The 57671-nt window shown below is 60.5% G+C and carries 51 protein-coding genes (1 of these 51 running past the window's edge); 23 read left to right on the top strand and 28 right to left on the bottom strand.

Annotated elements, in window-relative coordinates; translation table 11 throughout:
* Window positions 1-1559, top strand: partial view of a glutamine--fructose-6-phosphate transaminase (isomerizing) gene (gene glmS, locus AC1DYF_RS11960; RefSeq protein ID WP_477876952.1) — the 3' portion only. 268 nt of this gene lie to the left of the window's left edge; 1559 of the gene's 1827 nt are visible here — the last part of the coding sequence; the start codon falls outside the window, past its left edge; it ends in the stop codon at window positions 1557-1559.
* 76 nt (window positions 1560-1635) lie between these two features.
* On the top strand, window positions 1636-2376 hold the full coding sequence (locus AC1DYF_RS11955) for a DUF502 domain-containing protein (protein ID WP_477876951.1): 741 nt from the start codon (window positions 1636-1638) through the stop codon (window positions 2374-2376).
* Here AC1DYF_RS11955 and recG read toward each other — a convergent pair.
* On the bottom strand, window positions 2315-4420 hold the full coding sequence (recG, locus tag AC1DYF_RS11950; protein WP_477877052.1) for an ATP-dependent DNA helicase RecG: 2106 nt from the start codon (window positions 4418-4420) through the stop codon (window positions 2315-2317). The genes AC1DYF_RS11955 and recG overlap by 62 nt on opposite strands.
* A 99-nt stretch (window positions 4421-4519) precedes the next feature.
* On the opposite strand from recG, the gene AC1DYF_RS11945 reads away from it, so the two are divergent.
* Genes AC1DYF_RS11945 through AC1DYF_RS11935 form a run of 3 tightly spaced genes read left to right on the top strand, consistent with a single transcriptional unit; the run spans window position 4520 to window position 8938 of the window.
* Entirely contained in the window at window positions 4520-4834 is a 315-nt protein-coding gene (locus tag AC1DYF_RS11945; protein ID WP_477876950.1) for an FAD assembly factor SdhE, read from the top strand.
* A gap of 26 nt (window positions 4835-4860) precedes the next feature.
* A complete protein-coding gene (gene mfd / locus AC1DYF_RS11940) occupies window positions 4861-8361 on the top strand; it encodes a transcription-repair coupling factor (RefSeq protein ID WP_477877051.1) in 3501 nt (1166 codons plus the stop codon).
* 1 nt (window position 8362) lies between these two features.
* On the top strand, window positions 8363-8938 hold the full coding sequence (locus AC1DYF_RS11935; protein WP_477876949.1) for a hypothetical protein: 576 nt from the start codon (window positions 8363-8365) through the stop codon (window positions 8936-8938).
* Between the two features lie 24 nt (window positions 8939-8962).
* Here the strand turns inward: AC1DYF_RS11935 and AC1DYF_RS11930 are convergent, their stop codons facing one another.
* Window positions 8963-9631 carry a DsbA family oxidoreductase gene (locus tag AC1DYF_RS11930; RefSeq protein WP_477876948.1) on the bottom strand — a complete coding sequence of 223 codons (669 nt, stop codon included), beginning with the start codon at window positions 9629-9631 and terminating at the stop codon, window positions 8963-8965.
* Between the two features lie 5 nt (window positions 9632-9636).
* Window positions 9637-11454 carry an extracellular solute-binding protein gene (locus AC1DYF_RS11925; protein ID WP_477877050.1) on the bottom strand — a complete coding sequence of 606 codons (1818 nt, stop codon included), beginning with the start codon at window positions 11452-11454 and terminating at the stop codon, window positions 9637-9639.
* Window positions 11455-11707: 253 nt separating this feature from the next.
* On the opposite strand from AC1DYF_RS11925, the gene AC1DYF_RS11920 reads away from it, so the two are divergent.
* Complete coding sequence (locus AC1DYF_RS11920; RefSeq protein WP_477876947.1) at window positions 11708-12325, top strand: invasion associated locus B family protein; 618 nt, start codon at window positions 11708-11710, stop codon at window positions 12323-12325.
* 182 nt (window positions 12326-12507) lie between these two features.
* On the opposite strand, the gene gltA is transcribed toward AC1DYF_RS11920, so the two are convergent.
* Complete coding sequence (gene gltA, locus AC1DYF_RS11915) at window positions 12508-13797, bottom strand: citrate synthase (protein WP_477876946.1); 1290 nt, start codon at window positions 13795-13797, stop codon at window positions 12508-12510.
* A 297-nt stretch (window positions 13798-14094) separates the two neighbouring features.
* Between gltA and AC1DYF_RS11910 the strand changes: the two genes are divergently transcribed.
* The gene (locus AC1DYF_RS11910) at window positions 14095-16521 is read left to right on the top strand and encodes a ComEC/Rec2 family competence protein (RefSeq protein WP_477876945.1); all 2427 of its coding nucleotides are present in this window, start codon (window positions 14095-14097) and stop codon (window positions 16519-16521) included.
* A 21-nt stretch (window positions 16522-16542) separates the two neighbouring features.
* On the opposite strand, the gene AC1DYF_RS11905 is transcribed toward AC1DYF_RS11910, so the two are convergent.
* Genes AC1DYF_RS11905 through AC1DYF_RS11885 form a run of 5 tightly spaced genes read right to left on the bottom strand, consistent with a single transcriptional unit; the run spans window position 16543 to window position 21975 of the window.
* Complete coding sequence (locus tag AC1DYF_RS11905; protein WP_477876944.1) at window positions 16543-17760, bottom strand: molybdopterin molybdotransferase MoeA; 1218 nt, start codon at window positions 17758-17760, stop codon at window positions 16543-16545.
* The gene (moaC, locus tag AC1DYF_RS11900) at window positions 17760-18257 is read right to left on the bottom strand and encodes a cyclic pyranopterin monophosphate synthase MoaC (RefSeq protein WP_477876943.1); all 498 of its coding nucleotides are present in this window, start codon (window positions 18255-18257) and stop codon (window positions 17760-17762) included. Before moaC ends, AC1DYF_RS11905 begins: the two co-directional genes overlap by 1 nt.
* Window positions 18254-19066 carry an indole-3-glycerol phosphate synthase TrpC gene (gene trpC / locus AC1DYF_RS11895; RefSeq protein ID WP_477876942.1) on the bottom strand — a complete coding sequence of 271 codons (813 nt, stop codon included), beginning with the start codon at window positions 19064-19066 and terminating at the stop codon, window positions 18254-18256. The genes moaC and trpC overlap by 4 nt, the downstream gene beginning before the upstream one ends.
* A 9-nt stretch (window positions 19067-19075) precedes the next feature.
* The gene (gene trpD, locus AC1DYF_RS11890; protein ID WP_477876941.1) at window positions 19076-20086 is read right to left on the bottom strand and encodes an anthranilate phosphoribosyltransferase; all 1011 of its coding nucleotides are present in this window, start codon (window positions 20084-20086) and stop codon (window positions 19076-19078) included.
* 8 nt (window positions 20087-20094) lie between these two features.
* Window positions 20095-21975 (bottom strand): peptidylprolyl isomerase, encoded by a 1881-nt coding sequence (locus tag AC1DYF_RS11885; RefSeq protein WP_477876940.1) that lies wholly within the window; start codon window positions 21973-21975, stop codon window positions 20095-20097.
* A gap of 252 nt (window positions 21976-22227) precedes the next feature.
* On the opposite strand from AC1DYF_RS11885, the gene ytfQ reads away from it, so the two are divergent.
* The 7 genes from ytfQ to glmU all read left to right on the top strand — a co-directional run bounded on the left by ytfQ (window position 22228) and on the right by glmU (window position 30395).
* Window positions 22228-23190, top strand: a complete 963-nt coding sequence (gene ytfQ / locus AC1DYF_RS11880; protein WP_477876939.1) for a galactofuranose ABC transporter, galactofuranose-binding protein YtfQ — start codon at window positions 22228-22230, stop codon at window positions 23188-23190.
* A 126-nt stretch (window positions 23191-23316) separates the two neighbouring features.
* The gene (ytfR, locus tag AC1DYF_RS11875) at window positions 23317-24852 is read left to right on the top strand and encodes a galactofuranose ABC transporter, ATP-binding protein YtfR (protein ID WP_477876938.1); all 1536 of its coding nucleotides are present in this window, start codon (window positions 23317-23319) and stop codon (window positions 24850-24852) included.
* Window positions 24849-25853, top strand: a complete 1005-nt coding sequence (locus tag AC1DYF_RS11870; protein WP_477876937.1) for an ABC transporter permease — start codon at window positions 24849-24851, stop codon at window positions 25851-25853. The genes ytfR and AC1DYF_RS11870 overlap by 4 nt, the downstream gene beginning before the upstream one ends.
* The gene (yjfF, locus tag AC1DYF_RS11865; RefSeq protein ID WP_477876936.1) at window positions 25850-26815 is read left to right on the top strand and encodes a galactofuranose ABC transporter, permease protein YjfF; all 966 of its coding nucleotides are present in this window, start codon (window positions 25850-25852) and stop codon (window positions 26813-26815) included. The genes AC1DYF_RS11870 and yjfF overlap by 4 nt, the downstream gene beginning before the upstream one ends.
* A gap of 12 nt (window positions 26816-26827) precedes the next feature.
* Window positions 26828-27601 (top strand): FadR/GntR family transcriptional regulator, encoded by a 774-nt coding sequence (locus tag AC1DYF_RS11860; protein ID WP_477876935.1) that lies wholly within the window; start codon window positions 26828-26830, stop codon window positions 27599-27601.
* Between the two features lie 72 nt (window positions 27602-27673).
* On the top strand, window positions 27674-28984 hold the full coding sequence (locus AC1DYF_RS11855; protein WP_477876934.1) for a hemolysin family protein: 1311 nt from the start codon (window positions 27674-27676) through the stop codon (window positions 28982-28984).
* A gap of 52 nt (window positions 28985-29036) precedes the next feature.
* Entirely contained in the window at window positions 29037-30395 is a 1359-nt protein-coding gene (glmU, locus tag AC1DYF_RS11850) for a bifunctional UDP-N-acetylglucosamine diphosphorylase/glucosamine-1-phosphate N-acetyltransferase GlmU (protein ID WP_477876933.1), read from the top strand.
* 51 nt (window positions 30396-30446) lie between these two features.
* Here the strand turns inward: glmU and lexA are convergent, their stop codons facing one another.
* Window positions 30447-31166 carry a transcriptional repressor LexA gene (gene lexA / locus AC1DYF_RS11845; RefSeq protein ID WP_477876932.1) on the bottom strand — a complete coding sequence of 240 codons (720 nt, stop codon included), beginning with the start codon at window positions 31164-31166 and terminating at the stop codon, window positions 30447-30449.
* Window positions 31167-31476: 310 nt separating this feature from the next.
* Window positions 31477-31620: a hypothetical protein gene (locus tag AC1DYF_RS11840; protein ID WP_477876931.1), complete on the bottom strand. Its 144-nt coding sequence runs from the start codon at window positions 31618-31620 to the stop codon at window positions 31477-31479.
* 280 nt (window positions 31621-31900) lie between these two features.
* On the opposite strand from AC1DYF_RS11840, the gene coaD reads away from it, so the two are divergent.
* From coaD to tgt, 5 genes are all read left to right on the top strand, one after another.
* Window positions 31901-32395, top strand: a complete 495-nt coding sequence (gene coaD, locus AC1DYF_RS11835; RefSeq protein WP_477876930.1) for a pantetheine-phosphate adenylyltransferase — start codon at window positions 31901-31903, stop codon at window positions 32393-32395.
* A gap of 22 nt (window positions 32396-32417) precedes the next feature.
* Window positions 32418-32987 (top strand): peptidylprolyl isomerase, encoded by a 570-nt coding sequence (locus AC1DYF_RS11830; protein ID WP_477876929.1) that lies wholly within the window; start codon window positions 32418-32420, stop codon window positions 32985-32987.
* Window positions 32988-33062: 75 nt separating this feature from the next.
* Window positions 33063-33575, top strand: a complete 513-nt coding sequence (locus tag AC1DYF_RS11825) for a peptidylprolyl isomerase (protein WP_477876928.1) — start codon at window positions 33063-33065, stop codon at window positions 33573-33575.
* Between the two features lie 100 nt (window positions 33576-33675).
* Window positions 33676-34755 carry a tRNA preQ1(34) S-adenosylmethionine ribosyltransferase-isomerase QueA gene (gene queA, locus AC1DYF_RS11820; protein WP_477876927.1) on the top strand — a complete coding sequence of 360 codons (1080 nt, stop codon included), beginning with the start codon at window positions 33676-33678 and terminating at the stop codon, window positions 34753-34755.
* Complete coding sequence (tgt, locus tag AC1DYF_RS11815) at window positions 34755-35885, top strand: tRNA guanosine(34) transglycosylase Tgt (RefSeq protein WP_477876926.1); 1131 nt, start codon at window positions 34755-34757, stop codon at window positions 35883-35885. Before queA ends, tgt begins: the two co-directional genes overlap by 1 nt.
* Before the next feature lie 100 nt (window positions 35886-35985).
* Here tgt and gfa read toward each other — a convergent pair whose 3' ends face one another.
* Window positions 35986-36558 (bottom strand): S-(hydroxymethyl)glutathione synthase, encoded by a 573-nt coding sequence (gene gfa / locus AC1DYF_RS11810; protein ID WP_477876925.1) that lies wholly within the window; start codon window positions 36556-36558, stop codon window positions 35986-35988.
* 211 nt (window positions 36559-36769) lie between these two features.
* On the opposite strand from gfa, the gene AC1DYF_RS11805 reads away from it, so the two are divergent.
* Window positions 36770-37423 carry a dihydrofolate reductase family protein gene (locus AC1DYF_RS11805; RefSeq protein WP_477876924.1) on the top strand — a complete coding sequence of 218 codons (654 nt, stop codon included), beginning with the start codon at window positions 36770-36772 and terminating at the stop codon, window positions 37421-37423.
* Between the two features lie 25 nt (window positions 37424-37448).
* Here the strand turns inward: AC1DYF_RS11805 and AC1DYF_RS11800 are convergent, their stop codons facing one another.
* Window positions 37449-37877, bottom strand: coding sequence for a DUF4864 domain-containing protein (locus AC1DYF_RS11800; protein ID WP_477876923.1), 429 nt, complete (start codon window positions 37875-37877; stop codon window positions 37449-37451).
* Window positions 37878-38444: 567 nt separating this feature from the next.
* On the opposite strand from AC1DYF_RS11800, the gene AC1DYF_RS11795 reads away from it, so the two are divergent.
* Window positions 38445-40079, top strand: coding sequence for a nidogen-like domain-containing protein (locus AC1DYF_RS11795; RefSeq protein WP_477876922.1), 1635 nt, complete (start codon window positions 38445-38447; stop codon window positions 40077-40079).
* A 276-nt stretch (window positions 40080-40355) separates the two neighbouring features.
* On the opposite strand, the gene AC1DYF_RS11790 is transcribed toward AC1DYF_RS11795, so the two are convergent.
* Both AC1DYF_RS11790 and AC1DYF_RS11785 read right to left on the bottom strand, forming a co-directional pair.
* Window positions 40356-40616: a hypothetical protein gene (locus AC1DYF_RS11790; RefSeq protein WP_440478565.1), complete on the bottom strand. Its 261-nt coding sequence runs from the start codon at window positions 40614-40616 to the stop codon at window positions 40356-40358.
* Between the two features lie 36 nt (window positions 40617-40652).
* On the bottom strand, window positions 40653-42182 hold the full coding sequence (locus AC1DYF_RS11785; RefSeq protein ID WP_477876921.1) for an ISNCY family transposase: 1530 nt from the start codon (window positions 42180-42182) through the stop codon (window positions 40653-40655).
* A 417-nt stretch (window positions 42183-42599) separates the two neighbouring features.
* Between AC1DYF_RS11785 and AC1DYF_RS11780 the strand changes: the two genes are divergently transcribed.
* Window positions 42600-43181: a DUF805 domain-containing protein gene (locus AC1DYF_RS11780; RefSeq protein WP_477876920.1), complete on the top strand. Its 582-nt coding sequence runs from the start codon at window positions 42600-42602 to the stop codon at window positions 43179-43181.
* A gap of 7 nt (window positions 43182-43188) precedes the next feature.
* On the opposite strand, the gene AC1DYF_RS11775 is transcribed toward AC1DYF_RS11780, so the two are convergent.
* Window positions 43189-44181: an AraC family transcriptional regulator gene (locus AC1DYF_RS11775; RefSeq protein WP_477876919.1), complete on the bottom strand. Its 993-nt coding sequence runs from the start codon at window positions 44179-44181 to the stop codon at window positions 43189-43191.
* A gap of 99 nt (window positions 44182-44280) precedes the next feature.
* Here AC1DYF_RS11775 and AC1DYF_RS11770 point away from each other — a divergent pair, with 99 nt between their 5' ends.
* The gene (locus AC1DYF_RS11770; RefSeq protein ID WP_477876918.1) at window positions 44281-45255 is read left to right on the top strand and encodes an SDR family NAD(P)-dependent oxidoreductase; all 975 of its coding nucleotides are present in this window, start codon (window positions 44281-44283) and stop codon (window positions 45253-45255) included.
* A gap of 19 nt (window positions 45256-45274) precedes the next feature.
* Here the strand turns inward: AC1DYF_RS11770 and AC1DYF_RS11765 are convergent, their stop codons facing one another.
* The 12 genes from AC1DYF_RS11765 to tsf form a co-directional block, all read right to left on the bottom strand.
* Window positions 45275-46456: a lipid-A-disaccharide synthase gene (locus tag AC1DYF_RS11765; RefSeq protein ID WP_477876917.1), complete on the bottom strand. Its 1182-nt coding sequence runs from the start codon at window positions 46454-46456 to the stop codon at window positions 45275-45277.
* Window positions 46453-47325, bottom strand: coding sequence for an LpxI family protein (locus AC1DYF_RS11760; protein ID WP_477876916.1), 873 nt, complete (start codon window positions 47323-47325; stop codon window positions 46453-46455). The genes AC1DYF_RS11765 and AC1DYF_RS11760 overlap by 4 nt, the downstream gene beginning before the upstream one ends.
* A 12-nt stretch (window positions 47326-47337) precedes the next feature.
* Window positions 47338-48153, bottom strand: a complete 816-nt coding sequence (gene lpxA / locus AC1DYF_RS11755; protein ID WP_477876915.1) for an acyl-ACP--UDP-N-acetylglucosamine O-acyltransferase — start codon at window positions 48151-48153, stop codon at window positions 47338-47340.
* The gene (fabZ, locus tag AC1DYF_RS11750; RefSeq protein WP_477876914.1) at window positions 48150-48617 is read right to left on the bottom strand and encodes a 3-hydroxyacyl-ACP dehydratase FabZ; all 468 of its coding nucleotides are present in this window, start codon (window positions 48615-48617) and stop codon (window positions 48150-48152) included. The genes lpxA and fabZ overlap by 4 nt, the downstream gene beginning before the upstream one ends.
* Window positions 48614-49669 carry a UDP-3-O-(3-hydroxymyristoyl)glucosamine N-acyltransferase gene (gene lpxD, locus AC1DYF_RS11745; protein ID WP_477876913.1) on the bottom strand — a complete coding sequence of 352 codons (1056 nt, stop codon included), beginning with the start codon at window positions 49667-49669 and terminating at the stop codon, window positions 48614-48616. The genes fabZ and lpxD overlap by 4 nt, the downstream gene beginning before the upstream one ends.
* 48 nt (window positions 49670-49717) lie before the next feature.
* Window positions 49718-52045 carry an outer membrane protein assembly factor BamA gene (gene bamA, locus AC1DYF_RS11740; protein ID WP_477876912.1) on the bottom strand — a complete coding sequence of 776 codons (2328 nt, stop codon included), beginning with the start codon at window positions 52043-52045 and terminating at the stop codon, window positions 49718-49720.
* Between the two features lie 195 nt (window positions 52046-52240).
* Window positions 52241-53368 carry an RIP metalloprotease RseP gene (gene rseP / locus AC1DYF_RS11735; protein ID WP_477876911.1) on the bottom strand — a complete coding sequence of 376 codons (1128 nt, stop codon included), beginning with the start codon at window positions 53366-53368 and terminating at the stop codon, window positions 52241-52243.
* Between the two features lie 38 nt (window positions 53369-53406).
* Window positions 53407-54249 carry a phosphatidate cytidylyltransferase gene (locus tag AC1DYF_RS11730; RefSeq protein WP_477876910.1) on the bottom strand — a complete coding sequence of 281 codons (843 nt, stop codon included), beginning with the start codon at window positions 54247-54249 and terminating at the stop codon, window positions 53407-53409.
* On the bottom strand, window positions 54249-54980 hold the full coding sequence (locus tag AC1DYF_RS11725) for an isoprenyl transferase (RefSeq protein ID WP_477876909.1): 732 nt from the start codon (window positions 54978-54980) through the stop codon (window positions 54249-54251). The genes AC1DYF_RS11730 and AC1DYF_RS11725 overlap by 1 nt, the downstream gene beginning before the upstream one ends.
* A gap of 40 nt (window positions 54981-55020) precedes the next feature.
* Window positions 55021-55587 (bottom strand): ribosome recycling factor, encoded by a 567-nt coding sequence (gene frr, locus AC1DYF_RS11720; protein ID WP_477876908.1) that lies wholly within the window; start codon window positions 55585-55587, stop codon window positions 55021-55023.
* Between the two features lie 42 nt (window positions 55588-55629).
* Window positions 55630-56352 carry a UMP kinase gene (gene pyrH, locus AC1DYF_RS11715; RefSeq protein ID WP_477876907.1) on the bottom strand — a complete coding sequence of 241 codons (723 nt, stop codon included), beginning with the start codon at window positions 56350-56352 and terminating at the stop codon, window positions 55630-55632.
* A 197-nt stretch (window positions 56353-56549) separates the two neighbouring features.
* Complete coding sequence (gene tsf, locus AC1DYF_RS11710; protein ID WP_477876906.1) at window positions 56550-57476, bottom strand: translation elongation factor Ts; 927 nt, start codon at window positions 57474-57476, stop codon at window positions 56550-56552.
* Window positions 57477-57671 lie beyond the last annotated feature (195 nt).

Genomic DNA, 57671 nt, shown 5'->3' with positions numbered 1-57671 from the left:
CCGGCGGCGTTGCCGTCGTCCACAACGGCATCATCGAGAATTTCGCCGAGATCAAGCAGGAGCTGACTGCCAAAGGCGTCAGCTTTGCCAGCCAGACCGATACCGAAGTGGTGGCGCAGATGCTCGCGGATCAGGTCGGGGCAGGGGTCTCGCCGCGGCAGGCCGTGCAGGCGATGCTGAAGCGCGTCACCGGCGCCTATGCGCTGGCGATCATGTTCGAAAGCGAGCCTGAAACGATCTACGCGGCCCGCTCCGGCCCGCCGCTCGCCATCGGCTATGGCAAAGGCGAGATGTATCTTGGCTCCGACGCTATCGCGCTGGCGCCCTTTACCAATCAGGTCTCTTATCTCGTCGATGGCGACTGGGCGGTGATTTCACAGACTGGCGCGGAGATCATGGATATGGAAGGCCGGCCGGTGAGCCGGCCGCGCCAGCAGTCGACGGCGTCGGCCTATGTCATCATCGACAAGGGCAACCATCGGCATTTCATGGAGAAGGAGATCTATGAGCAGCCGGAGGCGATTTCGCATACGCTTGGCCACTATATCGACTTCGCCGAAAAACGCGTCCGTGCTGTGCCCGAGATCGACTTTTCCAAGCTGCAGAGCCTGGCGATTTCCGCCTGCGGCACAGCTTATCTGGCGGGACTGACATCGAAATACTGGTTCGAACGCTATGCGCGCCTGCCGGTCGAAATCGACGTCGCCTCGGAATTCCGCTATCGCGAAGTGCCGCTGGCGCCATCATCCGCCGCCCTGTTCATCTCGCAGTCGGGCGAGACCGCCGATACGCTCGCCTCATTGCGCTATTGCCGGGAGGCGGGGCTGAGAATCGGCGCTGTCGTCAATGTCCGGGAATCGACGATTGCACGGGAATCGGACGCAGTCTTCCCGATCCTTGCCGGGCCGGAAATCGGCGTCGCCTCGACCAAAGCCTTCACCAGTCAGTTGGCTGTACTTGCAGCCCTGGCGATCGCAGCCGGCCGGCAGCGCGGCACACTGTCCGAGGAGCAGGAGCGGACGCTCGTCGGTCATCTCGCCGAGATGCCGCGCGTGATGAGCGCGGTGCTCAACCGCATCCAGCCGATGATGGAGACGTTGTCGCGCGAGCTGTCGCGCTGCAAGGACGTGCTCTATCTCGGCCGCGGCACGAGTTTTCCGCTCGCCATGGAAGGCGCGCTGAAGCTCAAGGAGATTTCCTATATCCACGCGGAAGGCTATGCCGCCGGCGAGCTCAAGCACGGCCCGATCGCGCTGATCGACGAGAACATGCCGGTGATCGTCATCGCCCCGCATGACCGCTTTTTCGAGAAGACGGTGTCGAACATGCAGGAGGTGGCCGCCCGCGGCGGCCGCATCATCCTCGTCACCGATGCACGGGGCGCAGCGGCGACGACGCTGCCGACCATGGCGACGATCACATTGCCGGATGCCGACGAATCGATCCAGCCGATGATCTTTTCACTGCCGATTCAGCTGATTGCCTATCACACGGCCGTATTCATGGGCACCGATGTCGACCAGCCGAGAAACCTGGCGAAATCGGTCACGGTGGAGTGAATGCGACGAAAATGCGCTTGTGCAGCGCAGGAATGCCGCGCTAAGATTCGGGGGTGTTGTAGGACTGGATTGCGCAATGGATGAATTGCCGCTTAAACCCCCGAAGACGCCGCTGGGCGTGCGCTTGCGCAACAATTTTCTCACCGGGCTGATCATCTGTGCCCCGATCGCCATTACCATCTGGCTGACCTGGACCTTCATTCATTGGGCAGACAGCTGGGTCGAGCCCTATATTCCGTCGCCCTTTTCGCCGGAGCATTATACGAAATTCGCCGTGCCCGGTTTTGGCCTGTTGATTGCGGTGATCCTGATCACCCTGATCGGCGTCTTCGCCAAGAACCTGATTGGTCAATCGATCGTCCAGTTTGGCGAATCGATCCTGGCGCGCATGCCGCTGGTGCGATCGCTATACAAGGGCCTGAAGCAGATCTTCGAGACGGTGCTGCGTGAGCGGACGAATTCGTTCAAGAAAGTCGGCATGATCGAATACCCCTCGCCAGGCCTCTGGTCGATGGTGTTCATCGCCACGGACGCGGCGGGCGAAATCGCCTCGCGCTTCAATGACAAGGGCATGGACATGGTGGCGGTGTTCCTGCCGCCGACACCGGTTCCGACCGCGGGCTTCCTGGTTTTCGTCGAGCGCTCCAAGATCATGGAACTCGACATGACGCCGGAAGATGCCGCCAAGCTTTTGATCTCCGGCGGCCTCGTGGCGCCGGAATGGTCGCCAAAAGAAATCGACGTCGAGCCGCCCGTCAGCCCGCGTTCAGAAACCGGATCGCTTCGTCGCGCCGGAACAGATAAAGTAGCGTCCTGACCGCCGCGCCGCGTTCGCTGGTCAATTCGGGATCACGATCGAGCAGATAATGTGCGTCTTTGCGGGCGATCTCCAGGAGGTCGCCATGGGCTTCGAGGCTGGCAATCGCAAAGCCTGGTGTGCCGGACTGACGCGTGCCGAGCAGTTCGCCCTCGCCACGCAGCTTGAGATCCTCCTCGGCGATCAGGAAGCCATCCTCCGTCTCGCGCATGATCTTCAGCCGCGACTGCGCGTTTTCGCTGAGCGGTCCTTTGTAGAGCAGGATACAGCTTGACGCCTCGCTGCCGCGTCCGACGCGGCCGCGCAACTGGTGCAGCTGCGCCAGGCCGAAACGTTCGGCATGTTCGATCACCATGACCGACGCGTCGGGCACGTCGACGCCGACCTCAATCACCGTCGTGGCAACCAGGAGCCGCGTCTCGCTGTTCTTGAAGGCGGACATGATGGCGTCTTTTTCCGGTCCGCTCATGCGTCCATGAATGAGGGTGGCCTGGTCGCCAAAGGTTTGAGCCAGCACGGCATGCCGTTCCTCGACCGAGATCAGGTCCGATTCTTCGGATTCTTCCACCAATGGACAAATCCAGTAGACCTTGCGGCCCTCGGCCACGGCGGCCCGGAGGCGATCGATGATCTCGCCGATCCGTTCGGCGGGCATGATCACTGTCTGGATCGGCTTGCGGCCGGCCGGTTTTTCGGTGAGTTTCGAAACATCCATATCACCGAAGGCAGCGAGGACCAGGGTGCGCGGGATCGGCGTCGCCGTCATCACCAGCATATGCGGCGAGATGCCCTTGGCCGTCAGCCTGAGCCGCTGATGAACGCCGAAACGATGCTGTTCGTCGACGACGGCGAGAAGCAGGTTGCTGTAGCTGACATTGTCCTGGAACAGCGCATGCGTGCCGATGACGATCTGTGCTTCGCCGGATGCGATGCGCTCGATGATATCGTCGCGCTCGCGGCCCTTGGTGCGGCCTGTCAGGATTTCGATACGGATATCGGCCTTGCGGGCCATCTGGCTGATCGTGGCAAAATGCTGCCGGGCGAGGATTTCCGTCGGCGCCATCAGCACGGCCTGGCCGCCGCTCTCGACTGCCGCCAGCATCGAGAGAAGCGCCACCACGGTTTTGCCCGAGCCGACATCGCCCTGCAGCAGCCTGAGCATGCGGTCCTTGCCGGCCATGTCGTGCAGGATATCGTCGATCGCCGCCTGCTGGCTGTTGGTCAACGAGAAGGGCAGGGCATCGACGACTTTCCCGGACAGTTCCCCCGTGGGCGACACGGGCGTGCCGGGCGTCTTGCGCAGCCGCGACCGCACGAGCGCCAGCGACAATTGACCAGCCAGGAATTCGTCATAGGCAAGCCGGCGCCGGGCGGGCGCCTGCGGATCGATGTCATGGGCATCATGTGGATCGTGAACCATCCGAAATGCCGTGGCGACGGGCATGAAGCCCTGCTGCTGGACGAGTGCGACGTCTGCCCATTCCGGCATGTCCGGCACCTTGGCGACGGCCGCCTCGATCGTCTTGCGCAGGATTTTCGGCGAGAGCCCGGCCGTCAGGCCATAGATCGGTTCGATCATCGGCAGCGTCTCGCCTTCGGAGAGGCGCGCGACATGATCGGGATGCACCATCGAGGCGCGGCCGTTGAACCAGTCGATCTTGCCGCTGACCATCACCGTCTCGTCGACGGGAAACTGCTTCTGCAGCCAGTCGCCATAGGAACGGAAATAGGTCAGCGCCAGTTCGCCGGTGTCGTCGTGCAGGAAGATGCGGTAGGGCACATTGCGATTGCCGCGCGGCGGCGGCTGGTGACGGTCGACGCGGGCGGTGACGGTGACGATCGCGCCTGGCGCCGCCAGCGCGATGCCCGGCTGGTTGCGGCGGTCGATCAGGCTGGCGGGCACATGGAAAAGCAGGTCGATGATCCGGCAATCCTCAATCGCTTCGCGGCCGAGCAGCCGCGCATAGAGTTCGCCGGTCTTGGCGCCGATTCCGGGCAGCGACGAGAGCGAAGCGAACAGTGGATCGAGGATGAATGGACGCATGAGCGCAATAGATGCCGTGTCCCGGATGATTTGCAAGGCTGACAAGCCGATTTTCAGGGGATATAGAGTGCCTCTTTCATAGAGGAATCCGCGAACCCCATGACCGGCACGAACCGCACCAGCGCTGAGCTTGATCCCCGTCGCAGGCGCCTGTTGTTTCGCGCCTGGCATCGTGGCATCCGCGAGATGGACCTCATCTTCGGCCAGTTCGCCGATACCGAGCTGCCGCATCTGGCGGACACGGAACTGGATGAATTCGAGCGCATTCTGACCGAAGACGACAATGATCTGTTCAAGTGGATCTGCGGCGGAGAGACCTTGCCGGATCGGCTGACCACGCCGCTCTTTGCGCGAGTCATGGCTTTCCGGCCGGAAGAGGCATTCGCATCTGCGATCGATACAGGCAAGGTTTGATGCTGACAGAAAACAAGACGGGGCAGGTGATCCCCGGTTTCGATCCTCMAAAAGTGCTTGCGGATGCGAAAAGCTTCACGATCGGAAATGTCCCTGCCGGCGTCGACGCGCTGCTGCTTGCCGAACTGGCGCAATCCGGGGCGCCGATCGCCTATGTTCTCTCCGACGGCCAGCATATTTCCGATCTTGAGCAGATGCTCGCCTTCCACGCGCCGGAAATTCCGGTGCTGAGCCTGCCGGGCTGGGACTGCCTGCCCTATGACCGCGTCTCGCCCGGCACCGATGTCTCCGCCCGGAGACTTTCGGCGCTGTCCGGCCTGATCAGCCACGCCAGGAATCCGCATCCGGCGATCCTGCTGACAACGGCCAATGCGCTGCTGCAGAAGCTGCCGCCGCGCGAGGCGATTGCCGCCATGGGCTTTTCGGCCAAGCCCGGCCAGACGATGCGGATGGATGACATTGCCTCGCGGCTGGAACGCAACGGCTTCGACCGTACCGATACCGTGCGCGAAGTCGGCGAATTTGCGGTGCGCGGCGGCATTCTCGACGTGTTCATGCCTGGTGAGGAACAGCCGTTCCGGCTGGATTTCTTCGGCGACACGCTGGAGACGATCCGTTCCTTCGATCCCTTGACGCAGCGCACGACGGGAAAGGTGCGTTCGCTGGAGCTCAATCCAATGAGCGAAGTGTCGCTCAATCCGGACATGATCAGCCGTTTCCGGCGGAACTACCTGACCATGTTCGGCGCGGCGACGCGCGACGATGCGCTCTATCACGCCATTTCCGAAAGCCGCCGCTTTGCTGGCATGGAACATTGGCTGCCGCTCTATTACGAGACGCTCGAAACCCTGTTCGACTATCTCGGCGCCTTCCGTATCCTGACCGACCATACGCTGCAGGAAGCGGCGGTCGAGCGCTTCAAGCTGATCACCGATTATTATGAGGCGCGGCTGGAAAGCGGCAAGCCACACAAGGGCATGACGCAGGGCGCGCCTTACAAACCGGTGCCGCCCGACCAGCTCTATCTTTCCGATGAACAGGTGAAACTGGCGCTCGCCGAAAAGGGCGCGATCCGTGTCACCCCGTTCAACGAGCATGAGGGCGAGGCGCGCAAGGTCGTAGTACTTGAAGCGCGGCCCGGCATGCGCTGGGCGCGCGCCGGCGAGCAGCAGGGCGAAGAGCGGGTCAACGTCTTCACCGCCGCCGTCAAGCACATTGCCGACCATCGCGCCAAGGGCGACAAGGTGGTGATATCAGGCTGGTCCGAAGGTTCGCTCGACCGCCTGCTGCAGGTGCTGGCCGAGCATGGGCTGGAACGCGTCGTTCCAGTCGAGAAACTTGCCGATGCGATAAAGCTCAAAGCCGGCGAGGCGGCCTCGACGGTGCTGTCACTCGAAAGCGGCTTCGAGACGGGAAAACTCATCGTTATCGGCGAGCAGGATATTCTGGGCGACAGACTTGTCCGTCGCGCCAAGCGCAAGCGCCGCTCGGCCGATTTCATCTCCGAAGCCTCGTCGATCGACGAAGGCTCGATCGTCGTTCATGCCGAGCACGGCATCGGCAAGTTCATGGGCCTGGTGACGATCGAGGCGGCCGGCGCGCCCAGAGCCTGCCTGGAAATCCAGTATGCCGGCGGCGACAAGCTGTTCCTGCCGGTGGAAAATATCGAGCTGCTGTCGCGCTTCGGCTCGGACGCGACGGAGGTGCAGCTCGACAAGCTCGGCGGTGTCGCCTGGCAGGCGCGCAAGGCCAAGCTGAAGAAGCGGCTGCTCGACATGGCCGCCGGCCTGATCAAGATCGCGGCCGAACGCACCATGCGGCACGCGCCGGTGCTCGCTTCGCCCGAAGGGCTCTATGACGAGTTCTCCGCCCGCTTCCCCTATGACGAGACGGAAGACCAGGCCAGTGCGATCGAGGCGGCGCGTGAAGATCTTGCCGCTGGTCGGCCCATGGACCGGCTGATCTGCGGCGATGTCGGTTTTGGCAAGACCGAAGTGGCGCTGCGTGCTGCTTTCATCGCTGCGATGAATGGCGCGCAGGTGGCAGTCGTCGTGCCGACGACGCTGCTGTCTCGCCAGCATTTCAAGACGTTCTCCGAGCGCATGCGCGGCTTCCCCATCCGCATTCGCCAGGCCTCGCGGCTGGTCGGAACGAAGGAACTCAACGAGACGAAGAAGGAGCTCGCGGAGGGCAAGGCCGATCTCGTGGTCGGCACGCATGCGCTGCTCGGCTCCGGCATCAAATTCGCCAATCTGGGCCTGCTGATCGTCGACGAAGAGCAGCATTTCGGGGTCAAGCACAAGGAACGCCTCAAGGAGCTGAAATCCGATGTGCACGTGCTGACGCTCTCGGCGACGCCGATTCCCCGCACGCTGCAACTGGCGCTGACAGGCGTTCGCGAACTGTCGCTGATCACCACCGCGCCCGTTGACCGCATGGCGGTGCGCACCTTCATTTCGCCTTTCGATCCGCTGGTGATCCGCGAAACGCTGATGCGCGAGCACTATCGTGGCGGACAAAGCTTTTATGTCTGCCCACGCATTTCCGACCTCGAGGAAATCCAGATCTTCCTGCGCGAGGCGGTGCCGGAACTCAAGGTCGCCACCGCCCATGGCCAGATGCCGGCGGGCGAACTCGACGACATCATGAACGCCTTCTATGACGGCCAGTATGATGTGCTGCTGTCGACCACTATTGTCGAGTCTGGCCTAGACGTGCCGACAGCCAATACGCTGATCGTGCATCGCGCCGATATGTTTGGTCTCGCACAGCTCTACCAGATCCGCGGCCGCGTCGGCCGTTCCAAGGTGCGTGCCTTCGCGCTGCTGACGCTGCCAGTCAACAAGACGCTGACGACCATGGCCGATAAGCGGCTGAAGGTGCTGCAATCACTTGATACGCTCGGCGCCGGCTTCCAGCTCGCCAGCCACGACCTCGACCTGCGCGGCGCCGGCAACCTGCTGGGCGAGGAACAATCCGGCCACATCAAGGAGGTCGGCTTCGAACTCTATCAACAGATGCTCGAAGAAGCGGTGCTGGAGATCAAGGGCGATGAACAATTGCCCGACACCGGCTGGTCGCCGCAGATCGTCATCGGCGTGACGGTGATGATCCCGGAACATTACGTGCCGGACCTGCATCTCAGGATGCAGCTCTATCGGCGTCTCGGCGATCTGGAAAACCTGAAAGAGATCGACGGCTTCGGCGCAGAGCTGATCGACCGCTTCGGCCCGATGCCGCCGGAGGTCGAGGCTCTGCTCAAGGTCGTCTACATAAAGTCGCTCTGCCGCACCGCCAATGTCGAGAAGCTGGAAGCCGGGCCGAAGGGCATCGTCGTGCAGTTCCGCGAAAAGGTGTTTCCGAACCCGGCCGGGCTGGTCGCCTATATCGCCAAGCAGGGGACGCTGGCGAAGATCCGGCCTGATCATTCGATGTTCCTGGCGCGCGACCTGCCGAGCCCGGAAAAGCGGATGACGGCCGCCGCGGTGCTGATGACGCAACTGGCGGAGATTGCGGGGAGCAATTAGCATGCGTTGGAGAGCATTCCTTATCGGCGTTTTGTTGGGGAGTTCGCTTGCACCCGCTAAGCAAGCAACGAGTGCCGAAGTTCTCGATTATGATCGCGTCGTCCATCTTGATGCCGAGGCGCTGACTGAGTTTGGAATGAAGGATGCGTATGAGGAATTGATTCCCCTGTTTGCGGATCGCGGCGTTAAACTTGCTCCGCTAAAGGAGACGATCTCGGACGACCAGAAAACCTATTCCATCGCCGTCAATGATAAGCAATATTCCATATACAGCCCCGAAAACTTTGATCTTCTGTCAATAGATGCTTTGTGGGGAAGGTCGGCAGCCGGATTTTTCAAAGCAATCAATGACCAACTTGGATCAAAGCCGATCCGATTTTATGCCCTGTACGGTGGCAACGATCTTATGGGCATAATCCTGACGCCAGCGGAAGCCGAAGCGGCAAGAGCCGCTCTCGACAAGCCAGATGAGTGGCCTTACCTGCCCGACGAGGTCGGACCTTGGTATGGCCAATATCATGCCGTCACAGAGACGATGCCATGGTGGGTCAAAGTCACCCGTGCTCTGAAGCAATGATGCCTCGGCGTTGCCCGCACACTTCTATTCCGCCGCCTGCGTCTTCATCTCGGCAATCTGCTTGAGTGCATTGGCGAATGCCTCGACCGACTGCGCCCCGGTCACCGCATATTGATGCTCGAAGATGAAGCAGGGCACGCCGGTGACACCCATGCGCTGTGCATGCACGATCTCGCCCTTGATGAGGTCGAGGTCGCTGCCGTCCTCCAGCCGCTTTTCGACGGTGCGACGATCCATGCCCATGTCGGTGGCGATCTGCAGAAGGACGGCACGGTCACCGACATCGAGGCCATCGACGAAATTGGCCTTGAACAACGCCCGGGAAATCTTGTCCTGCATGTCATGACCCAACAGGCCGGCCCAGTGGATCAGCCGGTGGGCGTCAAGCGTATTTGGGAAACGCCTGGCTTTATCGAGCGCGAAGGGCAGGCCGATTTCGGCGCCCATCTTGGTCAGCATTTCATGCGAACGGCGCACCTGGTCGGCACCACCGATCTTCTTGGCAAGGTAGTCGAACGTGTCGAAGCCGCCCGGCGGCACGTTCGGTTCGAGTTGGTAGGGTTTCCAGGTAATATCGGCGCTGATTGTGTCCTTCACCTCGTCCAGCGCAAGCTTCAATCTTCCCTGGCCGAGATAGCACCAGGGACAGACCACGTCGGAGATGATTTCGATATCGATATGCTGCTTGTCCATGAACCCTACTGAACCCTTTTGTCCCACCATGTCTGGAACTGTGCGCCGTATAATGGCAAATAATCCGGATGGCCGATATAGTTCCATCGCGCAACCCACTGTTCACCGATGAAGAAGAGCGGGATGACATAATGGCCGTTGAGCAGCAGGCGGTCGAGCGCGTGGATGGCGGAATTGAAGTCGTCCGTCTCGCGCGCCGCGACGATCGCCTGGATCATCTGGTCGATATCCGGATCGGCGACACCGGCCATGTTTTCTGATCCCTGAAGATCACGTGACGGAGAGCCCCAGCGACCGGCCTGCTCGATGCCCGGCGACAGCGTCGCTGCATAGGTGCGGAAAATCATGTCGAAATCAAACGTCTGGCTGCGCTGCTGATATTGCGCATCCTCGACCGAGCGGATTGAAACTTCAATGCCAAGGGCTGCAAGGGTGCGCTGATAGGTCAGAGCGATGCGAGTCTGATCTGGGCTCTGGCAGAGGATTTCGAAGGTAAGCGGCGTGCCTTTCTGGTCCCGCATCTTACCATCCCTGATGCTGTAGCCGGCGGCGATGATCTGGTCATAGGCGTGTTTGAGCACCTTGCGGTCGCGGCCGGAACCGTCGGTGACCGGCAGCCTGTAGGTGCCTGCGAGGATTGCCGGATCGATCTTGTTCCTGGTTGCGCCGAGAAGAGCAAGTTCCTTGGCGCTGGCCGGGTGATCCTCGCTTGACAGATCGGAATTCTGCCAAAAACTTTCGATGCGCGAATAGGCATTGTCGAACAGCGTTCGGTTCAGCCACTCGAAATCGAAGGCCATCGTCAGACCTTCACGCAGCTTCTCATTGGCGAAGATCGGCCGGCGCGTGTTGAAGACAAGCGAATAGGTATTGGCCGGAAGCCGCAGCTTGAAGGCGTCCTTGACGACATCGCCGTGCTGCGCTGCAGGGAAATTGTAGGCGCCCTGCCAATTGTTCGGAGCGCCTTCCTTGTAGATATCGACTTCACCTTTCTTGAAAGCCTCGAACAGCGTGTTTTCCTCAAGAAAATACTCGATCGAGATCTGGTCGAAATTGTTGAAGCCGACCATCGAGGGCAGATCCTTGCCCCAATAGTTGGGATCGCGCTCGAAGAGGAGCTTTTCACCCGGACGCACCTGTTTGATACGATAAGGGCCGGAGCCCATCAGCGGCGTCAAAATGGTTTGATCAAAGCCGTCGACTTTCGTCGCGTGCTTCGGCAGCACCGGCGACAGTGCCAGAAGCAGCGGCAATTCCCTTGTGGCGTTCTTGGAAAAGGTGAAGCGGACGGAATGTTCGCCGAACTTCTCCATCTTTTCGACCAGCACGGTCTTGCCCGCGACCAGTCGCGTCGAGAAGGGCGGGGCGCCTTTATCGCGCAAGAGCTCGAAGGTGAAGATCACATCATCCGGCGTCACCGGCTGGCCGTCCGACCATTTCGCCTTGGGGTTCAGATTGAATTGGATATAGGTCCGCGCATCGTCCCATTCGACGCTCTCGGCCAGCAGGCCATACATGGTGAAGGGCTCGTCGCGTGACCGCATCAGCAGCGATTCGAACATGAGATTGCCGAGTTCCGGGTCCCAGAGCCCACGTCCCGTAGTGCGCTTGCCCTTGAGGATGAAGGGATTGAGATTATTGAACGTCCCCACCACGCCGAAAGCCAGCCGGCCGCCTTTCTTTACGTGAGGGTTTACGTAAGGGAAGGCTTGGTAACCCGCTGGCAGCGCCGGGTCCCCATGCATGGCGATGCCGTAGAGCGCTTCGCCGGCAAGCACCTGGGCCGGAAGGATCAACAGGAACAGGGCCACAAGCAGTTTCAGCACGGCAATCGACCTTGAAAAACACGAGTCACGCTTCGAGACTAGCAACAGTGCGGCATATATCCAACTTGTGGTGCGGCATTTCTGAAATATTCGTCGCGGCCTCAAAGAAAGGCTGGATATCTTGGAGGCAGCGATGTAACAGGAGCGCCAATAACGCGGGTCATGTATTTGCCTCAATTGACCGGCAGGAGGGCTCCGGCTGAACGGCCGGGAGCACTGGCCTCACAGAGATCAGGAGACGGGATAGAATATGAGCTTCACCATCAAGACCGCCGTGCGCGCGACCATCGGAGCCGTGGCCTTTGCGGCGACTGCGTTCACCATGCCGGGTTACGCTTCCGCTCAGCAGACGCCGCAGGGCTGGTTCAAGCTCTGCGACAAGCAGGATGACAGCACCGTCTGCTCGGTGCGCAACGTCCAGACCGCCAATACCGGACAGTTGATCACCGCCGTGGCGCTGGTCCTGGTCACCGGCAAGATCAACCGCAAGTTCATGCAGGTTTCGGTGCCGACCGCGCGCCTCGTCCCGCCGGGCGTGCTGATGCAGATCGATAACTCGAAGGGCAACAAGCTGGAATACGGCGTCTGCATGCCCGACATGTGCATCGCTGAAATGCCGCTCACCGACGCGATCATCAACAACATGAAAAAGGGCCAGGAAGTCGTGTTCACCTCGGTGAACTTCCAGCGCATGCCGAACCCGATCAAGATGTCGCTCGAAGGCTTCAAGGCGGCCCTCGATGGTCCGGCCATGGAGCAGTCCAAGATGGTCGAGACCCAGAAGAAGCTGCAGGAAGAAATGCAGAAGAAGGCTGAAGAAGCCCGCAAGAAGCTGGAAGAAGCCCAGGACAAGGCCAAGGCGCAGTAATTGCTGCCTGCCGGCAGTCTGCCAGCTTCGGATATTGGAACAGAAAAGGCCGCGATTGCGGCCTTTTCCATTTCAGGCGATATCGGATCTTCGCCCAGGCAACAGACCCGAATTCACATGGCAGTCAAGGAAAAGGGCCACGTCGCTTCCGACACGGCCCTTTCGATTTGCTGGCAGAGCGCTCAGCGCTTGGAGACGTGCACGTAGTCGCGTTGCGGCTCGCCGACATAGAGCTGGCGCGGCCGGCCGATGCGCTGGTCCGGATCCTCGATCATCTCGTTCCACTGGGCGATCCAGCCGACGGTACGGGCGAGCGCGAACAGCACGGTGAACATCTCGGTGGGGAAGCCCAGGGCCTTGAGCGTGATGCCCGAATAGAAGTCGATATTCGGATAGAGCTTCTTCTCGATGAAGTATTCGTCGTGCAGCGCGATCTTTTCGAGCTCCATCGCCACTTCGAGCAACGGATCGTCCTTATGGCCGAGTTCGCCGAGAACTTCATGCGTCGTCTTCTGCATGATCTTGGCGCGTGGGTCGTAGTTCTTGTAGACGCGATGGCCAAAGCCCATCAGACGGAACGGGTCATTCTTGTCCTTTGCCTTGGCGACATATTGCGGGATGCGGTCGACGGTGCCAATCTCGCGCAGCATGTTGAGCGCGGCTTCATTGGCGCCGCCATGCGCCGGGCCCCAGAGGCAGGCGATGCCGGCGGCGATACAGGCGAAGGGATTGGCGCCTGACGAGCCGGCAAGACGCACCGTCGAGGTCGAGGCATTCTGCTCATGGTCGGCATGCAGGATGAAAATGCGGTCCATGGCGCGGGCCAGAACCGGGTTCACCACATATTCCTCGCAAGGAACGGCAAAGCACATGCGCAGGAAGTTCGACGCATAGTCCAGATCGTTCTTCGGATAAACGAAGGGCTGGCCGATATGATACTTATAGGCCATGGCGGCGAGCGTCGGCATCTTGGCGATCATGCGCAGCGAAGCGACCATGCGCTGGTGCGGATCGGTGATGTCGGTGGAGTCGTGATAGAAGGCCGAGAGCGCGCCGACGCAGCCGCACATGACAGCCATCGGATGGGCGTCGCGGCGGAAGCCGGTGAAGAAGCGGCTCATTTGCTCATGCACCATCGTGTGGTGAACGACGCGATAGTCGAAATCCTTCTTCTGGCTGGCGGTCGGCAGTTCGCCGTAGAGCAGGAGATAGCAGACTTCGAGGAAGTCGCCGTGCTCGGCAAGCTGTTCGATCGGATAGCCGCGATGCAGCAACACACCTTCGTCGCCATCGATATAGGTGATCTTGGATTCGCAGGAGGCAGTCGACGTGAAGCCCGGGTCGTAGGTAAAGGCCTTTGCGGTTTTATAAAGGGGCGCAATGTCAATGACGTCAGGGCCGATGGTGCCGGATCGCACTTCGAGATCGACCTGCTTGCCGTCGATTGAGACAGACGCTTTCTTATCAGCCATAATTTCCTCCGTTCAAGGATAGGCAGGCAGCCAAAAGCTGCCATAATTAGAGTGGGCTTTCGCGGACGAATATCTGATAAACACAAAGAATTACCAGAGTCTGTTGTTGCGTTGCCGTAACGAGTTTTGGCACTGCAATAAGCGGAAATCAAAGAGAATCTTCTTCACTAGAATTTTAATCGATTGAACGCGCCGGTCACACCCAGTGCGCGAAAAATCGCATGAATCGCAGTTGCCAATTCCGAATCCGGGCTGCAGTCTCTCTGTTAAGAAATCGGGCGATTTCACGACATTATTATGACAAGCGGGCTCGCAAACGAAGCACAGCGGGAAGATATTGAATCGGTCGACGCGTTCGATCTCGATCTGCTTCCCAGTGCATTGAACCGGCCGGCACCGGTCGTCGATCGACCACCGAGAGCCCGTATAGAACAAGCCGTTGCCGTGGTGGTCATGCGCTCGCGCGCCTTCGCCTCGGATGGTTTCCAGCTGGAACGCGAGTTCGGCCATCTGTTCCACTGGACGCCGGTCTTTCTGGGAGCCGGTGCCGCGTGGTGGTTTGCGCTGGACCGTACGCCAGCCGTGGCGCCGACCTTGCTGCTCTGCATCGGCGCGGCAGTGACATGGTTGATCCTCGGCCCGTGGCGGCCGGCATTGCGTGCAATTGCCGCAGCCGCACTGCTGATGACTGCCGGCGCCTTGCTGGCCGCCTGGCAGACGGCGCGGGCCGACACGGTGATTCTCGACGGGCCGGTGACGACGACGGTCCGCGGGATCGTCATCGCGCGCGAAGTGGATTCCCGCGGTCGCTGGCGCTATGAGATCAACCTGGCCGAGACGGAAAAGCCGCGGCTGAAGCGGGCGCCGCAAACCATCCGGGTGACCTCGCTCGGCCATGATCCGCCATTGGCGATCGGTGCGACGATCGAGGGCAGGGCGCGTCTTTCACCGCCTTCCGGCCCGGCTCTGGCGGGCCTCAATGATTTCGCCTTCGACAGTTATTTCGATGGGCTCGGTGCGTCCGGCTTCTTCTACGGCAAGCCGAAAGCGTGGGCAAACGCGCCGCCCATCTCGCAGTCGCTGACCGACAAGACAATGCAGGTGATCGACTCGGTGCAGATCGACATCAGCGCGCGAATCCGGTCCATCCTGCCCGGAGACACAGGCGCTTTCGCGGCGTCGATGGTCACTGACGACCGGCACGCCATGTCGCAGGAAACGACAGAGGCACTGAGGCTCGCCGGCCTGACGCATATTATTGCTATTTCCGGGCTCAACATGGCGCTTGCGGCCGGTCTTTGCTTTGTCGGGCTGAGGCTTCTGCTCAGCCTGTCCCAGGAATTCTCGCATCGATGGCCGGTCAAGAAGATCGCGGCAGCCGGCGCGTTGGTGACGGTGACGCTTTATTATCTGATCTCCGGCTTTTCGGTATCGGCCGAGCGCGCCTATATCATGATGGCGATCATGCTCACGGCGGTATTTTTCGACCGGCCGTCGATCAGCCTGCGCAACATAGCGCTTTCCGCCATCGTCATCGCAGTCGCCTCGCCATCTGCGATGATCGGGCCGGGTTTCCAGATGTCCTATGCCGCCACGCTGGCACTTGTGACCGGATATTCCACGCTGCAGCGGCGAATGCAGTCCGTGACGCCGATCAGCGGAATTCCGCTGTTGCGCCGGCTGATGCCGGCTGCCCGCTTCATGGCCGGCGTGTTCATGACCTCATTGATCGGTGGACTGTCGACCGCCCTGTTTTCAATCGAATATTTCAATCGCATCGCCACCTGGGGACTGCCGGCGAACCTGCTTGCCATGCCCATCATCTCGCTCATCGTCATGCCGGCAGCGATTGTCGCGCTCTTTGCCTTGCCTTTCGGGCTCGAATGGCTGCCGGTTAAGGTGATGGGCTATGGGCTGGATTTCGTCATCGCCATGGCGAAATGGATCGCCGCCCAGCGTGGAGAATGGATCACCGGACAAATTCCCGCCTGGCTGTTTGTCGGCATGACTTTCGGCCTGATCACGCTGGCCATCATGCGCTCGCATCTGTGCTATGCCGGCGCCGTCGTCTGCATCGTCTTGCTGGCAGTGCATCTGGCACTTCCCGCTGCGCCGAAGCCAAGTCTCATCATCTTCGAAGACGGCAGCCTTGCCGGCATCGTCGACGGCGAAACGGCGGCCGTCAGCGAGAGCAGGCCCTCAGACTTCATCCTTCAACAGTGGCAAAGGGCGTTGAAAGTCAACACCGTGGTAAAGCCCGATGCGATTGCTGCCTCGAAAATAGGCGCGCCGACCACGAAGGCCGACAAGCGCCAACGACTGACTCAGGATGAGATCAACCAAGCCAAAAAAGATATTGCAAAGGCACTCGCCAAAACACCGGCCGGCCGCTTCGCCTGTGCGCAGAAACAGTGGTGCGTCGCGACGACCGCCAGCGGGCTGGTGATCATCATCGCGACCAATGCCGGCTTGACCGGGGCCGCCTGTGACCTCGCCGATATCGTTGTCACGCCGGCGCGGCTGAAATGGTCGGATTGCCGGTCGGGAGCTCAACTCTTCACCGGCCAGACACTACGCAAAACCGGTTCGCTCGAAGTCTATGTGGTTGAAAAAGGCGATGAACCGCCGACCGTCACTGTCGTCGGCGCCATGGACGGCAAATCGCGGGCCTGGATGCGGCATCGCCGTTATGACTGGCATACCGATACGTTCGCGGAAAACTGATGCCTGGGCGTCCAGACTCGCTTAGATTTCACGGAGCATCATCACGTCGCATTCCGCACCAGCCGGCAGCGATGTCGCCTTCGGCGGACGAATGACGAGCGCGTCGGAAAGCGCAAAAATCTTCATCTGCGAGGAATCCTGCTTGCCGAAGGACGTGACGCTGAGGACGCCGTCTGCGTTGCGGCTGGCTGTGGCGCGCAGATAGTCCTGGCGGTGGTCGTTGGCCGACAGGGGAGTCGTTGTCATTGCCATGCGACGCCTTGATGGCGCCTGGCGATGCGCCAGCTTGGCGATCAGCGGTTCGAGAAAGAGGAGGGCACAGACCATGCTCGATACCGGATTGCCCGGCAGTCCCAGCACATGCATCGGTCCAAGCGAGCCGACCATCAGGGGTTTGCCAGGCCGCATGGCGATGCGCCAGAAATCGAGCTGCATGCCGATATTCTTGAGCGCCGGCTGCACGAGGTCGTAATCGCCGACGGAGGCGCCGCCGAGCGTCACCAGCACATCCGCACCCGCTTCCACCGCCGTGCGCGCCGCACCGGCAATCGCCTCGGGTTGATCCGGCACGATGCCGAGATTGATCACCTCGGCACCAGCCGCCCGCGCGAGCGGCGTAATGGCGTGAATGCTCGACGCGACGATCTGGTGCTCGCCAAGTGCGCTGCCGGGCGGCAGGAGTTCGTCGCCGGTGGCGACGATGGCGACCAGCGGCTTGCGATAGACATCGAGGGCAGGGTGGTTCATCCCGGCTGCGACCAGGAGCCGGCCGGGATCAAGCACCAGCCCGGCCCGCAGCACGACGTCGCCTTCGGCAAAATCCTGGCCGCGCGGCCGGACATGCCGGCCCGCTTCGGGCGAAAAATTGTTTTCGATGAAGCCGCCGTCGATGACAGTGGCGTCTTCCTGCAGAAGCACGACATCCGCGCCCGCCGGCATCGGTGCGCCGGTGAAGATGCGGACGGCCTCACCAACTGCGACCTGTCCGGAAAAACCATGTCCCGCCGCCGATTCGCCGATCACCTTGAGCTTTTGTCCGACCGTCGTCACATCTGCCGAGCGAAGCGCGTAGCCATCCATGGCCGATCCATCAAAGGGCGGCTGCGTCAGCAGGGCCGCGACCGGTCTCGCCAAAACGCGGCCTTCGGCCGCCTTCAGTGGCACCGATTCGCTCGCCTCGGTAGGACGGGCCTTGTCGAGCAGGCGCCGCAGTGCATCTTCGACAGGCAGCAGAGTCATCAGTTTTCCAAGTCCGTGCGTGAAAAATCGCCTGACTTGCCTCCCGTCTTGCTCTTCAGCCGGATGTCGATGATTTCCATGCCTTTGTCGGCCGCCTTAGCCATGTCGTAGATGGTCAGACAGGCCACCGTGACGGCGGTCAGCGCTTCCATTTCGACGCCGGTCTTGCCTGTGAGTTTTGCCATTGCCTCGACCCGCAGTCCCGGCAAGGCCGGGTCGGGGACGATGTCGACCGAGACTTTTGACAGCATCAGCGGATGGCAAAGGGGAATCAGATCCGACGTCTTCTTGGCGGCCATGATGCCGGCGATGCGAGCCGTGGCGAGCACATCGCCTTTCTTGGCATTACCGGACAGTATCAGATCGAGGGTCTTGGGCTGCATGCGGACCGCGCCTTCGGCAACTGCCGTGCGGACCGTTTCGGCCTTGTCACCAACGTCGACCATATTTGCTTCCCCGCCGGCGTCGATATGGGTCAGGCGGGGCTCCATCGTCATTCCGCGGCAGCAGCGCGATCGAGGCCAAGAAGCGCGCGTGTCGCCGCCGTCACATCATCCTTGCGCATCAGGCTTTCGCCGACCAGGAAAGTGGTGATGCCGGAACGGCTGAGCCGGGCGCAATCGTCATTGGTGAAGATGCCGCTTTCACCGACCAGCAGCCGGTCGTCCGGCACCAGTTTCGCCAGCCGTTCGGACGTCGCGAGATCGACCTCGAAGCTGCGGAGATTGCGGTTGTTGACGCCGAGCATCTTCGAATTGAGCTTCAAAGCCCGCTCCGTTTCCTCTTCGTCATGCACTTCGACCAGCACATCCATGCCGAGTTCAAAGGCGGCATCCTCCAGCGCCTTCGCTTCGTCATCGGAGAGCGAGGCCATGATGATCAGGATGCAGTCGCCACCCCAGGCCCGGGCCTCGTAGACTTGGTAGGGGACGAACAGGAAATCCTTGCGCAAAGCCGGCAGCGCACAGGCGGCACGGGCTCGGGTGAGGAATTCCGGCGCACCCTGGAAACTCGGCCCATCTGTCAGCACCGAGAGGCAGGCTGCGCCGCCGGCCTCGTAAGCGTTCGCCAGTGCTGGCGGGTCGAAATCGGGGCGAATCAAACCCTTGGAAGGGCTCGCCTTCTTGATCTCGGCGATCAGGCCATAGTCGCCAGCCGCCTTTTTCGCCTGCAACGACTTCAGGAAACCGCGCGGCGGTTCGACGCCGGCGATCCTAGCCTTGAGCTCGGCGAGTGATACCGTCGCCATCGCGGCGGCGATTTCTTCGCGCTTATAGGCTTCGATCTTCTTGAGGATATCGGTCATGACAATCCCTCACGCATTCGAAACGACGATCAACCGCTCCAGCGCGGCCTTGGCAGCACCAGTTTCCAGCGAATGCTTTGCCATGGCGACACCTTCCATCAGGTTGGCAGCCCTGCCGGCAATGACGAGGGAAGCCGCGGCATTGGCGACAGAGATGTCGCGATAGGCATTCTCGGCGCCTTCGAGCACGCCCATCAGGGCGGCTGCGTTGTGGACACCATCGCCGCCGCGGATTTCCGCGAGGTCGATCTGCTGCATGCCAAAATCCGCGGGCGTCAGCGTGAATTCGCGGATATTGCCATTCTCCAGCGCTACCACGGTGGTCGGGCCGGTCAGCGTGATCTCGTCAAGGCCGGAACCATGCACGGCCCAGATATGCGTGGAGCCGAGGTTCTTCAGCGCTTCGGCGATCGGCCGCAGCCATTGCTCGGAATAGACGCCGAGCAGTTGCCGCCTGACGCCGGCCGGATTGGAGAGCGGTCCGAGCAGGTTGAAGATCGTGCGCGTGCCGAGTTCGATTCGGCTGGGTGCCACGAAGCGGATCGCCGTGTGGTGCCCCTGCGCGAACATGAAGCCGATGCCGGCATCGCGGATGCAGCTGCCGATCTGCTCGGCCGAAATATCAAGCTTGACGCCGAGCGCCGAAAGCGCGTCCGCCGTCCCCGATTTGGAACTCTGCGCCCGGTTGCCATGCTTGGCTACCGGCACGCCGCAGCCTGCGACGATGATCGAGGCGAGCGTCGAGATATTGTAGGTATGGGCGCCGTCGCCGCCGGTGCCGACGATGTCGACGGCATTTTCGGGCGCCTCGACGCGCAACATCTTCGAACGCATTGTGGTCACAGCGCCGAGAATCTCGTCGACGGTCTCACCGCGCACGCGCAGACCCATCAGCAGCGCACCGATCTGGCTTGGCGTCGCCTCGCCGGACATCATGATGTCGAAAGCCTGACAGGCTTCTTCGTAGGAGAGCGGATTGCCTGCGGCAACCTTGGCGAGGAAGGGCTTTATGTCCGCCATCGTTCCTCCTACCGGACCATGAGCTGGTTGACGAGCTGCCGGTTGACGCGGGAGCTGTATTCCAGTGCGAGTTCACTCACCATCTGATCGAAAATATCCTGACCGGCGCTGGCAGCGCTCTGCTTCACCTGGCTCGTCGTGTCGTCGAGCGCGTCGCTCTGCGGCGTGTCGTTGACCTCCGTGACCTGCAGCACGATCTGGCCGTCGCGGCCGGGCGCATTCGTGACGAAGCTATCCGGGCCGCCGAAAGCGGCGTTGACAGCCGCCGTGCCGAGCACGTCGTCCTGCGTGGTGCGCTTGATGTCGGATTTGTGCTCGACCGCAAGCTTGAGGCCGGTCGCAACATCGGCGATCTTGGCGCCGCCGGTGATCTGCTTGGTAACTTCCTCGGCCTTCTTTGCCAGCGCGAGCTTGACCTGTTCGGCGGTCCAGTCGGCGACGACCTTGTCCTTGACCTCTTCGATCTTGCGGTCCCGGGCCTGTGTGACGCTGTCGACCTGGAACCAGACATAACCGCCATCATCGAGCGTGAGCGGCAGAGGCTCGACGCCTTCATCCGTCTTGAAGGCTTCCGGCAGCAGCTTCGCCGGAACATCCTTGATCTCGTTGCCCTTCATGTCCTGGCCCTCGGAATCAACCGCTTCCAGAGTCACAGTCTTCAATTTCAGCTTCTTGGCCACTTCCGGCAGGGTAGAACCGGAGGCACGATCATCCTCGAACTTGTCATAGACGCTCTGGATGTCGTCATTGGCCTGGACCAGCGCCAGCTGCTTGCGGATGTCATCCTTGACATCATCCAGGGACTTGACCACTTCCGGGCGAATATTGGTGACGCGCAAGATGACCGGACCGAGGAGGCCGTCGACGACGGGCGTAACGCCGCCATCCTTGGCCACTGCGAAAGCGGCTTCGCCCATTTTCGGGCTCGGCATCTTGTCCTTGGTGAAGTCGCCGAGCAGCACGTCGGTCGGGGTCTTGCCCTGTTCAGTGACCAACTGGTCGAAGGTCGCGCTGCCCGCTGTCAGCTTTGCCTCAGCAGCTTCGGCCGAGGCCTTGTCTGAGAAGGAAAGCTGCTCGATGGTGCGCGTCGCCGGCGTGCGGTAGCTATCCTTGCGCTTGTCGTAGTCATCCTTGACCTGCGCGTCCGAGATTGCTGTTGGATCGGAAATATCCGCTGGTTCGAGCTTGACATAGGTGATCTTGCGAAATTCCGGCGCCTTGTATTTCGCCTTGTTGGCCTCGAACCACTTGTTCAGCACGTCGGTGGCCGGCGGCTTGATCGGGTCGATATTGTCCTTGGTCAGCATCAGATAATCGATGCCACGGCGCTCATTGGCATAGGTCTGCAGCGCATCGACGAGTGTCTTCGGAGGTTCGAAATCCTTGGTCAGCGCATCAGCGATCTGGGTACGGACCGCTTGCTTGTTGGCGATCTGGATCCAGTCGTTGACAGGGATCCCAACATTCCGCAACACCCCTTCCATCTGATTGCGACTGAAGGCACCGGTTTCGTCGTGGAAGGCCGGCTCCTGTTGGATCACCTGCAGCAGCCGTTCCTGGGACTGTCCGAGTTTCATATTGCTCGCCAGTTGATCGAGTGTGGCACCGGATATGAGCTGGCTGAGCACGTTGTTTTCAGCGCCGAGAGCTCTGGCCTGATCCGCCGTCAGGCGCATTCCGAACTGCTGTGACAGCCGTCCAAGTTCGTTCCTGAACGCGAACGCGAACTCGATATTCGAGACCTTCTGATCGCCCACGACGACCACGGCGTCAGAAGCAGAATTGAAGATCGAACTGTGGACGCCCCAGATACCGAACGCGCCGACGAGGAGGAGCATCAGCCCCTTGGCGACCCAGGTTTTCGCGGCCTTACGCAGTAGTTCGAGCATCTCTTCCCAAAACCTTTGTTCCTGGCGCGCGACAATCGCGCACGACAACATCGCCGTTCCCAGAGGAGCGGCGGCAGAGACAGTGCTTTTAGCGATTGGCGGGCAGGGGTGGCAAGCGCAAAGTTCCGATGTCGACAGGAAGCCGGCGAATAAAAAAGTATGACTTTTCAAAAATATCAGCTTTACAAAAATAATATCGTATGATTTTTCTTGAACTCGCTGCAGCTCGCAGCGATTTTTGGGAGGAAATCCATGACTTTCTTGAAAGCACTCGCGGGTGCTACGGCGCTCGCTGTCACCATGTTCGCGGCGTCTCAGGCGGCGGCCTTGACCGTTGGCTTCTCGCAGATCGGCTMGGAATCGGGCTGGCGCGCCGCCGAAACCACCGTCACCAAGCAGGAAGCAAAGAAGCGCGGCGTCGACCTGAAATTCTCCGACGCGCAGCAGAAGCAGGAAAACCAGATCAAGGCGATCCGCTCCTTCATCGCCCAGGGCGTCGACGCAATCTTCCTCGCCCCGGTGGTCGCCACCGGCTGGGATGACGTGCTCTCCGAAGCCAAGGACGCCAATATTCCCGTCATCCTGCTCGACCGCAAGGTCGACAGCAAACCCGACCTCTACCTGACCGCCGTGACCTCCGACACCGTCTATGAAGGCAAGGTCGCCGGCAAGTGGCTGGTCGACAATGTCGGAGCCAAGAAGTGCAACATCGTCGAACTGCAGGGCACGACCGGCTCGTCGCCGGCCATCGACCGCAAGAAGGGTTTTGAAGAAGCGATTGCCGGCCACGACAACTTCAAGATCATTCGCAGCCAGACGGGCGACTTCACCCGCACCAAGGGCAAGGAAGTGATGGAAAGCTTCCTCAAGGCCGAGAACGGCGGCAAGAATATCTGCGCGCTCTATGCCCATAACGACGACATGGCTGTCGGCGGCATCGAAGCGATCAAGGAAGCCGGCCTGAAGCCGGGCAAGGATATCATCGTCGTGTCGATCGACTCGATCCCGGATATCTTCAAGGCGATGGCAGCCGGCGAATCCAACGCCACAGTCGAACTGACGCCGAACATGGCCGGCCCGGCCTTCGATGCCCTCAATGCCTATCTGAAGGACAAGAAGGTTCCGCCGAAGTGGATCCAGACGGAATCGCACCTCTATACGCAGAAGGACGATCCGATGAAGATCTACAATGCCAAGAAAGACCTCGGCTATTGATCAGCCCTGATCGGCGTTTCGCCGGCGCTCTGTCGCCGGCGAAACGTGAAGACTTGCCATGACCGGCGCGCCGCGACGTCGAGCACATTTTATGCTATGAGTCCGGTCGGCGGGGGGAGCCATATCATGCCTGAAGGCCAAGCTATTTCATCCGCGCCGGTCCTGGAAGCGCGCGGTATTTCCAAGCAGTTCCTGGCCTCCAAGGCGCTCGATGGCGTCGATTTCTCGCTGATGGGCGGAGAGGTTCACGCATTGCTGGGCGAAAACGGCGCCGGCAAATCGACGCTGATCAAATGCCTTACGGGTGCCTATCACCGCGACGGCGGCGAGATTCTGCTTGCCGGACAGCCTGTCGATCCGCGCAACACGTTCCATGCCCAAAAGCTCGGCATCGGTACGGTTTATCAGGAGGTCAACCTCCTGCCCAATCTGTCGGTCGCGGAGAACCTCTATCTCGGGCGCCAGCCCGTCCGCTTCGGCATGACCCGGACTGGCGAGATGGTACGTCTGTCACGCGCGCTGCTGTCCGAATACGGCCTGGATATCGATGTCAGGCTGCCGCTTTCAAGCTTTTCCGTCGCCGTGCAGCAGATTGTCGCGATCGCCCGCGCGGTGGACCTTTCCGGCAAGGTGCTGATCCTCGACGAACCGACCGCCAGCCTCGACGCCCATGAAGTCGAGGTGCTGTTTTCCATCGTCCGCCGACTGAAGAGCCGCGGCCTCGGCATCATCTTCATCACCCACTTCCTCGAACAGGTCTATGCGATCTCGGACAGCATCACCGTGCTGCGCAATGGCCGGCTGGTGGGCACGCGCAGCACCGCCGAACTGCCGCGCAAGGATCTGGTGGCGATGATGCTCGGCCGCGAACTTGCGGAACAGGAAAAGCACGATCCGGCCGAAGTGCGGAAGGGCGGCGCCGTTCGTTTCCGCTTCAAGCAGATCGGCCGTCGCGGCAGGGTGTCGCCTTTTGACCTCGATATCGCCGAAGGCGAGGTCGTCGGGCTCGCCGGCCTTCTCGGTTCGGGGCGGACGGAAAGCGCGGAAGTCATGTTCGGCGCCCGGCCGGCCGACCAGGGCACGATCGAGATCGACGGCAAGCAGGAGCGGATCGGTTCGCCGGAAGCCGCGATCGCGCATGGCTTCGGCTTTTGCCCCGAAGACCGCAAGACCGACGGCATCATTGGCGATCTTTCGGTTCGTGAAAATATCATTTTGGCGCTGCAGGCACGCCGTGGCTGGGCGAGGCCCTTGCCTCGCTCCGAACAGAATGCGCTTGCCGACCGCTACATCAAGGCTCTGGATATCCGCACAGATGGCCGTGAAAAGCCGATCAAGCTGCTTTCCGGCGGCAACCAGCAGAAGGCGATCCTGGCCCGCTGGCTCGCCACCGATCCGCGCCTGCTGATCCTCGACGAGCCGACCCGCGGCATCGATGTCGGCGCGCATGCGGAGATCATCAAACTGATCCGCGATCTCTGCAGCCGCGGCATGTCGCTGGCAGTCATCTCGTCGGAAATCGAGGAACTGATCGCCTATAGTTCACGCATCCGCGTGCTGCGCGACCGGCAACATGTCGCCGAACTCAGCGGCAGCGAGATGACGGCGGCCGGCATTGTCGACGCCATTGCCGCCACGCATGAAAAAGGACAGGTTGCATGAAGGACGGCGCCCTACTGCGGCGATTGTTGCCACAAATCCTGACGCTCGCGGTCGTGCTTCTGCTGAACGTCATTCTGTTTCCGGATTTTTTCAATATTTCCATTCAGAACGGCCGGCTTTACGGCAGCATTATCGACGTGCTCAACCGCGGCGCGCCCGTTGCGCTGATCGCCATCGGCATGACACTGGTGATTGCCACGCGCGGCATCGATCTGTCGGTCGGCGCAGTGATCGCCATTTGCGGTGCGGTGGCCGCCGCCGCGATCACCGCAGGCTATTCGCTCTTCGCCACGATCGCGTTTGCTTTGCTGCTGGGTCTGGCCTGCGGCCTATGGAACGGGTTCCTTGTCTCGATCCTCAACATCCAGCCGATTGTCGCCACACTGGTGCTGATGGTCGCGGGTCGAGGCATCGCTCAATTGATCACCGCCGGTGCCATCCTGACTTTTGACGATGACGGACTGATCTTCGTCGGCAGCGGCTCGGTCTTCGGCCTGCCCATGCCGGTGGTGATCTGGATTGTCTTCGGCCTGCTAGTGACGCTGCTTGTGCGCAAGACGGCGCTTGGGCTGCTGGTCGAGGCGATCGGTGTCAATCGCCAGGCAAGCCAGCTCTCCGGCGTCAAGACAACAGCGCTGCTGATCGCGGCCTATGTGCTGACCGGGCTTTGCGCCGCGATTGCCGGCCTGATCGTCGCCGCCGACATCAAGGGCGCCGATGCCAACAATGCCGGTCTCTGGCTTGAGCTCGATGCGATCCTGGCGGTCGTCGTCGGCGGCAATTCGCTGCTTGGCGGCCGGTTCAGCATCCTTGGTTCGCTGCTGGGCGCCATGATCATTCAATCGGTCAATACCGGCATCCTCACGTCCGGCTTTCCGCCGGAATACAACCTGATCATCAAGGCCATCATTATCGTGATCATCCTGGTCATCCAGTCGCCGCGCATGTCCGAAATCTCGCAGTTCATTGCCTCTCGCCGCCGCGGGGAGGGCACGCGATGAGGGCGAAATACCTGCCATTGATTGCCACCGTCCTGATCTTCCTGGTGGCTTATGCTCTTTGCATCGCACAATATCCCAACATGCTGTCGACCCGCGTGATCGGCAACCTGCTGACCGACAACGCTTTCCTGGGCATCGCCGCCGTTGGCATGACTTTCGTGATCCTGTCTGGCGGCATCGACCTGTCGATCGGCTCGGTGATCGCCTTCACCGGCGTGGTGATTGCGGTGCTGCTGCGCGACACCGGCATCCATCCGCTTGTCGCCTTTCTGATCGCGCTTGTCATTTCGACCCTGTTCGGCGCGGCGATGGGCGCGATCATCCACTATCTCGAGATGCCGCCTTTCATCGTCACGCTGGCCGGCATGTTCCTGGCCCGAGGCTCCTGTTACCTGCTGACGAACGATTCGATCCCCGTCGAGCATCCTTTCTATAAGGAACTGAAATCCTTCTATTTCAAACTGCCCGGCGGCGGGCGGCTGACCCTGATCGGCATGGTCATGCTGGCAGTCTTCGTTTTCGGCATCATCATTGCGCACCGGACGCGATTTGGTACCAATGTCTATGCCTTGGGCGGCGGCGCGCAGACGGCCAAGCTGATGGGTGTTCCTGTCGGCAGGACCACGATTGAGATCTACGCACTGTCCGGTTTTCTCGCCGGCCTGTCGGGCATCGTCTTCTCTCTCTACACCTCGGCCGGCTATTCGTTGGCGACTGTAGGAGTCGAACTCGATGCGATTGCGGCAGTCGTCATCGGCGGCACGCTGCTGACAGGCGGGGCAGGCTTTGTGGCCGGCACGCTGGTCGGCATCCTGATCCAGGGGCTGATCCAGACCTACATTACTTTCGACGGAACGCTATCGAGCTGGTGGACGAAAATCGCCATCGGATTCTTGCTATTCGCCTTTATCCTCATGCAAAAAGGAATATTGCTGGTGTCGAGGATAAAAAAAGAAACCTGAGGAGGGGTCACATTGCGCAGGGGGGTGCTTGAAGCCGCCATATCCGGCAAACGGACGAGGACGAGCCATTCACAGGTGGTCGACGAGCTCGGCCGGGCGATTATTGCCGGAGAATATCCGGTCGGCGCGACGCTGCCGGGTGACGTCGACCTGGCACAGCGGTTCAAGGTGTCGCGCACTGTTTTGCGCGAAGCAATGAAGACGCTCGCCGCCAAAGGCCTGATCGTGCCGCGGGCCCGCATTGGCACGCGCGTCACCCCCAAGACGCAGTGGAACCTCTTCGACAGCGACGTGCTGAGCTGGCATTTCGACCGCGGTGCCGATCAGGAATTCCTCGATCACCTGAGCGAGATCCGGCTCGCCTTCGAGCCCTTCGCGGCATCGCTGGCAGCCCAGAACGCCACCGAGGATGACATCAAGGAACTCTATCGATTTGCCGAAGAAATGGGCGCCGCCCATCACACGCCGGAGACGCTCGCCGTCGCCGACCTTAAATTCCATCTCTCCATCGCCGAGGCGTCACGCAACCCCTTCATGCGCACCGTCGGCAGTCTGATCGAGGCGGCACTGGTCGGCGTCTTCAAACTGTCGTCGCCGGCCGAGGCGGGCAGCCGCCGCGAGGAAGTGTCGGAAGCGCATACGCAGATCGTCGACGCAATCGCGGCACGCGATGCCGAAGGCGCGGCGGAGGCCATGCGCAAGGTTATCCTCACCGGTCGCAACCGGGTCCGCAGCGCCATCCAGGCGCTCAACACGGATAGCTTTCCGCCGCTGTCGAGCGGCTAATTCCCAGACGCGTCTTGAAGATTAAGCGCCACCGCTTTAGTTTATGGTCCAATTGCAATTGGCGCCCCCCTTGTGACTGAAATCATCGTCATCTTCGTCTTGTTCGTCATCAATGCGTTTTTCGCGATGTCGGAACTGGCCATCGTCTCCTCGAGCAGGCCGCTCCTCCGCCAGATGGCCAAGCAGGGAAACGAGCGCGCGGCAACTGCGCTCAAGCTCGCCGAGGATTCCGGCACCTTTCTATCGACCGTGCAGGTGGGCATCACGCTGGTCGGCATCGTCGCCGGCACATATGGCGGCGCCTCGGCCACCGAGCGGCTCGGACCGGTCCTCAATCAATACCCGCTCATTGCGCCTTATGGCCATGTACTGGCCGGCATTGTCGTCGTTACAGTGATCACTTATTTTTCGGTGATCATCGGCGAACTACTGCCGAAGCAACTGGCGCTGCGCAATCCCGAGCGCATTGCTGTCGCGGTCGCTGGCCCGATGTCTGTGCTCTCGAAGATCACCGCTCCCTTCGTCTACCTGTTCGAAATGTCGGCACGGCTGGTGCTGAAGCTGTTCGGCATGGCAGCCGGTGATAACGAGGAGGTCACCGAGGCGGAAGTGCACGCCGTGCTGGCCGAGGGCGCGGAGAGCGGCGTATTCGAGAAATCCGAACATGAAATGCTCCGTCGCATCATCTCGCTCGCCGACCGGTCGGTGAAATCGATCATGACGCACCGGACGGAGATGGTCTCGCTCGACATCAAGGACACGCTCGACGACGTGGTCGAAGTGGTGCGCGAAGCCGGCCATTCGCGCTACCCGGTCATCGACGGCAGCCCTGACAAGGTGGTCGGCGCGGTGCGCGCCAAGGACATCCTGCGCGCTTCGCTGTCGCCGCGCAGCTTTCTGATGAAAAATTACATGCAGGAGATACCGACGATTCCGGAAATGACGAATTGCCTCAGGGCGTTCGAAATGTTTAAGGCGTCGAACGTGCATATGGCTGTTATCGTCGATGAATACGGCTCGACCGAGGGCATCGTTACGTCTGCCGATCTGCTCGAAGCGATCGTCGGCATTCTGCCGTCCAACTACGACGATGTGGATGACATTCAGATCCGTGAACGCGATGACGGCTCATGGCTGATCGACGGTCGCACGCCCGTCCATGAGATCAAACTGGCTTTCGGCCTCGACGATCTCTCCACCGAGGACGGCTACGAGACGATTGCCGGCTTTGTCGTCCAGAATCTCCGCAAGAATCCGGAGGAGGGCGACAAGCTCGATCAGTATGGCTACCGCTTCGAAGTGATCGACATGGACGGCCGCAGGATCGATAAGATCCTGATGATGAAGATTGGTCGTCCGACTGCTGCGCAAGAAGCCAGTTGATCGATTTTCACACGCTCTGATATTCCGTCGCAAACAACCCGGGAGAATCAACATGGCCGATCGCGTCCTGGCAGTGGTGCTGGCGGCAGGCGAGAGCAAGCGGATGAACTCCGCCAAGTCGAAGGTGCTGCACACGATCGGCAACCTGCCGATGATCTCGCACGTGATGCTGGCGCTCGGCCGCAGCGGTGCTGACTGCATCGCGCTGGTCGTTGGCCGCGATGCGGAGCCGGTCGTGGCCGCAGCGTCCGGGTCCGGTATCGAGGTCCGCGCCTTTGAACAGACCGAGCGGCTCGGCACAGGCCACGCTGTGCTGGCGGCGCGCGGCGAAATCGAAAAGGACTACGATCAGATCCTGGTCGCCTATGGCGACGGGCCTCTGATCGAACCCGCACCGCTGATCGAAGCGCTGGAGAAAGTGCGCGCCGGCTATGATGTCGCGGTCGTCGGCTTCGAAACCGACAAACCCACGGGCTATGGACGCCTGCTTACCAAGGACGGCGAGCTCGTCGCCATCCGCGAGGAAAAGGACGCGACAGAGGCCGAGCGGAAGGTCACCTTCTGCAATAGCGGCATCATGGCGATCGATGGCCGCAAGGCTTTGTCGCTGCTGACGAAAATCACCAACAACAATGTCAAGGGCGAGTATTACGTCACCGACATCATCGAAATCCTCCACCGCGAAGGCGGCAGGGCGGTGACGGTCGAAGCGCCGAGCGACATGGTTGCCGGCTGCAACAACCGGGCGGAACTCGCCGAACTCGAAGCGATCTGGCAGAAGAAGCGCCGCCATCAGTTGATGCTCTCCGGCGTCACGATGATCGCGCCGGAAACCGTCTTCCTGTCGCACGATACGCGGATCGGCCGCGACACCGTGATCGAACCGAATGTCTGGTTCGGCCCCGGCGTCACCATCGACAGTGACGTCGTCATCCACGCCTTCTCGCATATCGAGGGCGCCCATATTGCACCGGGCGCCAGCGTTGGTCCGTATGCACGGCTGCGGCCTGGCGCAGACCTGGGCGAAAAAGCCAAGGTCGGCAATTTCTGCGAAGTGAAGAATGCCGCGATCGGCGAGGGCGCCAAGGTCAATCATCTGAGCTATATCGGCGATGCGATCATCGGCGCGCGGGCGAATATCGGCGCCGGCACGATCACCTGCAATTATGATGGCTTCAACAAGTTCGAAACCCGGATCGGCGCCGACGCTTTCATCGGCTCGAACAGTGCGCTTGTCGCACCGGTGACGATCGGGGCAGGGGCGCTGACCGCCTCCGGCAGCGTGATCACCGAGGATGTTCCGGATGGCGCCGCCGGCTTCGGCCGCGCCCGTCAGGTCAACAAGGAGGGCTATGCGATCGTGATCATGGCACGCAACAAGGCGCTCAAGGAATCAAAGAAGAAGAAATGATATTAGCCGACGCAGGCGAGGCTGCTCGCCGCGCGTCAACCGATCGGCTTGTCAGTGATAGCGGCGAATGAGCCCGACCAGCTTGCCCTGGACCTTGACGCGATCCGGCCCGAAGATGCGGGTCTCGTAAGCCGGATTCGCGGCCTCAAGCGCAATGGAAGCCCCCTTGCGGCGGAAGCGCTTGAGCGTCGCCTCTTCGTCGTCGACGAGCGCCACGACGATGTCGCCCGGGCTGGCCGTGCTGCCGTTGCGGATGATGACTGTGTCGCCGTCGAGGATGCCGGCCTCGATCATCGAATCGCCCTTGACCTCGAGCGCATAATGTTCGCCGCCGCCGAGCATGCCGGCAGGGACTGAAATATCGTGGGTAATGTTCTGGATCGCCGAGATTGGCACGCCGGCAGCAATGCGGCCCATGACCGGGATTGACACCGCGTCACCGCTGTTCTCATTTGCAGCCGGCTTCGGCGCAGGCGCTGGCTGGACCTTGCCGAGCGAGCCTTCGATAACGCTCGGATTGAAACCCTTCTGCGGCGGCTTGATGCTCGGCGAATAGGCCTCGGGCAGCTTGATGACTTCGAGCGCCCGGGCACGGTTGGGAAGCCGGCGAATGAAACCGCGTTCCTCCAATGCCGTGATCAACCGGTGGATGCCGGACTTAGAGGCCAAATCGAGCGCATCCTTCATCTCATCGAACGAAGGGGGCACGCCGGACTCCTTCATCCGCTCATGGATGAACAGTAGAAGTTCCTGTTGTTTTCTCGTCAGCATGGACGTCCCCTTGGGAATCGTGAAACAAATCTCGAACAAACACTATATGTTCCATGTATGTTCCGCAAGGGTTTTAAATATGGTTAACGCGGAGGCCGATAAGCGGCTTTTGCTTATATGCCGGGAACCGCCCACCCACGTTCAATCCGCCGGTCTAAGCCGGCTCGCCCGAGGCATCGGATCTTTGCTTAGGTGGCTATGGCAGGGTCGCACAACGAAAAACCGGACGGCAGGGGAGCCGTCCGGTTTTTACACATGAGCGCGGGCTTGCGGGGAGGGGGTGGGGAGGGGACGCCCGCGCGTCTGGAACTTAGAACTGGAGGGCGGCACTGTGGGAAAGTGCATCCCGTGTGGCGTTGTTTTCACGCACTGCGTTAATGATCGAGGAAACTGCGGTCGCCACGAACATGACGGAAATCAGGCCTGCCATCAGGGTCAGCGTCATGTACATCATCGTCGTCGTCCTTTTCGTCTCTCGTCCGGGTGCGCTGTCGATGGAACCTTTATCCCACATCGCGCACCCGGTTGCTGTTTCCTTGGGAACATGCGCTTCTTGTTATCATTGCGCTGTCCTCCGAACTTGACGCCATATAACCATTGATGATCCGAACCGGCCGTGAATGGGGCGTTCATCCGCCGTTCAGGTTTCTGGCTCACCCGGAAACCATGGATTTTCGGTTGCGCCGATACCACATCCATGACAAAAGGCGGGACCATTTTCGGCAGCGCGCGCAATGACAACAGCCTTCTATCCCGGTTCATTCGATCCCCTGACCAACGGGCATCTGGACGTGCTGATCCAGGCACTCAACATCGCCTCCAAGGTCATCGTCGGCATCGGCGTCCATCCCGGCAAGGCACCGCTGTTCTCCTTCGAGGATCGCGCCTCGCTGATCCGCCTGTCGCTCGAAGACGTGTTGCCGGACCGGATCGGCGACATCCAGGTGATCTCCTTCGACAATCTCGTCGTCGATGCGGCGCGCGCGCATGGAACCAAAGTGCTGATCCGCGGTTTGCGCGACGGAACCGATCTCGACTACGAAATGCAGATGGCCGGCATGAACCGGCAGATGGCGCCGGATATCCAGACGGTGTTCCTGCCGGCCGGCACGGCGTCCAGGCCCATAACCGCCACATTGGTGCGCCAGATCGCCGCGATGGGCGGCGATGTCAGTGCTTTCGTGCCGAAGCCGGTGCTCGCCGCGCTCGAGGAAAAACGCCAACGCTGAGCCCAAAAACAACGGAGCTTCCATGATCTTCCTGAAATCCATCGCCGCGGCCGCATTGCTGCTGTTCGCCGGCCTTGCCGCCCAGGCATATGCCAATCCCAACCAGATCACCATCCAGCTCAAGAACGGTCCGGTCGTGATCCAGCTGATGCCGGATATCGCGCCGCAGCACGTCAAGCGCATCGAGGAACTGGCTGCCAAGCACCAATATGACAATGTCGCCTTCCACCGCGTCATCGACGGCTTCATGGCCCAGACCGGCGACGTCAAGTTCGGCAATCTGAAGAAGGGTTTCGATCCGAACGCGGTTGGCACCGGTGGCTCCGACCTGCCAGACCTGCCGGCCGAGTTTTCGCAAGTGCCGTTCGAGCGCGGCACGATCGGCATGGCCCGTTCGCAGGATCCCAATTCGGCCAATTCGCAGTTCTTCATCATGTTCGCGCCGGGCGATTTCCTCAACGGCCAGTACACGGTGGTCGGCAAGGTCGTTTCCGGCATGGAATTCGTCGACAAGATCAAGCGCGGCGACCCGAACAATAACGGTTCAGTCAGCGATCCCGACCGGATGATCAAGGTCACGGTCGGTAAATAACACCAGGCATTTACGGAGGGTTGCTGAGCAGCCCACGTTCAGAATGCGTCGAGACAACAAGCAAGGAGAAAACCCATGGCCGAGATCAAGGATCCGGAAAACACGCTCATCATGGAAACCACCAAGGGCAAGGTCGTCATCGAGTTGATGCCGAACGCCGCGCCCGGCCATGTGGCGCGCATCAAGGAACTGACCCGCGAAGGCGCCTATGACGGTGTCGTCTTCCACCGCGTCATCAATGAATTCATGGCCCAGACGGGCGATGTCGAATATGGCAAGAAGGGCGGCAAGTCCTTCGATCCGCGCCGCGCCGGCATGGGCGGTTCGGAAAAGCCGGATCTGAAGGCGGAATTCTCGGCGATCAGCCATGTGCGCGGCACCTGCTCGATGGCCCGCTCGCAGAACCCGAATTCTGCCAATTCGCAGTTCTTCATCTGCTTCACCGATGCGCCGTGGCTCAACAAGCAATATTCGGTCTGGGGCCAGGTGATCGAAGGCATGGACAATGTCGACAAGATCAAAAAGGGCGAACCAGTGGTCGACCCTGACGAGATCGTGTCGATGAAGGTCGCCGCGGACGTCAAGTAATCCGTTTTCGATGGACATCGGCCGCTCCGGGGCTTATGCGCCGGGGCGGTTTTCTTTTGTGGCTATACTCCCTGAGCAGGGGAGCGCCTTCGAGTTTCTCATGCGTGTTGACCTTTTCGATTTCGAGCTTCCCGAGGAGCGGATTGCCTTACGGCCGGCGAACCCGCGCGATTCTGCGCGCCTGCTGGCGGTCGATCCGAACACCGAAACGCAGTTCTCGGACCTCGTCGTCCGCGACCTGCCGGATCTGCTGAATCCCGGTGACGTTCTGGTCTTCAACGATACCAAGGTCATCCCTGCGCAGCTTGAAGGCACGCGCATTCGTGATGAAGGGACGGCGTCCGTCTCCGTCACCCTGCACATGCGCGTCGGCCCGAACGCATGGAAGGCCTTTGCCCGCCCAGGCAAGCGTATCAAACAAGGTGACCGGCTGCAGTTCGGCCATTCCGGCAATGCCTGCCTGCTCGGCGCACTCGACGCCTCCGTGACGGAAAAGGGCGAGGCGGGCGAGGTGACGCTTTCCTTCGATCTGTCCGGCCCTGCGCTGGACGAGGCGATCGCCACGGTCGGCCATATTCCGCTGCCTCCTTACATCGCTTCGAAGCGCCCCGAGGACGACCGGGATCGCGCTGACTATCAGACGATTTACGCTAGGGAAGAGGGCGCCGTCGCAGCCCCCACCGCCGGCCTTCACTTCACGCCGCAACTGTTTGAAAGGCTGGATGAAAAGGGCATTGAGCGCTGCTTCGTCACGCTGCATGTCGGGGCAGGGACCTTCCTGCCGGTCAAGGCCGACGATACGACCGAGCATCACATGCATCACGAGATCGGCCACATCGATGGCGCCACCGCTGCAGCGCTCAATGCCGCCAAGGCGCGTGGCAATAAGGTGATCTGCGTCGGTACGACGTCGCTGCGGCTGCTGGAAAGCGCGGCGGACGATAACGGGCGTCTCGCCGCATGGTCCGGCAGCACCGACATCTTCATCACGCCAGGTCACCGCTTCAAAATCGTCGACCGGTTGATGACCAATTTCCACCTGCCGCGCTCGACGCTGTTCATGCTGGTCTCGGCTTTTTCCGGCCTCGAGACGATGTGCAGCGCCTACGATCACGCCATCCAATCCGGCTACCGCTTCTACTCCTATGGCGATGCCAGCCTGCTGACACGGAAAGACTGATGTCCGAAAAATTCGAATTCAAGCTGATCAAGACCGACGGCAAGGCACGGCGAGGGGAGGTGCGCATGCCACGCGGCACCATCCGCACGCCTGCCTTCATGCCCGTCGGCACGGTCGGCACGGTCAAGGCCATGTATCTCGATCAGGTGCGCGACACCGGCGCCGACATCATCCTGGGCAACACCTATCACCTGATGCTGCGGCCCGGCCCGGAGCGCGTCGCGCGCCTCGGCGGCCTGCATGAGCTGATCCGCTGGCCGTATCCGATCCTCACCGATTCCGGCGGCTTCCAGGTCATGTCGCTGTCGGGCCTGCGCAAACTCGACGAAAAGGGCGTGACCTTCAAAAGCCATGTCGACGGCTCGCTGCATTTCATGTCGCCGGAGCGTTCGATCGAAATCCAGGGCATGCTCGATTCCGATATCCAGATGCAGCTCGACGAATGCATAGCGCTGCCCGCGGAATCCAAAGAGATCGAGCGCGCCATGGAAATGTCGGTGCGCTGGGCCGAGCGCTGCAAGGTGGCCTTCGGCGACCAGCCAGGCAAGGCCATGTTCGGCATCGTCCAGGGTGGCGACCAGGCCGGCCTGCGGGTGAAAAGCGCGCAGGCGCTCGCAGCACTGGACCTCAAGGGCTATGCGATCGGTGGTCTCGCTGTCGGTGAGCCGCAGGATGTGATGCTGGAGATGATCGACACGCTCAACCCGCATCTGCCGACCGAAAAGCCGCGTTACCTGATGGGCGTCGGCACGCCCGACGATATCCTGAAATCGGTGGCGCGCGGCATCGACATGTTCGATTGCGTGATGCCGACGCGTTCCGGCCGCCACGGCCTGGCCTTCACCCGCCGCGGCAAGATCAACATCCGCAATGCCCGCCACGCCGAAGATATGCGGCCGCTCGACGAGGAATCATCCTGCCCGGCAGCGCGCGACTATTCCCGCGCCTATCTGCACCATCTCGTGCGCTCCAACGAGGCGCTGGGCGGCATGCTGCTGACGTGGAACAATCTGAGCTATTATCAGGATTTGATGAACGGCATCCGCACAGCTATCGAGCAGGGCCGGTTCGCGGAATTCGCGGCGGAGACCCAGGAAAACTGGGCGAGGGGCGATCTGGCTCCGGTGTAAGGGCCGGGTCTGCATCGGCATCCTTATAAAGCCAAGGACGAGAGCAATTACCTCGCCCTCGCCCCAGTTGTTTCCCTGCAATCGGGAAGAATGATCCCGCTTATTCCTGGAATGTCCCGGCGTTCTTGGCGGCAACTGTCGCCAGATAGTCCATCAGCGGTGGGTTGAGGCAATCATAGGGCTCGAGGCCAAGTTCCTTGAACCGGGCGCGGATGCCATCCATTTTCGATGGGCTGACGCCGGCTTCGATCACCGACGAGACGAATGCCGCAAAGCCCGGTGCGGACCAGCCGCTCTCTGCAAACCGCTCCGGATGAATGAAGCTCAGGCCCTTGAAGGCATGTTCGCGCTCGACCGGGCCATACATGTGCACGCCGCATTCCGTGCAGGCATGACGCTGGATCAGCGCCGAGGGATCGACGACCTTGAGCTTGTCGCCATTCTCGATCACTTCGACATTTTCCGTGCCGGTCACGGCGACGACGGAGAAGGTGGCGCCCGCCGGCTTCCAGCACTTGGTGCAGCCGCAGGCATGGTTATGAGCGACGTCACCCTTGATCTTCAGCCGCACGGTGCGCGTCGTGCAGAGGCAGGAAAGCGTGCCGCCGGCGAAAGAGCCGCTGCCGGCCTTGACGCCGCCGTCGATAGAGGGATGCAATGCTACGGATGCCATGGAAAATCCTCCCAGATTTGCTTTTGAATATACCGTCCCGACAGGCACTCTTTCATGAGAGCCGATGTTTGGCAACATCATCCTCAGCACCAAAAAGGATGGCATGACGTCGCGCATAGACAAAATTCTCGGCAAGCGTTGTCGGGCAGGGTGCTTCGCCACCGTCCTTGAGCCGTGAACGGTCGAGACGGGCCGGAAAAGGAGAAACAAGATGCGTAGAATTGTTGCAGCGACATTCGTCAGCCTCGACGGCGTCATGCAGGCGCCCGGTGGGCCGGAGGAAGACCCGACAGGCGACTTCAGGTTCGGCGGCTGGACGTTCCCCATCTTCGATGAGGAGACGGGCGTCGCGCTCGGCGGCATATTCGAAAAACCGTTCGACCTGCTGCTTGGCCGCAAGACCTATGACATTTTCGCCGTCCATTGGCCGCATGCCGGCGACGACCCGATCGCGACCGCGTTCAACAGCGTGACGAAATATGTCGCAACCCATTCGCACGCCACGCTTGCCTGGCAGAACAGCAAGTCACTGGGTGATGACATTGTAGCTACACTCAAATCAATCAAACAGAGCGATGGTCCGGACCTGCTGATCCAAGGTTCAAGCAATCTCATCCAGACGCTGCTGCAGCATGCCCTGATCGACGAGTTCACACTTTTGATCTTTCCCGTCGTGCTGGGTAACGGCAAGCGGCTGTTCGGCAACGGCACCACGCCGTCGGCAATGAAGCTCACCAAATCGCGAAGCTTCGGCAGCGGCGTGATCGTGGCCACCTACGAACCTGACGGCGAGGTCAAGACCGGCTCGTTCCAGCTCACCGATCCGTCGCCCGAAGAAATTGAGCGACGCAAGAATTTGGCCTGAACAGCGCAAGGATCGGCATCCGGTCTCAAATATCCTTGCTGACCGTGTCCGCCACGATGGCGACGCCGTCGATCTTATAGCTGCCATCCGGCTGGCGCGACAGCTTATAGAGCGCGCGCCAGTTCCTGCCGTCCGTGCCGGTGATCAAAAGTTCATGGATGACGGTCGCACCGTCATCGACGGACTTGCTGCGGCCGAAAGCATAGTTGCCGGGATGATAGACCGGCGCGTAGCTCTTCTTGACCATGTCGAAGAAGACGGTCTTGTCGGGGAACTTTGTCTTGATGCCGGGCGCGGCAAAGGAATAGGCCGTGTCGGCATCATTCTTCAGAAAGGCATCGATCTGGGCTTCGATCACCTTGCGCGATGCGGTGATGGCAAGGTCTTCGGCGTGGAGCGGCACAGCAGCCAGTGAAAGGGTGAAAGCGATGAGACAGGCAGGCATTGCACGCATGGCGGACCTCCAAATCATTTGCTCGTCGAAACCAGATCACAGGGAGCCGGCGAGCATTGTATACGGAGAGGCGGATATTCAAGATCACTGTCGCGTGATTGGAGAATCGACGCCGAGTGCCACAGCCTATACGCAGGGTAGGGGATCAGCCACCGTCCTGCAAATGTATCACGAACACTTCGGTTGGCGTCCTATAGCCAACGCATTTTGGTGACAACGCGTTGAGATAAGGCGCCTCCAAATAAATAGCTGCCAAAATAGCTATTTGTGGTCACCATCGCTCGCAAGTGTAGCCTCCCTCGCCATCGAATTTTCCTTGACTGGCTTTCTGAAATCGACTGCACTTTACTACTGAGGTGCCAGTCGAGACGTGGTGGGATTACTCAGCCAAAACACAATCAAGAAGCGACAATAACTATTTTTTCGCGCCTGTACTCTCGATCTGGACATTGGGGCGGTCATGGTGCGATAGTTAAGCATTAGCTAACTTACCGACCAGCCGCCTTGAGCTGCATCATCGGTTTGCGGCGGTCGCGCTGGAGGGTTCCAACCTGGGAGGATTGGAGCATGACCGCTAGGAGCATCGGAGGGCATATCCACCTCGGCAGTGGCTTTACGCCAGAGGAAAAGGCAAAGATCAGGACCGTAATCAAGGACGCCTATGAGAATTCGGCGAGCGCCAAGGCCATGTTTAACCGCCTGGGTGTCTCGGAGCCGGATCTTACGATCAAGAAGGGCGACGGTTTCCATGGCAACCCTGATACCAACATCGTTACCATCGATCTCGGTAACTATCTCACGGATCGCACCGTCATCGATGCACATGGAAAGGCGGTAAACTATACTCTGCAATTCGCGCTGCTTCATGAAATCTCGCACGCGCTGAACAATCTTCATGATCCGACGCCGCAGCAATTGGCAGCACACGATTATGTCGGGGACAATGTGCGCTTCGAGAATCACATGCGCGACGAACTCGGCAAGGACGCGAGAACGTCCTACTACAATATCATGAAGAACAATGAATTTGCCGACCGTCCACCCGGTTTCGACAACGGCTACACGCACGGAGCGAAGATCGACCTCGGGGTTATTTCCAATCACACGACCGGTGCAGTTATCGATACAACGAGCCTGGGATCGTCCAGCGACCTCCTGATAGGCGGAAGCGTGGCGAACAACGCGTTCACGTCCGGCGCAGGCGCAGATTTCCTATATGGTTTCAAAGGCTTGGACAAGTTGGACGGAGGCGACGGAGACGACTTTCTGTTCGGCGGCGACGACAACGATATCCTGATCGCCGGCACGGGCAGCAACACGCTCGATGGCGGCACCGGCAAGGACGTGGCCGAACTCACCGGCTTCAAGTTCACCAATACGCTCACCGTGGCCGGTGACACGCGCACCTTCGTCAATCAGATCACTGGCGAGCAAAATGTCCTCAAGAACGTGGAAACGGTTCGCTTCACGGCATCGAGCTTACCGTTGCCCACGGCAATCACGTCCACCTTCGTCGCCCCCGACAGTGCAACAACGCTTGTGCAGAACGATGACGGCTCACAGGAAGCCTCTTTGACGCAAGCGTTCGAAAAGGGGTTCAACTTCTTTGGCACGAAATACACGTCGGTCTTCGTCAACAACAATGGCAATCTCACATTCGGCGGCGCGCTGAGCGGCTACACGCCCGGTACGATCGGCGGGAATTCGGGTTTGCCGATCATCGCCGCTTTCTGGGCGGACGTAGATACCCGCGGCGGCGGCGGGACTGTGTCTTACGGCTACAACGCTTCCCATGACAGCTTCGTCGCCACATGGAGCAATGTCGACTATTTCAACGCGACGGCCACGGACCATGCCAGCCTCAAAAACTCCTATCAAATTGAGATCTTCGACCAAGGGGCCGGCGATGCCGAAATCGTCATCCGCTATGGCGACCTCAATTGGACGACCGGCGATGCCTCCGGCGGCTCGGGCGGCCATGGTGGCACGGTCGCACGTGCTGGCGTCAATTCCGGCAACGCGGCCTTCCAATATGAAATGCCCGGGTCGGGGACTGAGGCTGCAATGCTCCAGCTGAACACCACGACCAATTGCGACCGCGCCGGTGTCTGGCGATTCTCCGTTCACAATGGCACGATCATAGAGGATGCGGGCGCGCCCGACGCCCACCACAGTGCGGATATGGACTGGGCCATTCTCTGAGCCTCTCGCTGCCGTTAGCAGCGGTTATGCCTCAGACCACGAGAGCGTTGTACCGCGTCACTCAAATGCGGGGAGTGTGACATTCTTACTTTGCTGAGTCAGGACATTCTAACTTTGCGCCACATCCAAACGATGTCAAAGCTGATTAGAGGTGCGATGCGTCTGGCCAGTTAGGAATGCGACATTGTCTCAGCTGGTCAGCCCCGCTTCGACCGGCTGGTCGGGGTTGCAAGGGAGGAGCGGGGCGGGTGAGGCGCACCGGCCAGCGATGTCTCGCTAACGCTTCAACTGCATAACATGAATGTGCAGATCGTGGGGGCTATCGGCGCAAATGGCATGCCATGCCTGCTTGGCCTGAACGTCTTTCTCCAACCCAAGACGCATAATGTCGTCAGCCCGTCTGGAGAAAATTTCTGGATATGACGATCGCACGGCTTCAAACAACCAACCCTGTGGGTTGCTTTTCCGAAGCTCAACAGTCTTCGTTTCGTTCCCCAGCTTCAGAGTGTAGCGGAACAACGGCACGACGACCTCCATCGCGTTATCTTCATGCACGCGCGTTATCTAACGCATTTACTCTGCGGCTTCCATCCTCGCTATGGCCTGCTGACGCCTGGCAATGACTTCCGGATCGTTCATGAAATCCGTCCTAGGACCGGGCTTGCGACCGCGCTTTTGATAGCCGTTGCTCTGGCTGCCATCGGCGATCCCAAACATATGATCCGTCTGGCCGGTGCGACGCGGTCCGCTCTTGCTGCGTTGTTGTTCCCGTCCAGCCTGAAGTTCAGCCACGGCTGAGAGCATATCGTCCAGCCGCTTGTTGTCGACGATCTCGGCCCGGTGCACTGACCGCAAGGTGTCGAAGGTTCTGTAGGGCAGGGCATAACTCTCGTGCATGATCTCAAGACGACCATCCGGATAATCGCAGACAATAACCTTCTGGCCCGCCAATGACTTGGAAAGTTCGGTCGGGTCGAGAATGAATAGCACCTTGTCGTAGCGTAACGTCAGGGATTGCGACAGCGTGCGAACTTCCTTCCGGCACATGGCGCCATCGAGGTTCTCATGCTCGGCCAACGGTCGGTGCATGTCTTTCGGATTGCGCGGTTGCTTGCCGAAACGAGCGTTGAAAGCGGCAATGAATTCAGGCGCATAGGCATTGGCAGCCTCGATCGTGTCGATGCCGCGAAGCCGCATCTCCTTCACCAACCGATCTTGCAACGTCTGATTGGCGCGTTCCACCCGGCCCTTGGCTTGCGGTGTGTTGGCGCAGATAAGGAAATTTCGAGGAATAACTGCATCGACTTTTGGCTTAGAAATCCGCGTGCAGACTGCCTGCCATCGAAAAAGCGATTCACTTATTTCCCCACGCCGCCTAATGTCGATGTTCAGCTCATAGAGCGCCCGCCCGAACTGGGTCAGGCCACTCGTCCGGTCCTTCTCCGAGGCATGGGTCGAACGGAAGACGCCGTGCTTGTCGCTGTAGAACGCCAGCGGCTTGCCCCATTGCTGAAGATAAGCCTTCGTCGCATGCAGATAGTCGAACGTGTTCTCCGATCCGGCAAACCGAAGATGCAACAGCCTGCCAGTGGCGTCATCGATGTAGACGAGCAGAGCGCATTTTGGGCCGCGGTTCTCAAACCACCAGTGATGCGAGCCATCGATCTGCACGAGCTCGCCGAAACAATCGCGACGGCCACGCGGCTGGAAAACTCGCTTCTTGCGCTCGCGCCGCGAGATCCAGATGCCGGCTTCGGTCATCCATTGCCGCAACGTCTCCTTGGCGACCGAGATATGGTGCAGCTCGATTAGTTTCTCGCGCGCCAGTGTCGGACCGAAATCCAGATAACGCTCGCGGATCAAATCCAGCGCCGCATTGCGGAAATCTTCGCTGTGGCGTCGATTGCTGGGCCGCGATCGCTTCTTCGAAACCAGACCGGCCGCACCGGAATGGTCATAGGCCTGCAAAAGCCTATGCACCTGACTGCGGCTGAGATCGAGCAACTCGGCCGCCTGGACGACGCTTAGGCGTTGGTCGCGTATCTTCTGGATGACCTCGAGGCGATGCAATTCTTTCTGCGACATGGTGATCAAACAAGGCATGACGACTCCGACCGCTCATGGTCTCGACCAGGCTGAAGGTCGTCATCCTTGCTCCCAACGTTGGCATTGACCAGCACGTCGAGAGGCGAGACTGTCGCATCTCTAACTGGCCCAACTGTCGCATTACTAAATAGCCTCTACATCCGATGATCGCATAAGATAGATTATGGAACTTGCGGATGGTTCTGATCCCGTTGCTTTTTCACCTGAGCCGCCGTTTGCAACGTTGTGAATGTCTTCAGGGTTCGTATTGGCATCTCAACACGGGTCATCACAGTTTCGCGATAAACCTATCCGGGCCTCTCGCGTTCTGCGTTATCATGATCGCGGAGCCCAAAACGGCACACCCGGAAATTTTTGCTTCACGACTATTCAATTCTTTTGCCGCAGACTAGCCGGAAATAACGGGGCCATTTCATGCTCGGTTTCATTTTCGGCTTCAATGCCCGTCTTGGACGCCTGGCCTATTTTCTCAGCTGCATTGCCTTCGGCGTCGGCGTGACCGTCCTTGCCATTCTTCTTGTTGTGGGTCTTTCTCGCGACGGCGCCGCGGGCGCCGCACACCATCCAGACATGGCAGTGGCGATCGCCATCATCGTCCTCGTCATACCGGCGATATGGCTGGGAACTTGCCTTGTGTCCATGCGCGTCCGGGACATTGGCTGGAACCCGGCAATCATCCTGCCGGCCGTGTGGGCGATCATTGCTGCCGACGCCTATGTTGCCGTGATTGTCCCCGATTGGGCCTTGCCCGGCGAGCGATTTGGAACAGTCTTCGGCGCGGCGATCAACTTCGTGTTCAATCTTACAGTGACCTTCTGGCCGGGTGCCGGCTATGACGCATCGGCAGTCACCGTCCCCGACGCATTCAAGCCGCGCAGCGAGCCCGCCATGCACCCCTCCGCCGCCGCAGCAAAGCCGGCGCAGCAGCCCGCACCGGCGACGCGACAAGCACCAGCCGGCAGGAAAACCTTCGGCCGCCTCGGGCTGCAGCACTGAGACGGCGTCAGGACGCCATTGGCAGCGGTCCATATTTGGCTGGCGCGACGATCACCTGTTCGCTTGCCATTTCAGCCGTCGTCGACTCGTTTTGTCGCCGGGCCGTCCGATAGCGGTTCGGCGCCACGCCGACCACGCGCTTGAAGGCGTTGCTGAACGCGCTTTCCGATGTGTAGCCGAGCTGGAAGGCCAACGCCGAGACCGGCAGGCTCGCATCGCGCAAGGCGCGTTCTGCAAGCCGCATCCTCCAGGCGATCAGATAGCTGAGCGGCGCCACGCCGGTGACCGACTTGAAGCGCAGCGCAAATGTCGTGCGCGACATGCCGACAGCCTTGGCGAGCTCGCCGAGTTGCCAATTGCGGCCGGGATCGCCATGCAACATTCTCAGCGCCGGCGCAATCTGCCTGTCGCCGATGGCTCTCAACCAACCGACCGGCAGCTCGGCCGCTTCGATATATGTCCTGAGAACCTGCACGAACATCAGTTGCGCTAGCTGCCGCGACGCCACGACCGACCCCGGCTGGTCGGCGACCATTTCACGATAGAGCTGGTCGAGGATCCAGCGTAGCGCCACCGCTTCGATCGAGCCCGCGCGGACGTGGATCATGGCCGGCAACATGTCGAGCAGCAGATCGCTGGCATCTGCATCGACCGCGACATGGCCGCCGAGATAAAAGAAATCCTCGCCCTCGCCGACCCGCGCGATCCGGTCGACACGATTGCGGAATAGCGTGACAGCATCTGCAGGCGGAAGCGCAAGATCGCTCGCGAGACGGAACGGATGGCGGCCGTCGAACAGCACGACATCGCCCGCTTCAAGCCGGACCGGCTCCGCCTGGCCGTGAATCTGCAGCCAGCAGCTGCCCTTGACGATCGCGCCGCATTTGATGGCGCTCGGCTTTGGAAATTGCAGTGACCAGTTCTGCCCGGCGAAGAAACCGCCGGACATCAGGCAGCGCGCGTCGAGAAGCGTGAGCATGTCGGAAAGTGGATCGGACATCATAAGCTGAACGATGGCGCAAGTAATTCGGATTTACAAGCATTCAGAATCCCGACGCGGAGGCGTAAACAGGCTCCCAGGACGAAAGGAGACCAATTCATGACCACACCACGGGCGCCTATCGGTTCCGGTTTCGGAGCCGCCTCGACCGCAGAAGAAGTGATCCGTGGCATCGATCTGACCGGCAAGACGGTGATCGTCACAGGCGGCTATTCCGGCATAGGACTGGAAGCAGCCCGCGTCTTCCTGGCGGCAGGCGCCGAAGTGATCGTACCGGCGCGCGACCAGCAGAAGGCTAGGGCGGCTTTAGCCCCCTTCCCTGCGATCAAGCTCGAAACGCTCGACCTGATGGACCCATTGTCGATTGATGCGTTTGCCGCCCGCTTCCTCGCGTCGGGCCGACCGCTGCATATCCTGCTCAACAACGCCGCCGTGATGATGAACCCATTGACGCGCGACGCTCGCGGCTATGAATCGCAGTTTTCGACCAATCATCTCGGCCATTTCCAGCTGACGGCGCGGCTTTGGCCGGCGTTGAAGAAGGCATACAAGGCGCGCGTCATTGCCGTTTCATCACGCGGCCATGTCTTCTCGCCGGTCGATTTCGACGATCCGAATTTCGAGCGCCGCGCCTATGATCCACGCGTCTCCTACGGCCAGTCGAAGACCGCCAATGCCTTGTTTGCGCTGAAACTTGCCAGCATCGGCCTGCCCTATGATGTCAGCGCCTTTTCGCTGCATCCGGGCGGTATTCTTGCCACAAACCTGGCGCGGCATCTGCCGCCCGAGGCGATCAAGGCGTCGGGCTATGTCGATGAAGAAGGCAATTTCATCATCGATCCTGAGCGCAACATGAAGACGATCGAACAGGGCGCTGCGACCAGCGTCTGGTGCGCGACGAACCCGATGCTCGAAGGCAGGGGTGGCGTCTATTGCGAGAATTGCGATATCTCCGCCGCCCACCCGGCCGACTCCACCGACTTGCTCCGCGTCCGGCCCTGGGCCATTGATCCGGTCGCAGCCGATCGGCTATGGACGTTGAGCGAGCAGATGACTGGTGCGCGCTTCGACTAGAGTTCGCTGGCCGGCGCCGTCATTGCGACGGCACTGGCTTTCTGTTCGCGAGAAGATCGAGGACAATGCCGGCGCCATGCAGGCCCGGCGGTTCGATCGTCGACATGCGCTCGAAGATCGTGTCGAAGCCGGAGAGCATGGCGGCGCGTTCCGGCGTATCCGTGCTCAGGCGCTCCATCCAGCGAGCCAGCGCCGTCGGGCGGATGAACTCGTCGAAATATTCCGGCACGACCGGATAGTCTGCGATCAGGTTCGGCAGCGCGCCGCTCCACGCCTTGATTCGGTTCAGGACCATGCGGATGAGCACATCGGTCTTGTAGGTGGAGATCGTCGGGATGCCGGTGAGCGCCAGTTCGAGCAGCACGGTGCCGGATGCCGCGAGCGCAGCGTCTGCCTGCTCGAACACCTGCCACTTCGCGGCTTCGCCGACGAAAATCTCCGGCTTTTCGGACCAATCGGCGGTGATATCGCGGACATTGCGTTCCTGGTGCGGCACGGTCGCGAGCAGAAGCCGGAAGCGATCGCCCCTCTCCCGCATGATCCGCACCGTTTCGCCGAACAGCGGCAGCAGACGCTTGACCTCGTGGTTGCGCGAGCCAGGCAATAGCAGGATGTTCTTTTCTGCAGGCAACGCCTTGCGACGCTCGATCAGCGTTGTCCGCGCCGCCAGCAGTGACGGCAGCGCGCGCAAGCGGTGGCCGATATAGGTGGTTGGCGGTCCACCAAGCCGCACCATGGCCTCGGGCTCGAAGGGCAGCACGGCCAGCACATGGTCGACATAGCCGCGCATGCGCGGCGCGCGATATTCCTTCCAGGCCCAGACGCTCGGACAGACATAATCGACCACAAGCAGGTCCGGCAGCGTTTCCCGGACCTTCTTCGCGACGCGATGGGTGAAGTCGGGGCTGTCGATGATCAGCAGCATGTCGGGCCGCGCCGCGATGATCGCATCGGCTGTCTTGCGGATGAGCGATAGAAGCCGCGGCAGGTTCCTGACCACGGCGACGAAGCCCATGATGTTGATCTCTGCGAAATCGAAGAGCGACACCAAGCCCTGCTCGGCCAGCGCCGGCCCACCGACGCCAACAAGCGCGACTTCCCGCCCGGTCCTGGCTTTAAGCGCTGCAATCAGGTCGGCGCCCAGCAGGTCGCCCGAGGATTCGCCGGCAACCACGGCAACCTTCAGCGCCGGCCCAGTCATGGCTCACCGCCGATCGATGCCGGATCGATGCCAGTGACGAACATGCCATGGCTATCCGCGAAGGCCCTCACCTCCTGAGCGTCGAGCAGCAGCGATCGCCCAGCCTCGAGCGCCACGCCAGCCAGTCCGGCAGCCTCGGCATTGCGGATGGTCGCCAGACCGGCTGAGGGCAGGTCGACACGCACATCCTGTTGCAGCTTGCAGAGTTTTACCAGCACCCCGCGGCGACTGGCCGAAATGCGTCCCGCCGCCTTGAGATCAGCGACACGCCCCACCATGGCGTCGGTGCCTTCCGGCCCTTCGAGCGCCACCACCCTGCCCCCGACGGCGACGGCCCCCTGCCCTATGTCGAGGCTGCCGATCATTCGCGCCGCTTTCACGGCGGCAGCGATGTCCCTGGCGTCGGCATCGGACGGCGCAATCTTTCCAACGGGCCCGATTTCGGCGAGCAGCGACGGTGCCACGTCCTGGACGCTGATCACCTTGCGCTTGCCGTTTTCGAGCAGCGCGATCACCGCGGTGAGCACGGCATTGTCGCCGCCGCCGGCAAGCAGCCGGATCATTCGCGGGATCCTGAACAGGCTGCCGATGCCGAGCCGCATTTCGCGGAGTGGCGGGCGACGCGATACGCCGCCGGACATTATGATCCGGTCGACGCCAAGCCTGTCTGCTTGTTGCTTGAAATGCGAGATTTCGCCGATGCCGATCTTCATGTGGTCGAAACCAGACCAGTCCACTGCCGGTTCGCCCTTGAGCACGAAGATAAAAGGATTGTCGTCCCTGTCGCGCGCCGCTTCGGCGACATAAAGCGGCAGCTTGCCGCTGCCCGCGATGATCGCCAGCCGGCCGCGTTCAACCTGCTGGCCCATCAGGTTCTCCGGTCAGGGTTTCGGCCGGTTGGGTGACGACAGCGCCCGCTCGGCGTCAGCCGCGATGAAGTCGAGGATTTCAAGCACTTCCTTGCAATCGAGATATTTTTCTCGGATCGCGGCTGCGGCGACACGAACGGCTTCCTCGCCCTCGAATATCTCCTTATAGGCCTTGCGGACCTTGTGAATCGTCTCGCGCGAAATGCCGGCGCGGCTCATGCCGACAACGTTCAGGCCGCTCAGCACGCCCGGATTGCCGTTCAGAATGCCGTAGGGGATCACGTCATAGGCCACGCCGGTCAAGCCGCCGATGAAGGCCTGGCGGCCGACGCGGCTGAACTGATGCACGGCCGAACCGCCGCCGAAGATCGCCCTGTCCTCGACCGTCACATGGCCGGCAAGCAGGACATTGTTTGAGAGGATGATGTGATTGCCGAGCTTGCAGTCATGGGCGACGTGGCTATAGGCGAGAAACAGGTTGTTGTCGCCCACGGTCGTGATGCCGCCGCCATCAACCGTGCCGGTGTTCATCGTCACACCTTCACGGATCGTATTGTTGCTGCCGATGACAAGGCGCGTTTCCTCACCACTGTGATGGACGCTTTGCGGATCGGCGCCGATCACTGCATTCGGGAAAATCCTGTTGCTGTTGCCCAGCGTCGTCAGGCCGGTGACAACGACATGGCTCACGAGCTCCACATCATTGCCGAGCACGACTTTCGGGCCGACATGACAGAAAGGGCCGATCGTCACATTGTCACCGATCACCGCGCCGTCTTCGACGATCGACAGCGGATGAATACGCGCCGACTGAGATATAGTGGTCATTCTTTGCCCTTGGCCATCATCATGGCACCGACATCAGCCTCGGCGACGAGCTGTCCGTCGACCTTCGCGTCGCAATGATACTTCCAGATATTGCCGCGCTGCTTCTGCTTCGTCACATGGAATTCGACGCGGTCGCCGGGAACGACCGGCCTGCGGAAGCGGGCATTGTCAATGGTCATGAAATAGACGAGATCGGAACCGCCGCCGCGTTTGAGTGCGCAAATCGCGCCCGCTGTCTGCGCCATGGCCTCGACGAGCAAGACGCCGGGCATGATCGGCTGATCCGGAAAGTGGCCGGTGAATTGCGGCTCGTTGAAAGTGACGTTCTTGATCCCAATCGCAGAATCATCGCCGTTGATCTCGATGATCCTGTCGATCATGAGAAACGGATAGCGATGCGGCAACAATTTCATGATTGCGGTAATATCCAATGCGGTGAGGACTTTGCCGTTTTCCTCGCTCATTTGGTCCGTTCCCCCTTACCCTTGTAATCCGATCTCTGCATGATCTCCGCGATGTCGCGCATGAAACTCTTGTACGGCCGCGCCGGAATGCCTCCGTATTGCTGTCCAGCCGGAATGTCGGTGATCACGCCGCTCATCGCCGCGATCTGCACGCCCGAGCCGATGGTGATATGGCCCTTGATGGCGCAGGCGCCGCCGATCTGTACCCCATCGCCGATGATGGCGCTACCGGCAATTCCGACACCGGAAACAATGGCGCAATGCCTGCCAATCCGGACGTTGTGCGCGATCTGCACCTGATTGTCGATCTTCGTGCCTTCGCCGATGACGGTGTCATCCATGGTGCCGCGGTCGATGGTGGTGTTGGCGCCGACCTCGACATTGTCCTGAATGATGACCCGGCCGATCTGGACGATCTTCTCCATGCCAGCACGGCCCGGCGCATAGCCATAACCGTCCTGGCCGATGCGGGCACCGTTGTGGATAATAACGCCGTTTCCAAGATAAGCGCAGATGACGCTGGCACCTGCAGCGATCGAACAATTCCGGCCGATCTTGACGTCATGGCCGATCACGGCCGCAGCCCCGATCCTAGTTCCCGAACCGATCCTGGCATGAGCGCCGATGACAGCCATCGGTTCGACCGTGACATTTTCCTCGAGCACAGCCGTCGGGTCGACAAAGGCGCTCGGATGAACGCCCTCGCCGCTGACATTCGGCTTTGGCTGCATGGCATCGGGATGCAGCAGCGCCCCAGCCTTGGCAAAGGCGGTATGCGGATCGACGCCAATGAGCACGGTCACATGCGACGGGATCCGCGCAGCCAGTGCTTCGGCGCAGATCACCGCCGTAGCCTCGCAGGTATCGAACTCGCCGAGGCCGCGCTTGGAAAGGATATAGCAGATATCGCCGTCCTTGGCGCGATAAACGGGAGCGACGGCTCTGACCTGCCTGCTGGCCGCATCCGGATTCATCAAGCGCAGATCGAGGGCATGGGCAAAATCATCAAGCCGCATGCCCCCATGAGGCGGAAAGAACTCCGAATGGGTCATCACATACCATTCCAGAGCGCGCCTCTAAAGCCGCCCTGGACCGAATTGTTAGAACGAGGTCGAGATGCCGAACTTCAGACGCTGCTGAATGTCGAAGTCCTGCTTCATGAAGGGAATGGCATAGTCGACACGCAGCGGGCCGAACGGCGACGCCCAGATCAAGCTCGCACCGGCCGAAGCGCGCAGGTTCATATCCACACCCTGCGGATCCTTGCCCTTGACCTTTACATCGTTGCCATAAAGCGTGCCGGCATCCATGAACAAGCCGCCGCGGAAGCCGGAATCCACCGAAACACCCGGCAGCGGGAACGTCACTTCGGCCGAAGCCACAAAGTAGGTCGTGCCGCCAAGCGGGTCCTGGTTGCGAATCATGCGCGGACCGATACCGGTATCGGCAAAGCCACGGATATCGTTGGAGTCCAGGCTGAACTGGTCGAAGACATGCAACTGGCCGCCATTGAGCGCGGTCACGTAGCCGGCCGAACCTGACAGCGATCCGACCATGTCCCAATCATCCGACATCGTGTAATAACCGCGCACCTTGCCGCTGACTTTGTAGAAACGCGAATCTCCACCAAGGCCGGCGATTTCGTTGGTCAGCGAGGCGACGATACCTTCATGCGGCAGCGTCTGCGTGTCCAGCGTATTGTAGTTCAAGGAGTTGGAAACCGACGAGGTGACCCACGGGCTCCGGTGCACCAAATGACGATAGGGTTCGGACAGAGCACGTATGTTGTCCGAGGTATAATCCATCGATTTATAGTTGTAGCGGAACGTGGTCGTCAGATCGTTGTTGATCGGCGCCGTGACGCGCAGCGAGAAACCATTGTCCTGATAGTCGTAGTTGTCGTAAATCTGGCTTTCCGACCTGAAGATATCGAAGCCCGCCGCGAGCCGGTAACCGAGGAAATACGGCTCGGTGAACGAGAGCGTATAGTTGCGCGTCAGCGCACCGCCGCTTGCCGACACGCGAATATACTGACCGCGGCCGAGGAAGTTCTTTTCTTCGATCGAAGCTTCGACGATGAAGCCTTCGCCGCCGGTCGCATAACCGGCGCCAATACCGAAATTGCCGGTCGACTGATCGGCGACATCGACGATGACGACGACGCGGTCCGGCGCGCTGCCCGGCTGGGTGGTGATATTGACCGAGCTGAAATAACCCAGACGCTCAAGCCGGCGCTTGGCCTCTGCGAGCTCCTGTTGATTGAACGCATCACCTTCGCTGATATCGAATTCGCGACGGATGACGTAATCGCGCGTCGACGTATTGCCGCGAATTTCGATACGCTCGACATAGCCGCGCTCGCCCTGGTCGACGAGATAATCGACGGCGATCGTCTTGTTGGCCATGTCGCGGTTGCCGCGCGGCGTGACGCGTGCAAACGGATAGCCCGCCGCGGCAACACGCTTCGAAATCGCATCCAGAGAATCCTGGACGTCGCGTGCACGATAGGTGCTGCCTTCCTGGCTGTCCGCAAGGCTCTTCAGATCGTCGGCATTGACACCTTCGACCGTGCTCTCGACCTGAACCGGCCCGAACTTGTAACGCTCGCCTTCGTCGACGACAAAATTGATCGTGTACTTGTTGGTCGACGGATCAAGCTGTGCATTGGACGAGATGACGCGGAAATCCGGATAGCCGTGGTTATAGTAGAACTGGCGCAGCGCCTCTTCGTCGGCACGCAGCTTGTCCGCGTCATAAATGTCCGTGCGGGTGATGAACGAGAACCAACCGGTCTGCTTCGTCGCGATCACGGCGCGCAACCGGAAGCCGCTATAGTGCGTATTGCCGGTGAAGTTGATGTCTTCGATCTTGGTGCGATCGCCCTCATTGATGACGAAAGCGAGGTTGACGCGGCCATTGCCGACCGGCGCGGTCTGCGTGGTGATCTGCACGTCGGAGCGGCCGATCGCGGCATAGGCGCGACGAATGGACTGAATATCAGCCTCGACGATGGCCTCGCTGTATGGGCCAAGCGGCTGAGTCTTCACCAAAGTGACGAGCTTGTCGTCCTTGATCTTGCGGTTGCCGTTGAAGACCACCTGATTGATCAGCATGTTCTCGTTGACGGTGACCACCAGCGTGCTGCCGGAGACATTGATGCGCACGTCGGAGAAGAAGCCCGTCGCATAGAGCCGCTTGATCGACATATCGATATCGGCGGCCGAGAAATTCTTGCCAGGCGTGATCGTCAGGTTGGCGCGGACCGTGTCAGCGCCGACGCGCTGGGCGCCCTTCACCTCGATATTGCGGATGACCGCAGCCTCAGAAATGGTCGGCGTCACCAGCACCATGGTTCCAGCAGAAGTCAAGACGCTGGCCGTAATCGCCAGGATCGATACCGCGTTCCGAAATCTAGAACTACCATTCATTTTAACGTCTTACCTTTTCCGTTACACGGCTACCGGCATGCGGCCGCAGAGGGCCACTTTTGCCGTTTTACCTGCTTTTTCCTTACAAGCAAGTGAGTTGGTTAAATTCTATTTACTTCGTTTCAATGCGTGGCCTATCGGCCACTTTAGCATCGAAACAAGGTAAATTTTCCCTTGCTTATCCGAAACTTCCCCTTACCCGAGCGAAGCGGCTATATCGTTCCAGGTTGCAAAAACCATCAGACACAACACAAGCGCAAGCCCCACCTTGAATGCAACACCCTGCGCCATTTCTCCGAGGGGCCGTCCCCTCAGCGCCTCGATCGCATAAAACAATAAATGGCCGCCATCAAGTACCGGTATCGGCATCAGATTAAGTAACCCGATCGATACCGACAGGAACGCTGCCAAGCTCATCAGCGGGACAAATCCAAGCGTGGCAACCTGTCCCGAAACTTGGGCGACGCGGATCGGACCGCCGATCTGGTCCGGTTTCAGCCGCGCGGTAAGCAGATTGCCGATATAATCGAAGGTCCCTGTGACAATATTCCACGTCTCCATGGTCGCCTGGGCGACCGCTTCCAAAGGCGAATACCGAATCAGATGCCGGCTACCGTCAGCCGCGCCTCCCTCGACTCCGATCGTTGGCACGTCGATCTTGTTGCCAAAGGGATCCTTGCGCGCCATCACTTTCGGCACGACACGCAGGCTGACATCCTTGTCCATGCGTTTGACGGTCAGCACGATCGGGATATCAGGGCGTGCCGTGACATAGCGGACCAGGTCATCGAAGGTGTCGATCGACCGGCCGTCGGCAGCGAGGATATAATCGCCCTTCTGTATACCGGCGACCGCGGCCGGCGAGTTCTGCTCGACTCCAGTGACCACCGGATCGACGATATAGCGGCCGACAGTCATGAAGATCAGCGACAGGATGAAGATCGACAGGACGAAATTGGCGATCGGCCCAGCGGCGACCGTGGCCGCCCGTTTCCACAGTGCTGCGCCGAGAAAAGTCTTGGCGCGCTCCTCCGGCGGCAGTTCCTCGACCGCATCGAAATCGGGCCGGCTCGATGCATCCTCATCGCCATAGAATCGCACATAGCCGCCAAGCGGCACGGCCGAGACCTTCCAGCGCGTTCCACGGCGATCGGTAAAGCCGACAAGCTCTGGGCCGAATCCGAGCGAGAAGGCCATGATCTTGATGCCGCACCAGCGGCCGACCAGGTAGTGGCCCATCTCGTGAATGACGACGATGATCGAGATGACCAGGACAAACGCCGGTATCATCAGCACCAACGGGTTTTCAGCCAAACCGCTCATCATCCCAACCCTTTATTCCCCTGTCCGACGCCTGGAGATCATTGACCGATCACCAGGCTGCCGGCGTCCTTCACCAGGCTGCCGCTTGCGACAGCCAGGGCCAACCCGCCTAGAAATGCCACAAAGCAGGCAAAAACAAGTCCGTCAACCCGGTCCATCACACCGCCATGGCCGGGAATCAGGCGACTCGAATCCTTGACGCGAAAGCGTCGCTTGATCCAGGATTCGAAGAGATCGCCAATCTGCGAGGCGACCGACAGCAGAAGGCAGATGGCGGCAAGCCCCAGACTGACCGGCTGATGCGCCAAAAAGATCACCAACAACCCGCCCGCGACACCCGCCACCGCGCCACCGATCGCGCCGGACCAGGTCTTTCCCGGCGAAATGGGGGGCGCCAGCTTTGGCCCGCCAATGGCACGGCCGACGAAATAGGCCAGAATATCGGTCGACCAGACAATCCCGAACAGAAAGAGAATTGTGATCAGACCGCCGCCCGTCGTTCCGCGCAATGCCGCCAGCGACAGGCCGGAAAGACCAGAATAGWACAGGCCGCCGGCCAGCCAGTAGCCGCGCCGCCGGATCGCGGCAATGATGATCGCAACAACTGTAAAGCCAATGAGCAAGACCAGGCTCGATATGTAGCCGCTTCCGGCGCCGTGAAAGATATATTCGACGGCAACCACGACGACCCCGGCAAAGCCGAAAGCAGTGAGCCGGCTTCTGCGCGACTGGCCGGTGATCGTCACCCATTCATAGAAGATCAGGATGGAAATCAGCGCCGCCAGCAGGCTGAACACCATGCCGCCGATCCAGGTCGCGGCAAGCACCACGACAGCGAGCACGATGCCGGAAATGATGCGTAGCCTGAGCTCTGGGCTCATTATGACACCGCGGCGGCGAGACCGCCGAATCGCCGTTCGCGCCCAGAATATTTGGCGATTGCAGCATAGAAGGTCTCGCGGCTGAAATCCGGCCAGAATTCCGGCACGAACAGAAGTTCGGTATAAGCCGACTGCCAGAGCAGGAAATTGGAAAGCCGTTCCTCGCCGGAGGTCCGGATCAAGAGGTCGGGATCGGGCATGCCATAGGTGTCGAGCTCGCGATCGAGCGCCACCGCATCGATTTGCTCGGGCCGCATCGCGCCGCTCTGCACCTTCAATGCAAGCTTCCGGGCGGCGCGTGCGATCTCGTCGCGCGAACCGTAATTGAAGGCGATGACGAGCGTCAGCCCGGTATTGTCGCGGGTGGTTTCCTCCGCTTCCAGGAGAAGCGGCAGGATATCGCCCCTGAGATTGTCGCGCGAACCGATCACGCGGATGCGGACGTTTTGCGCATGCAATTCGGCGAGGTCGCGGCGGAYGAAGGCTTTCAACAGACCCATGAGGTCGTTGACCTCCGTCTCCGGCCGGGTCCAATTCTCCGAAGAGAAGGCGAAAAGCGTCAGATAGGAAATACCGACGTCACCTGCGACCCTCACCGCCTCGCGGACAGCTTCCACGCCCTTGCGGTGGCCCATGGTGCGCGGCAGGCCGCGTTGTTTGGCCCAGCGGCCATTGCCATCCATGATGATGGCGACATGAGCAGGGACCTTCGCGGTCAGATTTGCATCCATCTGTAGCTTCTGCCTCCTGATCGAGGAACGATCCCCGACATTAAACCTGCATGATTTCCTTTTCCTTATCGTGAAGCAAGCGATCGATCTCTGAAATCGTCTCGTCCGTCATCTTCTGCACTTTTTCGGAATTGGAACGGCTGTCATCCTGGCTCATATCGCCGTCCTTTTCGGCTTTTTTAAAGCCGTCCATGCCGTCGCGACGAACATTTCGCACCGCGATCTTGGCCTTTTCGGCATAGTCATGCGCGACCTTCACCAGCGACTTGCGGCGCTCTTCGTTGAGCTCCGGCAGCGGGATGCGCATGTTCTGACCTTCGATGATCGGGTTGAGACCGAGATTGGACTCACGGATCGCCGTTTCTACCGCCTTGACCATCGAGCGGTCCCAGACATTGACGGCCAGCATACGCGGCTCGGGCACGGTGATATTGGCCACCTGGTTGAGCGGCACACGCGAGCCGTAGGCCTCGACCTGCACCGGATCAAGGACATTGGCGGAGGCACGGCCGGTTCTCAGCGAGGCGATGTCAGCCTTGAACGCGGCGACGCCGCCTTCCATGCGGCGCTTCAGCTCTTTGAGATCGATATTGGAATTCGTAGCCATTTTCTGTCTCCCTGGCCGGCGCCCGACCGCCGGCACACTTCTTTAGTTGTCTTTAACGATCGTCCTGCGGCCACCGCCGGTCAGGATCTTCGCGAATTCGCCCTTCTCATGGATCGAAAAGACGATGATCGGGATGTGATTTTCGCGCGCAAGAGCGACGGCTGCAACATCCATGACAGCCAGGCCTTTTTCAAGCATTTCCGTGTGCGTGAGCGTATCGAAACGGGTCGCATCCGGCACTTTCTTCGGATCGGCGGAATAGATGCCGTCGACCTGGGTCGCCTTGAAGATCGCCTCTGCCCCCATTTCAGCGCCGCGCAGGGCGGCAGCCGAATCGGTGGTGAAGAACGGATTGCCGGTGCCGCCGGCGAAGATCACCACGCGGCCGAGCGACAGATGATAGAGCGTTGCCCGCTGCGAGAAGCTCTCGCAGATTTCTGGCATGGCGATGGCCGAGAGCACGACGGTGTCGATGTCGAGCTTGCGCAGCGAGGTGGCAAGCGCCAGCGCGTTGATCACGGTCGCCAGCATGCCCATATGGTCGCCGGTCACGCGGTCTCCGCCCTTGGACGCCACCGCCACGCCGCGGAAAATGTTGCCGCCGCCGACCACGACGCCGACTTCCACCCCGAGCGCCCGCGCTTCGGCGATATCGCCGGCAATGCGGTCGGCCACCGTCACATCGATGCCGAAGCCCTGCGAACCCATGAGGGCTTCACCGGATGCCTTGAGCAGAACCCGTTTGTAGATCGCTTCTGATGTCATGTTTTCCCCGTTTCGCCGGACCTGGTTGCCGCGCGCCCGATGCTTCAGGCGGGCGTGGCCAATCTCAGTGCTGCCAGTTGCGGCGAGATTGGAGCTTAGACGCGAGAGTCTTGAAGTTCTTCGAGCCGGATACACGAAGGGCATCGCGTTGTCACGCGATGCCCGACTTATTTGCACGGTTCTTGATGAACCTAATGTTACTTCTTCACCGCAGCCGCGACTTCGGCGGCGAAATCGGTCTGTTCCTTCTCGACGCCTTCGCCGAGCTGCAGGCGAACCATGCCGGTGACTTCGATCTTCTCGCCGGCGAGCTCCTCGGCATCCTTGACAGCCTGGCCGACAGTGATGTCGGGATTGATGACGAAAGCCTGCGACAGCAGCGCCACTTCCTCGAAGAACTTGCGCATGCGGCCATCCACCATCTTTTCGATGATGTTGTCCGGCTTGCCGGAGGCGCGGGACTGTTCGATGAACACGTTGCGCTCACGTTCTGCGACGGCCGGGTCGACTTCTTCCGGGCGGATGGCCAGCGGATTGGTCGCGGCAATGTGCATGGCGATCTGGCGGCCGAGCGAGTAGAGCACTTCCTTGTCGCCCAGCGACTTCAGGGCTACGAGCACGCCGAGCTTGCCGATGCCGTCGCCGGCAGCATTGTGGATATAGGTGGCGACAAGGCCATGCTCGACATGCAGCAGGGCGGAGCGGCGCAGCTGCATATTCTCGCCGATCGTGGCGACAGCGTCCTTGATCGTGTCCTCGACGGTCTTGCCGGTGGCCGGGTAGATCGCCTGGGCGACCGCCTCGACGGTGCCGTCGGTGCCGATGGCGACATTGGCAACGCCGCGGACGAGTTCCTGGAAGGCTTCGTTGCGGGCAACGAAGTCGGTTTCGGAATTGACTTCGACAGCCACGGCCTTGGTGCCGGCGCTGACGACGCCGATCAGGCCTTCCGCAGCGGTGCGGCCGGACTTCTTGTCGGCCTTGGCGATGCCCTTGGCGCGCAGCCAGTCGATGGCTGCTTCGATGTCGCCGTCGGTCTCAGTCAGCGCCTTCTTGCAATCCATCATGCCGGCGCCGGACTTTTCGCGCAGGGTCTTGACCAGGTCAGCGGTAATAGCAGTCATTTTGAACCTCTTTATTTGGCGAAGCGCGGTTCATTTCGGGTGGAACGACGCGGACTTCGCGCATGCGGACGGAGTTTAGCCAAACGCGTGACAGGCATGTGACAGGCTGGGAAGCGGCCTTTGGATATCAACACCATGCGGCAAGCGCCGGATAAGGGAAGGGCAAAGGCCATAGTCGCGAAATGCGTCATGGCC

The sequence above is a fragment of the Rhizobium sp. P2_G9 genome, assembly GCF_056403475.1.
The sequence above is the reverse complement of the archived record's forward strand: the minus strand, read 5'-3'. Positions and strand labels throughout refer to the sequence as shown.

Excerpts from the sequence above, each read along its gene's own strand:
- AC1DYF_RS11955 (WP_477876951.1), top strand. The coding sequence starts at position 1,636 with ATGGATGAATTGCCGCTTAAACCCCCGAAGACGCCGCTGGGCGTGCGC.
- recG (WP_477877052.1), bottom strand. The coding sequence starts at position 4,420 with ATGCGTCCATTCATCCTCGATCCACTGTTCGCTTCGCTCTCGTCGCTG.
- AC1DYF_RS11945 (WP_477876950.1), top strand. The coding sequence starts at position 4,520 with ATGACCGGCACGAACCGCACCAGCGCTGAGCTTGATCCCCGTCGCAGG.
- AC1DYF_RS11935 (WP_477876949.1), top strand. The coding sequence starts at position 8,363 with ATGCGTTGGAGAGCATTCCTTATCGGCGTTTTGTTGGGGAGTTCGCTT.
- AC1DYF_RS11930 (WP_477876948.1), bottom strand. The coding sequence starts at position 9,631 with ATGGACAAGCAGCATATCGATATCGAAATCATCTCCGACGTGGTCTGT.
- AC1DYF_RS11920 (WP_477876947.1), top strand. The coding sequence starts at position 11,708 with ATGAGCTTCACCATCAAGACCGCCGTGCGCGCGACCATCGGAGCCGTG.
- gltA (WP_477876946.1), bottom strand. The coding sequence starts at position 13,797 with ATGGCTGATAAGAAAGCGTCTGTCTCAATCGACGGCAAGCAGGTCGAT.
- AC1DYF_RS11910 (WP_477876945.1), top strand. The coding sequence starts at position 14,095 with ATGACAAGCGGGCTCGCAAACGAAGCACAGCGGGAAGATATTGAATCG.
- AC1DYF_RS11905 (WP_477876944.1), bottom strand. The coding sequence starts at position 17,760 with ATGACTCTGCTGCCTGTCGAAGATGCACTGCGGCGCCTGCTCGACAAG.
- moaC (WP_477876943.1), bottom strand. The coding sequence starts at position 18,257 with ATGACGATGGAGCCCCGCCTGACCCATATCGACGCCGGCGGGGAAGCA.
- trpC (WP_477876942.1), bottom strand. The coding sequence starts at position 19,066 with ATGACCGATATCCTCAAGAAGATCGAAGCCTATAAGCGCGAAGAAATC.
- trpD (WP_477876941.1), bottom strand. The coding sequence starts at position 20,086 with ATGGCGGACATAAAGCCCTTCCTCGCCAAGGTTGCCGCAGGCAATCCG.
- AC1DYF_RS11885 (WP_477876940.1), bottom strand. The coding sequence starts at position 21,975 with ATGCTCGAACTACTGCGTAAGGCCGCGAAAACCTGGGTCGCCAAGGGG.
- ytfR (WP_477876938.1), top strand. The coding sequence starts at position 23,317 with ATGCCTGAAGGCCAAGCTATTTCATCCGCGCCGGTCCTGGAAGCGCGC.
- AC1DYF_RS11870 (WP_477876937.1), top strand. The coding sequence starts at position 24,849 with ATGAAGGACGGCGCCCTACTGCGGCGATTGTTGCCACAAATCCTGACG.
- yjfF (WP_477876936.1), top strand. The coding sequence starts at position 25,850 with ATGAGGGCGAAATACCTGCCATTGATTGCCACCGTCCTGATCTTCCTG.
- glmU (WP_477876933.1), top strand. The coding sequence starts at position 29,037 with ATGGCCGATCGCGTCCTGGCAGTGGTGCTGGCGGCAGGCGAGAGCAAG.
- lexA (WP_477876932.1), bottom strand. The coding sequence starts at position 31,166 with ATGCTGACGAGAAAACAACAGGAACTTCTACTGTTCATCCATGAGCGG.
- AC1DYF_RS11840 (WP_477876931.1), bottom strand. The coding sequence starts at position 31,620 with ATGATGTACATGACGCTGACCCTGATGGCAGGCCTGATTTCCGTCATG.
- coaD (WP_477876930.1), top strand. The coding sequence starts at position 31,901 with ATGACAACAGCCTTCTATCCCGGTTCATTCGATCCCCTGACCAACGGG.
- AC1DYF_RS11830 (WP_477876929.1), top strand. The coding sequence starts at position 32,418 with ATGATCTTCCTGAAATCCATCGCCGCGGCCGCATTGCTGCTGTTCGCC.
- AC1DYF_RS11825 (WP_477876928.1), top strand. The coding sequence starts at position 33,063 with ATGGCCGAGATCAAGGATCCGGAAAACACGCTCATCATGGAAACCACC.
- queA (WP_477876927.1), top strand. The coding sequence starts at position 33,676 with ATGCGTGTTGACCTTTTCGATTTCGAGCTTCCCGAGGAGCGGATTGCC.
- tgt (WP_477876926.1), top strand. The coding sequence starts at position 34,755 with ATGTCCGAAAAATTCGAATTCAAGCTGATCAAGACCGACGGCAAGGCA.
- gfa (WP_477876925.1), bottom strand. The coding sequence starts at position 36,558 with ATGGCATCCGTAGCATTGCATCCCTCTATCGACGGCGGCGTCAAGGCC.
- AC1DYF_RS11805 (WP_477876924.1), top strand. The coding sequence starts at position 36,770 with ATGCGTAGAATTGTTGCAGCGACATTCGTCAGCCTCGACGGCGTCATG.
- AC1DYF_RS11800 (WP_477876923.1), bottom strand. The coding sequence starts at position 37,877 with ATGCGTGCAATGCCTGCCTGTCTCATCGCTTTCACCCTTTCACTGGCT.
- AC1DYF_RS11795 (WP_477876922.1), top strand. The coding sequence starts at position 38,445 with ATGACCGCTAGGAGCATCGGAGGGCATATCCACCTCGGCAGTGGCTTT.
- AC1DYF_RS11790 (WP_440478565.1), bottom strand. The coding sequence starts at position 40,616 with ATGGAGGTCGTCGTGCCGTTGTTCCGCTACACTCTGAAGCTGGGGAAC.
- AC1DYF_RS11785 (WP_477876921.1), bottom strand. The coding sequence starts at position 42,182 with ATGCCTTGTTTGATCACCATGTCGCAGAAAGAATTGCATCGCCTCGAG.
- AC1DYF_RS11780 (WP_477876920.1), top strand. The coding sequence starts at position 42,600 with ATGCTCGGTTTCATTTTCGGCTTCAATGCCCGTCTTGGACGCCTGGCC.
- AC1DYF_RS11775 (WP_477876919.1), bottom strand. The coding sequence starts at position 44,181 with ATGTCCGATCCACTTTCCGACATGCTCACGCTTCTCGACGCGCGCTGC.
- AC1DYF_RS11770 (WP_477876918.1), top strand. The coding sequence starts at position 44,281 with ATGACCACACCACGGGCGCCTATCGGTTCCGGTTTCGGAGCCGCCTCG.
- AC1DYF_RS11765 (WP_477876917.1), bottom strand. The coding sequence starts at position 46,456 with ATGACTGGGCCGGCGCTGAAGGTTGCCGTGGTTGCCGGCGAATCCTCG.
- AC1DYF_RS11760 (WP_477876916.1), bottom strand. The coding sequence starts at position 47,325 with ATGGGCCAGCAGGTTGAACGCGGCCGGCTGGCGATCATCGCGGGCAGC.
- lpxA (WP_477876915.1), bottom strand. The coding sequence starts at position 48,153 with ATGACCACTATATCTCAGTCGGCGCGTATTCATCCGCTGTCGATCGTC.
- fabZ (WP_477876914.1), bottom strand. The coding sequence starts at position 48,617 with ATGAGCGAGGAAAACGGCAAAGTCCTCACCGCATTGGATATTACCGCA.
- lpxD (WP_477876913.1), bottom strand. The coding sequence starts at position 49,669 with ATGACCCATTCGGAGTTCTTTCCGCCTCATGGGGGCATGCGGCTTGAT.
- bamA (WP_477876912.1), bottom strand. The coding sequence starts at position 52,045 with ATGAATGGTAGTTCTAGATTTCGGAACGCGGTATCGATCCTGGCGATT.
- rseP (WP_477876911.1), bottom strand. The coding sequence starts at position 53,368 with ATGAGCGGTTTGGCTGAAAACCCGTTGGTGCTGATGATACCGGCGTTT.
- frr (WP_477876908.1), bottom strand. The coding sequence starts at position 55,587 with ATGGCTACGAATTCCAATATCGATCTCAAAGAGCTGAAGCGCCGCATG.
- pyrH (WP_477876907.1), bottom strand. The coding sequence starts at position 56,352 with ATGACATCAGAAGCGATCTACAAACGGGTTCTGCTCAAGGCATCCGGT.
- tsf (WP_477876906.1), bottom strand. The coding sequence starts at position 57,476 with ATGACTGCTATTACCGCTGACCTGGTCAAGACCCTGCGCGAAAAGTCC.